Annotated in this window: 46 protein-coding genes and 1 tRNA gene; 20 read left to right on the top strand and 27 right to left on the bottom strand. The window is 44.6% G+C overall.

What is annotated here, in order from left to right; genetic code table 11:
- The first annotated feature begins 145 nt into the window (after positions 1-145).
- On the top strand, positions 146-607 hold the full coding sequence (locus O9X84_RS17135) for a hypothetical protein (protein ID WP_269520900.1): 462 nt from the start codon (positions 146-148) through the stop codon (positions 605-607).
- 900 nt (positions 608-1,507) lie between these two features.
- Entirely contained in the window at positions 1,508-1,726 is a 219-nt protein-coding gene (locus O9X84_RS17140; protein ID WP_269520901.1) for an addiction module protein, read from the top strand.
- Positions 1,727-2,020: 294 nt separating this feature from the next.
- Here the strand turns inward: O9X84_RS17140 and O9X84_RS17145 are convergent, their stop codons facing one another.
- Positions 2,021-2,323 carry a type II toxin-antitoxin system RelE/ParE family toxin gene (locus tag O9X84_RS17145; protein ID WP_269520902.1) on the bottom strand — a complete coding sequence of 101 codons (303 nt, stop codon included), beginning with the start codon at positions 2,321-2,323 and terminating at the stop codon, positions 2,021-2,023.
- Entirely contained in the window at positions 2,320-2,562 is a 243-nt protein-coding gene (locus tag O9X84_RS17150) for a type II toxin-antitoxin system ParD family antitoxin (protein ID WP_269520903.1), read from the bottom strand. Before O9X84_RS17150 ends, O9X84_RS17145 begins: the two co-directional genes overlap by 4 nt.
- Before the next feature lie 236 nt (positions 2,563-2,798).
- Here O9X84_RS17150 and O9X84_RS17155 point away from each other — a divergent pair, with 236 nt between their 5' ends.
- Both O9X84_RS17155 and O9X84_RS17160 read left to right on the top strand, forming a co-directional pair.
- Positions 2,799-3,053: a type II toxin-antitoxin system Phd/YefM family antitoxin gene (locus tag O9X84_RS17155; RefSeq protein ID WP_269520904.1), complete on the top strand. Its 255-nt coding sequence runs from the start codon at positions 2,799-2,801 to the stop codon at positions 3,051-3,053.
- Positions 3,046-3,309, top strand: coding sequence for a Txe/YoeB family addiction module toxin (locus O9X84_RS17160; RefSeq protein ID WP_269520905.1), 264 nt, complete (start codon positions 3,046-3,048; stop codon positions 3,307-3,309). The genes O9X84_RS17155 and O9X84_RS17160 overlap by 8 nt, the downstream gene beginning before the upstream one ends.
- Before the next feature lie 111 nt (positions 3,310-3,420).
- Here O9X84_RS17160 and O9X84_RS17165 read toward each other — a convergent pair whose 3' ends face one another.
- The 4 genes from O9X84_RS17165 to O9X84_RS17180 all read right to left on the bottom strand — a co-directional run bounded on the left by O9X84_RS17165 (position 3,421) and on the right by O9X84_RS17180 (position 5,989).
- Positions 3,421-3,591, bottom strand: coding sequence for a PIN domain-containing protein (locus tag O9X84_RS17165; protein ID WP_269520906.1), 171 nt, complete (start codon positions 3,589-3,591; stop codon positions 3,421-3,423).
- Between the two features lie 315 nt (positions 3,592-3,906).
- Positions 3,907-4,197, bottom strand: a complete 291-nt coding sequence (locus O9X84_RS17170; RefSeq protein ID WP_269520907.1) for a type II toxin-antitoxin system RelE/ParE family toxin — start codon at positions 4,195-4,197, stop codon at positions 3,907-3,909.
- Positions 4,190-4,411, bottom strand: coding sequence for a TA system antitoxin ParD family protein (locus O9X84_RS17175; RefSeq protein ID WP_012518669.1), 222 nt, complete (start codon positions 4,409-4,411; stop codon positions 4,190-4,192). The genes O9X84_RS17170 and O9X84_RS17175 overlap by 8 nt, the downstream gene beginning before the upstream one ends.
- Before the next feature lie 117 nt (positions 4,412-4,528).
- Positions 4,529-5,989 carry a potassium/proton antiporter gene (locus O9X84_RS17180; protein ID WP_269520908.1) on the bottom strand — a complete coding sequence of 487 codons (1,461 nt, stop codon included), beginning with the start codon at positions 5,987-5,989 and terminating at the stop codon, positions 4,529-4,531.
- Positions 5,990-6,217: 228 nt separating this feature from the next.
- Between O9X84_RS17180 and O9X84_RS17185 the strand changes: the two genes are divergently transcribed.
- From O9X84_RS17185 to O9X84_RS17210, 6 genes are all read left to right on the top strand, one after another.
- Entirely contained in the window at positions 6,218-6,577 is a 360-nt protein-coding gene (locus O9X84_RS17185; RefSeq protein ID WP_269520909.1) for a hypothetical protein, read from the top strand.
- A 105-nt stretch (positions 6,578-6,682) separates the two neighbouring features.
- A complete protein-coding gene (locus O9X84_RS17190) occupies positions 6,683-6,979 on the top strand; it encodes a YciI-like protein (RefSeq protein ID WP_269520910.1) in 297 nt (98 codons plus the stop codon).
- Between the two features lie 3 nt (positions 6,980-6,982).
- Entirely contained in the window at positions 6,983-7,603 is a 621-nt protein-coding gene (locus tag O9X84_RS17195; RefSeq protein WP_269520911.1) for a histidine phosphatase family protein, read from the top strand.
- Positions 7,597-8,106, top strand: coding sequence for a shikimate kinase (locus tag O9X84_RS17200; protein ID WP_269520912.1), 510 nt, complete (start codon positions 7,597-7,599; stop codon positions 8,104-8,106). The genes O9X84_RS17195 and O9X84_RS17200 overlap by 7 nt, the downstream gene beginning before the upstream one ends.
- 200 nt (positions 8,107-8,306) lie before the next feature.
- A complete protein-coding gene (locus O9X84_RS17205) occupies positions 8,307-8,480 on the top strand; it encodes a hypothetical protein (protein ID WP_200883130.1) in 174 nt (57 codons plus the stop codon).
- Positions 8,481-8,705: 225 nt separating this feature from the next.
- Positions 8,706-10,184 (top strand): hypothetical protein, encoded by a 1,479-nt coding sequence (locus O9X84_RS17210; protein ID WP_269520913.1) that lies wholly within the window; start codon positions 8,706-8,708, stop codon positions 10,182-10,184.
- 18 nt (positions 10,185-10,202) lie between these two features.
- Here the strand turns inward: O9X84_RS17210 and O9X84_RS17215 are convergent, their stop codons facing one another.
- The 4 genes from O9X84_RS17215 to O9X84_RS17230 all read right to left on the bottom strand — a co-directional run bounded on the left by O9X84_RS17215 (position 10,203) and on the right by O9X84_RS17230 (position 14,992).
- Positions 10,203-11,477 carry an NRAMP family divalent metal transporter gene (locus tag O9X84_RS17215; protein ID WP_269520939.1) on the bottom strand — a complete coding sequence of 425 codons (1,275 nt, stop codon included), beginning with the start codon at positions 11,475-11,477 and terminating at the stop codon, positions 10,203-10,205.
- A 121-nt stretch (positions 11,478-11,598) separates the two neighbouring features.
- Positions 11,599-12,942, bottom strand: coding sequence for an alginate export family protein (locus tag O9X84_RS17220; RefSeq protein ID WP_269520914.1), 1,344 nt, complete (start codon positions 12,940-12,942; stop codon positions 11,599-11,601).
- Positions 12,943-13,042: 100 nt separating this feature from the next.
- The gene (locus O9X84_RS17225) at positions 13,043-13,840 is read right to left on the bottom strand and encodes a substrate-binding periplasmic protein (protein ID WP_269520915.1); all 798 of its coding nucleotides are present in this window, start codon (positions 13,838-13,840) and stop codon (positions 13,043-13,045) included.
- 18 nt (positions 13,841-13,858) lie between these two features.
- The gene (locus tag O9X84_RS17230) at positions 13,859-14,992 is read right to left on the bottom strand and encodes a hypothetical protein (protein WP_269520916.1); all 1,134 of its coding nucleotides are present in this window, start codon (positions 14,990-14,992) and stop codon (positions 13,859-13,861) included.
- Positions 14,993-15,404: 412 nt separating this feature from the next.
- Here O9X84_RS17230 and O9X84_RS17235 point away from each other — a divergent pair, with 412 nt between their 5' ends.
- Positions 15,405-15,716 carry a hypothetical protein gene (locus O9X84_RS17235; protein ID WP_269520917.1) on the top strand — a complete coding sequence of 104 codons (312 nt, stop codon included), beginning with the start codon at positions 15,405-15,407 and terminating at the stop codon, positions 15,714-15,716.
- Between the two features lie 239 nt (positions 15,717-15,955).
- The gene (locus O9X84_RS17240) at positions 15,956-16,684 is read left to right on the top strand and encodes a YitT family protein (RefSeq protein ID WP_269520918.1); all 729 of its coding nucleotides are present in this window, start codon (positions 15,956-15,958) and stop codon (positions 16,682-16,684) included.
- Positions 16,685-17,166: 482 nt separating this feature from the next.
- On the opposite strand, the gene alr is transcribed toward O9X84_RS17240, so the two are convergent.
- Entirely contained in the window at positions 17,167-18,249 is a 1,083-nt protein-coding gene (gene alr / locus O9X84_RS17245) for an alanine racemase (RefSeq protein ID WP_269520919.1), read from the bottom strand.
- A gap of 255 nt (positions 18,250-18,504) precedes the next feature.
- Here alr and murQ point away from each other — a divergent pair, with 255 nt between their 5' ends.
- On the top strand, positions 18,505-19,482 hold the full coding sequence (murQ, locus tag O9X84_RS17250; RefSeq protein WP_269520920.1) for an N-acetylmuramic acid 6-phosphate etherase: 978 nt from the start codon (positions 18,505-18,507) through the stop codon (positions 19,480-19,482).
- 319 nt (positions 19,483-19,801) lie between these two features.
- The gene (locus O9X84_RS17255; protein ID WP_269520921.1) at positions 19,802-21,199 is read left to right on the top strand and encodes an exo-beta-N-acetylmuramidase NamZ family protein; all 1,398 of its coding nucleotides are present in this window, start codon (positions 19,802-19,804) and stop codon (positions 21,197-21,199) included.
- Between the two features lie 754 nt (positions 21,200-21,953).
- On the opposite strand, the gene O9X84_RS17260 is transcribed toward O9X84_RS17255, so the two are convergent.
- Complete coding sequence (locus O9X84_RS17260) at positions 21,954-24,017, bottom strand: glycoside hydrolase family 3 N-terminal domain-containing protein (RefSeq protein ID WP_269520922.1); 2,064 nt, start codon at positions 24,015-24,017, stop codon at positions 21,954-21,956.
- A gap of 299 nt (positions 24,018-24,316) precedes the next feature.
- On the opposite strand from O9X84_RS17260, the gene O9X84_RS17265 reads away from it, so the two are divergent.
- Positions 24,317-25,693, top strand: a complete 1,377-nt coding sequence (locus O9X84_RS17265) for a Na+/H+ antiporter NhaC family protein (protein ID WP_269520923.1) — start codon at positions 24,317-24,319, stop codon at positions 25,691-25,693.
- A gap of 31 nt (positions 25,694-25,724) precedes the next feature.
- Complete coding sequence (gene ggt, locus O9X84_RS17270; protein WP_442864556.1) at positions 25,725-27,461, top strand: gamma-glutamyltransferase; 1,737 nt, start codon at positions 25,725-25,727, stop codon at positions 27,459-27,461.
- 45 nt (positions 27,462-27,506) lie between these two features.
- On the opposite strand, the gene O9X84_RS17275 is transcribed toward ggt, so the two are convergent.
- The 6 genes from O9X84_RS17275 to O9X84_RS17300 all read right to left on the bottom strand — a co-directional run bounded on the left by O9X84_RS17275 (position 27,507) and on the right by O9X84_RS17300 (position 33,330).
- The gene (locus O9X84_RS17275; protein WP_269520924.1) at positions 27,507-27,977 is read right to left on the bottom strand and encodes a LabA-like NYN domain-containing protein; all 471 of its coding nucleotides are present in this window, start codon (positions 27,975-27,977) and stop codon (positions 27,507-27,509) included.
- A 192-nt stretch (positions 27,978-28,169) separates the two neighbouring features.
- A complete protein-coding gene (locus O9X84_RS17280) occupies positions 28,170-28,586 on the bottom strand; it encodes a VOC family protein (RefSeq protein WP_269520925.1) in 417 nt (138 codons plus the stop codon).
- An 11-nt stretch (positions 28,587-28,597) separates the two neighbouring features.
- Entirely contained in the window at positions 28,598-30,004 is a 1,407-nt protein-coding gene (locus O9X84_RS17285) for an aldehyde dehydrogenase family protein (protein WP_269520926.1), read from the bottom strand.
- A 329-nt stretch (positions 30,005-30,333) separates the two neighbouring features.
- Positions 30,334-31,632, bottom strand: a complete 1,299-nt coding sequence (locus tag O9X84_RS17290; RefSeq protein WP_032095424.1) for an adenylosuccinate synthase — start codon at positions 31,630-31,632, stop codon at positions 30,334-30,336.
- Between the two features lie 259 nt (positions 31,633-31,891).
- A complete protein-coding gene (locus tag O9X84_RS17295; protein ID WP_269520927.1) occupies positions 31,892-32,074 on the bottom strand; it encodes a DUF2065 domain-containing protein in 183 nt (60 codons plus the stop codon).
- A gap of 92 nt (positions 32,075-32,166) precedes the next feature.
- Positions 32,167-33,330 carry an aminotransferase class V-fold PLP-dependent enzyme gene (locus O9X84_RS17300; RefSeq protein ID WP_269520928.1) on the bottom strand — a complete coding sequence of 388 codons (1,164 nt, stop codon included), beginning with the start codon at positions 33,328-33,330 and terminating at the stop codon, positions 32,167-32,169.
- A gap of 243 nt (positions 33,331-33,573) precedes the next feature.
- Here O9X84_RS17300 and O9X84_RS17305 point away from each other — a divergent pair, with 243 nt between their 5' ends.
- Entirely contained in the window at positions 33,574-34,002 is a 429-nt protein-coding gene (locus tag O9X84_RS17305) for a hypothetical protein (protein WP_269520929.1), read from the top strand.
- Between the two features lie 76 nt (positions 34,003-34,078).
- Here the strand turns inward: O9X84_RS17305 and trxA are convergent, their stop codons facing one another.
- On the bottom strand, positions 34,079-34,948 hold the full coding sequence (gene trxA, locus O9X84_RS17310; protein WP_269520930.1) for a thioredoxin: 870 nt from the start codon (positions 34,946-34,948) through the stop codon (positions 34,079-34,081).
- Between the two features lie 236 nt (positions 34,949-35,184).
- Between trxA and O9X84_RS17315 the strand changes: the two genes are divergently transcribed.
- Positions 35,185-35,514 (top strand): DUF962 domain-containing protein, encoded by a 330-nt coding sequence (locus O9X84_RS17315; protein ID WP_269520931.1) that lies wholly within the window; start codon positions 35,185-35,187, stop codon positions 35,512-35,514.
- 182 nt (positions 35,515-35,696) lie between these two features.
- Positions 35,697-37,811 carry a S9 family peptidase gene (locus O9X84_RS17320; RefSeq protein WP_442864557.1) on the top strand — a complete coding sequence of 705 codons (2,115 nt, stop codon included), beginning with the start codon at positions 35,697-35,699 and terminating at the stop codon, positions 37,809-37,811.
- A gap of 80 nt (positions 37,812-37,891) precedes the next feature.
- Here O9X84_RS17320 and O9X84_RS17325 read toward each other — a convergent pair whose 3' ends face one another.
- From O9X84_RS17325 to O9X84_RS17360, 8 genes are all read right to left on the bottom strand, one after another.
- The gene (locus O9X84_RS17325; RefSeq protein WP_269520932.1) at positions 37,892-39,037 is read right to left on the bottom strand and encodes a PQQ-dependent sugar dehydrogenase; all 1,146 of its coding nucleotides are present in this window, start codon (positions 39,035-39,037) and stop codon (positions 37,892-37,894) included.
- Between the two features lie 277 nt (positions 39,038-39,314).
- The gene (locus tag O9X84_RS17330; RefSeq protein ID WP_032095430.1) at positions 39,315-39,788 is read right to left on the bottom strand and encodes a Dps family protein; all 474 of its coding nucleotides are present in this window, start codon (positions 39,786-39,788) and stop codon (positions 39,315-39,317) included.
- A gap of 191 nt (positions 39,789-39,979) precedes the next feature.
- Positions 39,980-40,546, bottom strand: coding sequence for a copper chaperone PCu(A)C (locus O9X84_RS17335; protein ID WP_269520933.1), 567 nt, complete (start codon positions 40,544-40,546; stop codon positions 39,980-39,982).
- 67 nt (positions 40,547-40,613) lie between these two features.
- Positions 40,614-40,689: transfer RNA gene (locus O9X84_RS17340), tRNA-Thr, on the bottom strand.
- 61 nt (positions 40,690-40,750) lie between these two features.
- Positions 40,751-41,887, bottom strand: coding sequence for a 5-(carboxyamino)imidazole ribonucleotide synthase (locus tag O9X84_RS17345; protein ID WP_269520934.1), 1,137 nt, complete (start codon positions 41,885-41,887; stop codon positions 40,751-40,753).
- Positions 41,884-42,378, bottom strand: coding sequence for a 5-(carboxyamino)imidazole ribonucleotide mutase (purE, locus tag O9X84_RS17350; protein ID WP_032095432.1), 495 nt, complete (start codon positions 42,376-42,378; stop codon positions 41,884-41,886). The genes O9X84_RS17345 and purE overlap by 4 nt, the downstream gene beginning before the upstream one ends.
- Before the next feature lie 333 nt (positions 42,379-42,711).
- Complete coding sequence (locus tag O9X84_RS17355) at positions 42,712-45,546, bottom strand: ATP-binding protein (protein WP_269520935.1); 2,835 nt, start codon at positions 45,544-45,546, stop codon at positions 42,712-42,714.
- Between the two features lie 21 nt (positions 45,547-45,567).
- The gene (locus tag O9X84_RS17360; protein WP_269520936.1) at positions 45,568-46,866 is read right to left on the bottom strand and encodes an amidohydrolase; all 1,299 of its coding nucleotides are present in this window, start codon (positions 46,864-46,866) and stop codon (positions 45,568-45,570) included.
- Positions 46,867-47,090: 224 nt separating this feature from the next.
- On the opposite strand from O9X84_RS17360, the gene O9X84_RS17365 reads away from it, so the two are divergent.
- Positions 47,091-47,578, top strand: a 488-nt coding sequence (locus O9X84_RS17365; RefSeq protein WP_269520937.1) for a transposase, incomplete at its 3' end; no start/stop codon positions are given.

Genomic DNA, 47,578 nt, shown 5'->3' on the forward strand with positions numbered 1-47,578 from the left:
AATTTGGCTAAATCAACGCCAACGACTTTAATTAAGGACATATGGACTCTCCACTTTTGTTGAAACTTCGCACTTTCAATATGGCACATTGATGCCGAAAAGGTGGGGGAGTCCATATCATTCGTTATGCGACAAGGAGGTCTAAGTGACAAAAAGTGAAGTACTTACCATTATTTGTTCACTGCTTGCTTTAACAATCTCTTTAATATCGCTGGTGCGAACGAGAAAGCATCAGGATAGAATTTTGCAGTTAGAAGAGATAAATGCTCGATTAAGTCAAAAGCAATTAGAAGAACTGGAAAGTGCAGACAAGCAAAAGTTAAAAACAAATATTGATATTTTCAGACAAGGTGGTTCACTAATTATTAGCAATAATGGTGGATCAGAAGCTTCAAATGTGTCGCTGTCATTTGCAAATTCTAAACAAAATTTACTTGCTCGCGGAGAACTTGATAAATTTCCACTACGAGTGTTACAACCATTCAAGAGCTTTGAACTGCTTGGTTTTTATAATACAGACCAAAGCCCAGAGCAGATTCAGGTAAGCTTAGAATGGACGAACCTTGATGGAACCAAGGGTGAAAACGTAGTCGACATCCAATGCTAATTCAGCGTGTCGCATAATCGGGTAGCCGGAGGTATCTAGCCTCCAGCCCCCACAATACCCTGCACCGAAGCGTCGGCCCGAGCGACTCCGCACAGGGCGTTTCCCAAAGACGTTTAAAACACACCGGCCGATTAGCTCCTGTGCATTCCAATAATGGCTTCTGCTTTTGCGCCAACGCTCCTAAACCTGGTCAGGCACGGAGTAGTTGAGCTGCACAGGCTCCTTATTGATCCTCAGGTTTGTGGCGGGTCGGCCCCCGACTTCACCGTGTCCCAACCATTACGATGGGCGTTTGGCTACTATGCCGTCTGCTGACTTCTGCTTAATCACAGAACGGCTTACACCGCTATGCGCTATCGGTTTTCATCTTTTTGCTCTTTTCAGTCGATGACGCTGAAAAGCCAAGGTACTTGTATACCAGAACCTCACTGGTTATTTACCGATCGCTTGTTAAGCAGATCTCTGGAAGGCCAGTCCCACCACAGATAAGAGCATGCACTTTCTCTGCACTGCTGCATCATTTACGGTGGCCGTTAGATCACATGGTTTCGTTGTCTTGGACCCAAAGCGCTTCACGGGGCCGGCCCTGCCAACTCACCTTCAGCCTACGCCTCATATGATGTTCTTATTTATCAGCTCGCAGATTTGCTAGCGGCTTCCTCCAGACAACCCCTCGCGGATTTGCCCTTGCCATTCGCTAGTAGTTATCATCTAATAACAAAATTAAGTCACTCACTACGTTCGCTGGGACAAAAACACGTAGGCTCCCTGCGCTTCGCTTGGTATTCTAGCCTACGTATTTTTGCCCGTTATGCGGGTATCAGCCGCTACTTGTAAATCCAGCCTTTCACTTCTCTTTTTTAGTGGTAATATCAAATCATATCCAATGGGAGTTATTTTATGTCTGATGCATTAAAAGTGATGCTTGAAAATATCGAGCAACTCAGTACTAAAGAAAAAGCTCTTGCTGCCCACTGTCTTTTAACTGCTATGGATACTAAGATTGATAGCGATGTGGAATCTGAGTGGGTAAAACTTGCAGAAGCTCGCAGCGCAGAGCTAGCGTCTGGTGCGGTAAAAAGCATTAGTTGGGAAGAGATAGAAAAGGATCTTAATTAAAAGATGCTACCTGTTTCCTTGTTAGCTCTTTGCCATCGGCATGGACAAAAATGGGGCAAACTCATCGACGCTTTGTCTTAAGCAGGTTTCCATACTCTATTATTTATAAAATTATCGAAAACAGGGAAATTAGTGTGGTAGCTATTATGCACAACCACCGAAAACCAGGGTATTGGTTCGAACGCGGCTAACAATACGTTCAAGCCACTTCCTCCGGTCGCTGGGACGCTCCCATGTGGGCTGACTCACTTCGTTCGGATTATAGCCCACACGCTAGCGCCCCTTAGCTTAATGTCAGGTGCCAAAGCGTAAAGGATTTACATCCATACTTTTATGAAGAATTCTTATGATCAGAATTTCCTGGCTACCTGTTTGTTTGTAGAACACAATATGACTACCTTGCGGAAATTTTCTGTATCCGTCTATTATTTCGTCGCAGCATTTACCGATATCAGGATTTTCAGACAACATCCAAAATGAATCGTCGAACTGCTTTAGGTATACATTACGCTGTTCTCGCCCCCATTTCCGTTGCGTAAACAGCGCAATGTCCTTCAAATCAGATTTTGCGAGTACAGTTAACTTAAATGGCTTCACTTTGTAAGTTCACTATCTAGTTCTGATATCAGGTGCTCAAGGTCGTATTCAACCTCGCCACTTTCTTCACCTGCTACAAGTAATTGGCGCAAAGTGTTTAATTTGGTCTCCTGTGTTTCTAGCAAGCGAAGAGCTGAGCGAATTACTTCGCTCGCTGAACCATATCGACCAGTTTGAATTTGGCTAGCAATAAAGCCATCAAAATGGTCACCAAGGGTAATGCTGGTATTTTTAGCCATTTGCTTTCTCCAAGTACCAATATATACCTAATTATGGTACTTGCACACTGTAAGTCAATAGCGCCTAACAAATGTTGGGGACACAATCACGCGGGCTCTGCTTCGCAGTGTAGCCCACGCGTTTTTGCCGCCAAATTAGGGTGTTCGCGGCCACGACGCAGTAATGCACAACATCCTGTACATGTACTCATTTCCGATCTAAACTTGTCTCATATAATGTACAAGTGGAGTGCAAAATGAGAATTGTCTCTTTTACCGAAGCACGAAATGGTCTAAAAGCCGTTTTGGACAGTGTAATCAACGATGCAGATACAACAGTAATCACTCGTCGTGACTCTGAAGATGCTGTTGTAATGTCATTAGATTATTACAACAGTCTTATGGAAACCGTTCATCTACTTCGTTCCCCAGCGAACGCTGAACACTTAAATCGTTCAATAGCACAGTATAAAGCGGCAAAAACGACCCAGCGAGAACTTATTGATGAGTAATAGGCTGTTATCATGGACTGATGAAGCTTGGAATAGTTACGTTTATTGGCAGACTCAAGACAAGAAAACCTTTAAACGTATCAATAAGTTAATTTCAGATGTTAAGCGTTCTCCATTTGATGGAATTGGAAAACCGGAACCTCTTAAAGAGAATCTTTCAGGTTTCTGGTCCCGCAGAATAGATGACACCAACCGTTTGGTATATGCCGTGGACGATACCGCAATTACGGTTATCTCGTGCCATTACCATTACTAGTAGGTGGCAGCTAACAATCAAATTAAGTCGCTCGCGGGCTCGCTGGGGTGTTAGCTGCCAAAATGTGAATCAAGCTTATCGTCTGGCAAACATACAGTTAGAATAGACATATTAAACTCCTCTCAAATAATCTTCTGGCGCTAATACTTTCAAACCGTCAAATTGTAATTCCGCATTTCGCAGATCTTTTAGATTATTCGTAATAATGCTCTCAGCATTTCCTGCTACTGCAAGTTCAATAAGAAAATTATCGCTTTCATCTTTTAAGTTTGGTCGCCACAAATAATGTATCTGCACCCATTCGTAAACACTAAAACAATGCTGCTAATAGCTTGTTCACTTCGTCCTCGGTTAGCGAGCACAACTCTTTGATTTTGTCTCGCTTGCTTACTGCTTCGTATTCCAAAAATAAGGTCGTGCTAATCAGCGGCTTCAACCGCCCCAACAAGCATTGTCGTATCACTTCTCAATTTGACAATGGCAGTCAACAACTCAATAAACTCACTTCCTTCGCTCGGTGAGACGCAAACACGTGCGCGGCTTCGCCATTATTGCACAAGTATTTATGCCCGTTATGCGGGAAATATACACAATTGGTCAGAATAACGTTTTAACATCGCGGTAAAAGTTTTCATGAGAACCAAAAGCTATTAATTCAAGTGTTACAGTGCCGTCCTCGTAGCTGTAACCTAGTAAGGTTAACTGCTTAACCATCTTGAACTTGTAAACGCAAAGAAAAGCTAGGTCGCCTTTTTTCTGGCCTCCTAGAAGAGGATCGTCCATCAGTTTCTTTACAGCTTCATCCAAGTCTTTTTTCTGATTCTTATGTAACTTCTTTACTGCTCTCTTAAAATTAGCTGTCTGTAAAACACTCGTAATCTTAGCCAAAATCGTAGGGCTCCAATTTCCCAGCCTCTTTTTCCGCTTTGGAGATAATTGCCTGCTTCACGAATTCGTATGGCAAATCAGGATTATCTTCCATCATTTCACCTATCTTTGCCCAGTGCTCAATCTGTTTTGGCATAGTTCGATTTAGTGCTTTGCCCATAATAGTAGCTTTTTCAACTAGGTCTTGGTCTAGTCTTACGCTCGCGGTTGCCATAATGTGTCTCCTAATAGTTCTTTATCGCATTGTAGCAATGCGCTACAAACGTAGCAAATTGCGCGCAACCTAAGTGCATAGATTTTTTAACGCGCAATGTATTTGTTAGCGTGCCATTTAACTATCGTAATAAAAGCAGCTTTCCACGGCTTGTTTATCAAGCAGCTTGGTAATAATAAATACGTGATCGCCTACCTCTAAACGCGTGCTGCCTTTAGGAATTAGCGTTGCCTCCCCTCGCGCAACTACCGCAATAATCGTTTGCGCAGGCAGCACCAGCTCACCAATCGACAGCCCTATTGCTGGTGAGTCTTCTATCAACTCTATTTCTATTAACTCTCGCTTGCTCTTGGCCACCTTCACTATTTCGATAGTGCTTGATTCTTTAGCCTTCGCATTCAGCACTAGTCCCAGCTTTTTCGCTGCAAAGGGTAAACTAGAGCCCTGAAGTAAGGCAGATATAAGTACGATAAAAAACACCACGTTGAATATGAGGTCGGCATTAGGTAGCTCGAATATCAACGGGAATATAGCCAAGATAATAGGCACTGAGCCGCGTAGCCCAACCCAGGATATTAAAAGTGATGCTTTAAACGAAAAACGACTTAGCATCATTAGCGGCATGACGATTAGCGGCCGCGCAACAAATATAAGCACGAAAGCTATGATTAACCCTTCTTTCCAGGTTTGAAAGAGATCGGTGGGTGTAACTAAAAGGCCTAAAATAACGAACATGGCGATTTGCCCAAGCCACGCAAGCCCGTCGAGAAACACAAAGGTGTTACGTTGATAAGAAAAACGGCTGTTTCCCACAATAACGCCCGTTATAAAGGTCGCTAGAAAGCCGCTGCCGTTTAGATTTGCGGCCAAGCCAAACGCTAACACCCCGAACAGCATGACAAACACCGGGTACAAACCAATAGCCATGAGGGTAATTCTTCTAAAAATCCATACTGCAACACCCCCAATACCGGCCCCCACCAAGGCCCCTACTCCCATTTGACTTACAAATAGCGACGCCAGCTCGATAGGCTGGGTGGAGGTGTCTTTTATGAGTGTAATTAACCCAACGGTGAGAAATATGGCCATGGGATCGTTTGATGCGCTTTCTAATTCTAGCGTGGCCTTAATTTTTGCAGGTATCGTAATGCCTGCATTTCTCAGTACAGAAAATACCGCAGCAGCATCTGTCGACCCTACAATAGCGCCAAGCAGCAGCCCCATATACAGCGGTAAGTTCAGAATATACATGGCCGCTATACCTGTGACCGTAGCGGTGCCCACTACACCAAGGGTGGCTAAAAGTGCCGCAGGTTTCCATGCTCGCTTTATCGACCTTTTCGAGGTTTGTAAGCCACCATCAAACAAAATAAGAATAAGCGCAAACGTGCCAATTGAATGAGCCACATCCACGTTATCAAAAAGAATTCTGCCAATGCCATCTTCTCCTGCCAGCATGCCAACACCTAAAAAGAGAACGAGCACCGGCACGCCAAACCGTGGCGACAATTTGCTGGCTAATACACCAAGTATGGCAAGCACAGCGCTGAGTAAAATAATGTGGTCGACCGCAAACATAAGAATATCCTTGTACTGAGTTGCGCGGAAAAATGAAGAAAACGGAAAGGCGCTAGAATAACAGGCTTATAAGCACGATTAAGCGCCACAATCGTACGGTTTCGTTGTTCGGCCTTTTTACCGTCTTTTTAAAACGCTTTTTACAGCACTTTTTAGAACGCTCTTTAATACTATTTGATGTCTCACACAACAGCGCTATATTTAGAGCTCGGTTTAGGGAGATTATAATTGAAAGACTTTGACATCATGTTTGATTATTTAAAAAGCATTCTGATGAACTATGATCAGGATATGGTGGTTGCCATCAACGAACCCGACCACTTTTATCTAAATACCCATCATGTTATGAAAAATAAACAGCCAATGTATTTCGCCTCAGCAAAGGTCAATAAGAATTACGTTAGCTTTCACCTGATGCCAGTTTATGTCTTTCCTGAATTACTCGACAAGGTGTCTCCTGAACTTAAAAAACGAATGCAGGGCAAGTCTTGCTTCAATTTTAAAACGTTCGACGACACTCTTATTGATGAATTAACAGCCCTTACTCGCGCCGGCTTTCATAAATTTGAACAAGCCGATTACTTATAGTGTCAGCGCACACAATAAATTTATTATATCAAAAACTAGTATTTACAATACTGTATGCTCTAATTTGACATTGAGCTTTCGCGTTTTATCCACTGAGAAATTAGTATGTTCTTCTTACTTACCTACACGGTTATTCCTGGCTATCTAGAAGCAAGGCAGCAGTATCGACAACAGCACATTCAATTGGCTAACGAGGCGGCTCAACGGGGTGAGCTCTGTTTAGGTGGTGCGTTATCTGACCCTACAGACTCGGCGGTGTTGCTTTTTAAAGGCGGTAGCGACGAAGTGGCAAAGCAGTTTGCTAAAAGCGACCCTTACGTGGTTAATGGCCTAGTAACAAACTGGACGGTAAGGCAATGGAACATAGTAATTGGCGCTGGTGTTGCCCCCATTGGTGTGTAGCCTATGGTTGCGATACAAAACAATAGTGATAACACGGAAGTGAAGCTAAGTAATATGGAAATAGTACTAGTACGACACGGAAAGCCCGAAAAATCCCAAAATACTCGCTTGGGAAGCGCGGGCTTCGCAAACTGGGTAAGAAATTACAATCACTCGATGGTTGCTAATACTAGTCGCCCAAACATTGTATTTACTGACAGCTTTGATGATTACTACGTGGTGTCTAGCGATTTGCCTCGTGCTGTTCATAGCTGTGAAATTGCACTCAACAAACCTCCAAACCTCAAATCGGCGCTATATCGAGAGATGGATATTCCGCGCTTCAAATTACCTTTTACCCTAAACGCGTGGACCTGGGTTTATGTAAACCGAGCTTTATGGACGGTAGGAAAAACCGGCCCGTTTGAATCTTATCGACAAGCAAAAAAACGGGCTAAAATTGCAGCACAAGAATTAATCACCATTGCGCAAAAAGAAGGTAAGGTTATTGTATTTGCCCACGGTTACTTAAACTTACATATGAGAAAACACTTTCGCAATTACGGCTTTAAGCAAACTTGCAAATCAAGCCAGTATTGGGGAGTCACCGCCTTTGAAAGCGGGTCACAGGAAACGTCATGTTAACTAACACTCTGATTTTTGGAAACTCCGCGTCTGGAAAATCAACCCTCGCCAAGGGGCTTGCGAATACATACGGTGTCGCCCATTTAGACTTAGACACCATAGCGTGGCAACCGCAATCGCCACCAGCGCGAATGCCTATGGCAGAGTCTAAAGCGTTGATAAATGCGTTTTTAAATACACACACTCACTGGGTAATTGAAGGGTGTTATTCTGATTTATTGGCGCTTGTGATGCCTTTAGCCAGTAACGTGCTTTTTCTCAATCTACCCGTTAATGACTGTATAAAAAATGCCAAAAACAGGCCGTGGGAGCCACATAAGTACGAGAGTAAGGAAGCCCAAGACGCCAACTTAGATATGCTTATACACTGGATTACGCAGTATACAGAACGCACTGACACATTTTCAAAAACGGCTCATGAACACCTATTTAATAGCTTTGAGGGCAACAAGCGCATGTTTGAGTCGAACAAAGCTAAGTCTCGCTGGCTTTCACAACAATGAAACTTAAGGCTTAAACCAGCTTAAATATGAACTCACTTAGACTTACATACGTGCTCAAATACTTGCTCAGCTAGGCGCTCAACTATCTTCTCAAATAATCGCTCAGATAGGCTCAGACACATACGCTTACGTTGTTTTAGCTAATGGCTTTACCAAATGCACTATAATTAGAATTTGGCATACCAACATGGAGTATTCTGATGCCCCCATTTATTCGTATTACTATTGCGTTGTTATTTTTATTTGCTGCGTTATTCTCATACAGCATGGGCTTTGAAACGGGCCTGTTTGCTCTTGTTGTACTTGGCTTTATCTTTGAGGCAGGGTTTTGGTTAGGCCTTTTCCCAATAAAAAGAAGAAAGCAAAAATTTTAGTGCATCACTCTGTGGTCACCGGTTTGCTTGCCAATTTGAGCAACAGCTTGAGCACCTGTTTGAGGAATTAGCTGCCCGAGGCTTTAACTGTTGAATATTTAACCAGTCTATTTTACATTAACCTCTCTAAAATTAAGTAAACGGGCTCAAATTCTACTGCGCTGTTGTCATTGTGCTGAAGTTGTTGAAGTAGAGTACTCTCTTACCTAGCACGGACGTACCTCAATGACCAAAATATTTACTATTGGCGACAGCATTTCCCAAGGCTTTATGTCAGGCAGTGCAGCTAACACGCGACTTAGTTACAGCACACTGCTTGCCGACGCCCTTGGCGAACCCAACTACCGTTACCTTCGCTGGGATGAGCGCTATAAAACAAAAATTGATTTAGAACGCATTTTTAGGGCACTGGAAAGGAAGTTTGGCGCTAACATTCGTGGCCTTGAATGGCTAAATGCATTTTCAGTAATCAATAGCGTGCTCGATCAGGCTGAAGACTTTTACGAGCGGGGGGACGGCATGCCGGGTAACCCCGTGGGTAGCGATTTCGACTCGCTAGGTTTTCACAATGTGGCCGTAGAGGGGATGGATGTGGGCGATGCCTTTATGGTCACTCCCCGCTCATGCCTAGATGTAATAGCAAACAGCACCGCCACCGGCGATGGCTACCTTCAAGCCGTGAGTACGCCCTTTTCCAGAAATGCTTATCGCGTACTTAACCCACTAGGCGATGAGGGGTTAGACACCTTCGGCAACTTTACCGCCGTTGACTGGCTTAAGCATTGCGCGAGAGAAGAAGGCGTTGAAAATCTCTGCCTGTGGCTTGGCGCTAATAACGCGCTAGGCACGGTGTTAAGCCTCAATATAGCCCAAACACCAAATGACCCCGAACGAGTGCTACAGGCTTCGCGCAAGGAGCGTAGCCAATGGAATTTATGGCACCCCAACGACTTTCACGCCGAATACGACATGCTGTTAAACAAGGTTGTTGACGCTATGGCAGACAATAAGGAAAGTGACTGGAAAGTTTTCGTTGGCACGGTTCCTTTGGTCACTATTGCGCCTATTGCCAAAGGAATGGGCGAAAAGCGGGTAATAACCGATCCTTCTCGGCCTGATAAAAAGGCCCTTTATTATGAGTTTTATTCTTATTTTCCGCTGTCAGAATCAGCTGCAAAGGGGTGTGGTAAATACCTCCCGTTTAGAGATGCGGTATTCATCGATAAAACTATCAATGAGTTTAATCGCAGTATTAAAGCGTTGGTGGCCGCTAAAAATGACGCGTTAGGCAGCGAACGCTTTCATATTGTTGATATTGGTAATGACTTAACTGAAATGGCGTGGAAGCGCAATTTTGGAGAGCCTACCTACCCTCTGCCTGAAGCTTTACAGTTTGTTTATCCTCCCATCGACACCAAGTACTACGATACATCGACCGAGGGCGACATTTTATCTGGCGGTATTTTTAGCCTAGACGGGGTGCACCCCACAGCGATAGGACAAGGCATCATTGCCGACGCATTTCTCAAAGAAATACAAAACGCCCGGCCCAATGAATCGGTAACACCGCTTAATTGGCAAAACATTATTGCAAGCGACTCATTGCGACAAAAACCCATTACCTTAATGAGCGAATTGTATGAGCACGATAAGCTGGTGAAATTTATTTGCTCCGTGGGCGATATTATTCGCTTTAGAGACTAATGCGCGTGTTAGTTCGCATTATGCCAACCATTTCCACCAAACAAAGACCAACAAAAATCCGAACAAATAAATAAGCCCTAAATAGCTTATCGCCGTAACCCATTTGCTTGGCGCGGCGTCTTTATGCAGCTGACTACGGGCCACTAATCTATGATTAAGCCACGCGAAAACCGGGGTTGTCACAAAAGCGAGGGTCATCGCAAACCCTAGCATGGCTAACAGCGCTGATTTAAAAAATAGCACTATGGCAAAACTTATCGCTGCCATGACAAGCAGCACTACTGTAACCAGAGCGTTCTGAAGGTCTTTTTCACTGTTTGGTGCTTCGCCCGCTTTTTTCGGTAAAAGCAGCGAAATACCTTCTGCGACCACTCGCGCATAACCATCGTAAACGGTGAGTGCCGAGCCGAAAATACACAGAAAGGCCACCAGCGCTATAAGCCCATGGGCCCATTCACCAATAGTGGCAGAATACATGCTAATTAGCTGATGAGAAAACCCGATGCCGCTTGTGGCCAGAGGCGTGCCGCTTGAATAGAGTACCAATGCACCTAGCCCTAAAAACAACATGGCAAGCGCCACCGTTACGCCGTAGCCAAGATTAAAATCGAACAGCGCGCTTTTAGGAGTAACCGCTTTGTCTTTGCACTGACGCTTTAGCCACAGCGATGTAATTGACGATATTTCAATAGGCGCAGGCATCCACCCCATGGTAACAACTAAAAACCCGAGGGTTGCTAACGTCCATGGAGAAGGAGGTGTCTCTTTGGGCGTAACCGGGGCGTACCCTACTAGGGCAACAACAAATACCACAATAGTCGCTACCACCAAGACGCCCATTATGCCCTTAGCAATATTGTCTAAGCCTTCAAAATGCCCTGCTAACAAAATGACTAAAATAAGGCCCAATACCAAGGATGAGGAGAGTGTGATCGCGATATCGAAAGGCACAAAGTACGAGAGTAAACTGGCGGCGAACAGTAAAAGTGCGGCTGCATTGACCACAGAGGCGAGCATATTTAAGCACAGCGCCGACGCTAAATAGCGCTTACCCATACTAAGATAACCCTGTTGCAGGGTGTTCTGAGTACTTATGGTGTAGCTTACCCCGGCCCTAAAAAAAGGGTACTTCAGTATATTAACTACAAGAATGAGTATGGCAAGCTGCCAGCCAAACTTAGCCCCAGCCTGGGTTGATGCCACAAGGTGACTTCCTCCCACGGCCGCTGTGGCCATGAGCACTCCGGGCCCTAGGAGCGATAAGAGTGCCCGAAATCGGGAAATTAGCGACATAAATGGCAAGGTGATCTCTTAACTATTAGCAAACAATGAGCAAAGATAACAGGTTAATTACACAGGGAAAAGGTTAACTAATTTCTATTAGCTAGCCGCATCAGGTATCAGTAAACGGCGTTTAAAAGCTGTACATTGCACCTGTGAAAACAAACGCACTGTTATCGCTATAGTCGCCGCGCTCAAAGCCCCGCCCTTTAAACAAATACGCACCGCCAATAGCCAAGCGCAAATTAGGCAATACGTTATAGCGCCATCTAGCCTCTACTTGATGACCGATAAAATCATCCACACTTTCAGGGGCTTTTTGGTACCACATGGCTTTATAGCCAAGCAGCACATGGTGGGCGCCTGCAGGTTTGCTAATGCTGCGCAACCCTACCGTTTTCAAGTTTCTGCGGGGCATGGCTTGATACACATCCGTTGGCCCAAAATCAAAACGTCTCACACCAAATAAACTGTCGAAATTCTCAATTCTGTTGTCTGACGTATCGTTATCACCACTGATGTAATCTACCTCGGCGCGTAAAAAGGTATTGGCAGTAATCTTTTTGCCTAGATAGCCAAAAAGCATGTAGGCGCGAACGTCTTTATCTAAAGTGTCGTCAGCGGCTCTGGTTTCTCTTGCGGTTCCAGTTTGACCGACCACCTCTATGTTGCCCTTCCAACCATGACTAAACGCTTTGGTATAATCTACGGATAAGGTATACAAGTCTCTGTTATTCGTGGCTAACTCATCGCCGTCATCTTCTTTTAGCCAGTAGCTTTGTAACTTTACATTGTCATCGGGAGAGGTGATGTATGCGCCGAATAACCGTCTCTCGCTGTAGCTTTTATCAAATGCTCGCTCGTTTGCATCAACACTTGCCGCATCGAGAGGAAAACGCACCACAGGCTGAATATATATCCCACTGACATTCCACTGTGAGAATGTAGCGTCTACCACTACTCCGTCGTAACTGTTTGTGGCATTGCGGTAGACGGTTTTTGCCAGCAGGCGACGGCTGCCGTAGTCAAGCTCCATTCGCCCTACTTTGATGGCGTCTATATTGGCTAACGATGTTGGCGCATAAGTAACATAGAACTGCACGGGCTCAAGTGTATTTACCTGATTGGCACCCAAGGTAGGGTCGTTATCATCAAGAAAAGCCCTGGAGTCTCTTACATCCAGAGTTGCGCTAATATTGTTGTAGCTTACCGTGGTGTTAACAATAATTCGGGTAGAAATACGCTCGTTGTTTTGCTCGCGCTGCTCACGTGTAGTAGGAAAAATAGGGTTATGCAGCGACTCATAGCGCACTCTTAGTGAGCCTGATACGTCCACGTGCACTTGGTTGTCGTTGTGTATCGCTGTATCCGCTAACGCATTATTAGCCACAAGTGGCGACAATATAATTAGCGCTATAGAGAAAAGAAAGAAAGGAAAAGCGAAGAGTAAAGGTAACCGACTAAAAAAAGAACGCATTAACAACCCATAAAGACCTAAAAAATTATGGGTTGTGATTATACGCAGAGCTACTCATAACGCACTATCTGTTTACGTGTAGCGCGTTATTTGTATTGGGCTATCGTCTATCGTAGTGCACTTTTTTCTGAGGGTGCTGGTAGTAGCCCTCTTTTAACAGGCGCTTGAACCTTGTTAACTTACCTTCCAGCGTTAGCTCATCAATGCCTTTATTAAACAGCGACAGCACTAGCTGACTGTTTTGCCTACCCTTTGGCACAATAAGATGGGTAGTTACGGTAGAAATATTAGGAGAAATAAGGGCCACGCTATCTCGCTCAGCGTCAGTGAACTCACGCTCTAACAAGTACCAGCCGGTTAGCTCATCAATGGGAAAAATATCAATATCGCCATTAACAAGAGCTTCTAAGTTTTCCTGATCGCTACCTCGCCTTACCACGTTTTCATTGCCTTCAATAAAAGCAGCAATTTCGTCGTTGTAGAGATACCCTTCTGTGATGCCCATTTTCAAATCGGCGATATCGCTTAGCTCAGACCAGGTGCGTATTTCTTTTTCACTATTCACATAAAAGACTAAACTTTCAGCGCTAATTGGCTTGCTGTGAAAAAACTCATTTTCTCTGGAGCGAACAAAATTGCCGTAAGATAGCGCATCATACTCACCGGCCAAGGTAGCTTCTAACGCTTCATCCCATGGCATTGATACATACTCAACCTGCACCCCAGTTTCTAACAGCGCGTCGGTAATGATGTGGTTAATATAGCCGCCGTGCTGCATATCTGTTGAGGTATAAGGCGCATACTCGGTGGTTGCTATTTTTAACTTCAACCACGCATGACCGTGACTCGCCGACGGTATAAAAGCGAGTAAAAATATAATGGTAAATACTGTTCTCATAATAATTCCCCTAAGCGCTTAGAAATAAATTCCAAGGTTAATATTGAGTCTGTGCGTGGTGTCTTGCAGGCCGCCGATGTCTAAGCCAATTCCTGGGCCACCGGAAAACCACATATTTTTGCCTCGAATGCTATCCACATACATGAATAATTTATCCCATCCCACGCTACAGCCATTCACCCACTGAGATGAGTTTTTACCTGAGGCATCATCACCTTTAGCAAGACTGAACTCTGAGTAGCATGTCATTGACGATATATTGTCAAAGTCGTATGGCACCGAGTAGATGAGGTTGGCCGAGTAGGTTTGTCCGTCTGCCGCAGCCAAAAAAGGAAAGGTAAACGAAGATAGCGCTAAACGATCGTCAGCCTGACCTTCAGGCGCAGCTAAGTTGTATTCGTAATTGATATACTGAAGTTCTACCTTAACGTCATTTTGAGTATGACGCATGTGCAGGGCATAGGCATTCATATCGCCACTGCTAGAGGTATCTAAGTTGAGAATATTACCATACTGATAAGACGCACCAATCTCAGTGGTAGCGCCTCTAATAAAACGGCCAGTGTAATTTGCACGCAAGTTATACTGTCCATCTTCTGAGTTTCTAAACTCACCATCGTCAGCAACATCGAAGGAATAGCGGCTAAACTTCGCAGCGTCGTTATATTCATCGTTCATGAAGTAGGCCGCCTGAAAATCCCAGTTGCCTCGCGTATGATTTATTTTAACGCCAGCATCGTAGTCGTCTTCAAACCCTAGGTAGTAATTGACTGAAAACCAGAAACTGTTACTGGCGAAGGGCTGTAAGCCAAAAGGCGTTTGCGTAATACCACCGGTAATCTCTGTACGATCGTTAAAGTGATAGGTTAGATCGGCAAAACGAACCGTATTGAAGTCGACATTTTCATACCAACGGTACTCCGCTTTATAACTAAATTGATCCGATTTACCAGCCACACCCAGTTTAAAGGATTCAAATTCAAAGCCGTCTCTAAAATCAGGGATAAGCCAGTCTTGATGCCCGTAGTTAACACGTGCATGACCAGAAAGAGTAAAAGGTAATTCGTCAGCTATCGCTGATGTGCAAATGCCGATAGAGCAGGCAATGCTAACACCGCCGATTATCGATAGCATTATGGGGAGTTTTTTCATTGCAGTTCCTACAAGTAAATTGGCGAAACAAGAGAGAAGAAGGCTTACGAAAGGTGTTTTTGATTACCTAGCTTTCAAAAAATAATTCTACGCCGAGAGATTTTCAGCCATGGTATCAGCCCTTCTCAAACCTTACAAAAATATAGCGTTGCTCATGTACCTTTTTACACTTAAACCCTACGCTGTGAAAACAATTGATACTGCATACTAAAACTTATTGCTGTACGTCAAAGTCATAGGCGCAAAGCGCCCACTCTTGCCATCTTTATATCTTACATTCCGTCGTGTTATGTTTATAACGCTGAACTGAAGCCGTTTCTTTTTTATCAAACTTCAAACGCACTTTTATCAATTTTTAGTGTCTGAAGCTTCTCGATGCAGTCTGCCACCGCGCAATGAAAGAGGTAAAACAATGCACGCTATGAAACGCTCAATCCTTGCAGATATTGCTGCAATTGCTGCTATTGCTGCACTTATTGCGATAACTTTTTACTGGATTGAAGCGCGAAGAGAAGTCATTATTTTATGCGACAATTTCTACCCTGGCATATCAAAAGCCAATGTAGAGCGTCAGTTGAACACCGCTGAACTTTTAACGTGGCGTACGGAATTTGTCGCTAACGGCAGCAAAATAGAAGTGTCCAGTCCGCTTCATTTTGGCATTATGCAGTGCAACATTAGTTTTAATAAACAAGACATCGTTTGGAGTGCCACACTCGAGTAGGCACCAACCAATTAATGTGCGATTTACTACGGCCATCTTATGCCTAGCATTGAAAAGTTGTCACAAATTGGTGCAACGTTTACATCGCCGCAACACACTGTTTACGCATGAGATAAGAGTCGTAAAGGCAGGCATACCATTCGCTGATTTGACGATGTAAAGTTACCCCCTCCCCTCTATATTCCCACTTGCTGTAAACGTACAATTACATTGTGTATTCTCAACGCAAGCTATCAATCATGCAAAAACCAAATCACAGTGTCATCGAAGACGTATTCGCTTTAGTTAGCGCGGGTTTATTTGTTGCGTTTGGCGTGTTCTTATTCCAATCTCAAGACTTAATGGTAGGCGGTGCTGCAGGTTTAGCATTATTAGGTACCTACTCAGTGGATATAGATTTTGGCGTACTTTTCTTTCTCATCAATATTCCCTTTTATGCTTTAGCGTGGACGCAAATAAGTAAGCGATTCACTATAAATACCTTTATTTCTGTTACCACGGTATCGGTGCTTACTGAGCAAATTCCAGCCTTTGTTGATATAAGCCATGTAAACCCATTTTTTGCTGCGATATTTGGCGGCATCCTCATTGGTGTGGGTATGCTAATGATGTTTCGCCATAGCTCTAGCTTAGGGGGTATCGGCATTATGGCGTTCTTTTTACAACAGCGCTTTAATATCCGTGCTGGCTTTTTCCAGTTAACCGTAGATAGCGTCATACTGCTATGCGCCCTACAGTTTATAGAGTGGCACCTTGTTCTGATCTCTATTCTTGCTGCGCTTTGCCTAAACATGGTGATTTCGCTTAATCATCGCCCCGAGCGTTACGCGCCGGTATCAAAAAACAAGAACATCAGTAAAAGTGTGAGTAGCGCTGATGCTGACAACACCGCGCGCTCGGCTGAACAAAATATTTCTCATAGTAATAATGAGCATTTAGACAACGGATTGCACCCTCAAAACAGCTAGTGTGAACGTAAGAGTTTGACAGGGCTCTTTTGGTCTGCCTATTTTTAGCTGGTTTGCACCTATCGCGCGTAAAAGAAAAGCCCGATTGACTCACATCAATCGGGCTTTTTTGAATCACTTATTTGTATCTTTACCGCTTAGGTACGTTGGCGTCAACTTTAGCTACTGCTTCTTTTTTAGCAGGCGTTGGTGGACGACTTACCGCACCACGGTTCACTCTCGGTCTTGAAAACGAAGTACGCATACAAACCTCACTTATGAGTATTGGCAACGATGCTGATAATGAAACATTCATTTCACACGTTCATTGCCCGGCACATTATAGGCACAAGGTAGGCTAAAGCGCCTCATTCTTTCGTTGAATAGTTATTAATAATATTTTAGCTATTCGCTGTATAATACTGTTTCTGTGAAGAAAAGAGCTTATAAAAAATCGAGCAGCAAGTGCCTAAAAAAACGGATACACCGGCATACTCAACAGATTAAGCGTACCTCACAATGCGCGGAACGCGACTAGATACACGCGTCATCAGCTCATAATCGATTGTGCCCGCACAATCGGCCACTTCGCTGATAGAAATATTTTCACCCCACAACTCTACCGTATCGCCCGTGGTAACATTATTAATGTGAGTTACGTCAATGGTTATCATATCCATGGATACCCGACCTACAAGCGAGGCGCGCTGCCCTCTTATCATCACGGGCGTGCCATTAGGGCAGTGTCGTGGGTAGCCGTCGGCATAACCTATTCCCACTGTGGCAATTTTACTTGGTTTATGGGCACGCCATGTCTGCCCGTAACCTACCCCTTCACCTTCATCGATATCTCGAAGGGCAATTACACTAGAGCGCAAGGTCATTGCAGGGAATAACGGCACCTTCGAGCTAATGAAAGATTGAGTAGACACCTTTCCACCATAAACACCGAGCCCTAACCGATTCCAATGCCCTTGAGATTGTGGCCAGTTCACGCTTGCTGGCGAGTTTGCTAGGCTAACTGGTAGCGATAACGACGCCACTTTGTTTTCAAACCTAGCCATTTGGATAGCGGTGAAGTCGTTATCTGGGTCGTCGGCGCTGGCAAAATGCGTAACCAGATTGGTTTCTTGTGTAAGTAAACTGTGGTTTTGAGCCACCACCTCTTCAATGTCATTGACAGAAAATCCTAACCGGTGCATGCCGCTATCGACTTTTAACCAGATATGAGGGCGATTAGACGCTTCACATTTTTGCATCCACTGCAGCTGTTCATAGGAATGCATCACCAGAATACAGTCATATTGCGCTGCCATCGCGCACTCTTTGGCTTGATGTGCACCTTCAAGCACGACTATTGGCACAGTGATGCCAGCCTCTCTTAATGCCACCGCCTCTTCAATAATAGCAACTGCAAAGCGCGGCGACACGTGCTGCAGAATGCGTGCAACATTAATAGCACCATGGCCATAGGCATCGGCTTTAATCACTGCCATAGACTGGCTGTGTTTTGCCATAGACGACAATGTTTTGAAATTTCGAAGTACGGCGTCTGCGTGGATGATGGCTTGAGTTTGACGGCTCACAGATTAACTCTCACTGCTCAAAAAGGTTGCTAATCACAATATAATCACTTTCTGACGATATTTAACGAAGTCGATTATATCATGAGTTAAACAATACCGCGTTTGTCTTTACCCGTGGTTTACAGCCTATTGCTTTTGCATTTATGCATATAAAAAGCGGGCGTTCTTAGGTACCGTTGAACAAACGTTTTACCTTTGGATAAATGTCGTTATTCTAAGCCCTGTGTTTCTGATTTTTTACTAGAGTATTTTCCCATGCCGTTGCCACAGTCATCTTCTTCTCATTCCCTTATCTACGATTTAGCGCGTATTGTATCTGAGGGTAGAAACCCAGACACCCTCGATATAGATACCCTTTCAACTGTTGATGTGCTTTCAAGAATAAATGCTGAAGATGCCAAAGTAGCGACGAGCGTAGCCACGCAAATACCCGCCATTGCACAAACTGTGGATGCAGCAACGCGAAGCATTAAGGCAGGCGGCAGACTCATTTACATTGGCGCGGGTACTAGCGGTAGATTGGGTATTTTGGACGCGGTTGAATGTAGACCGACGTTTAGCGTGCCCGATTCGCTGGTAGTGGGAATTATTGCAGGCGGTGACGACGCCATAGTTCACGCAGTTGAAGGCGCTGAAGACAACAAAGCAGCAGGCAAAGACGACTTGGTTGCCATATCGCTTACTCCAGAAGATACCGTAGTTGGCATTTCGGCAAGTGGCCGTACACCTTACGTAAGCGGTGCATTAACTTATGCCAGCGAGCTTGGTTGCACAACCGCCGCGATTGCCTGCAGTCCTGACGCCGCCATTTTTGAGCCTGCCGCCATTGCAATATGCCCCGTGGTTGGGCCTGAGGTATTAACAGGCAGTACACGAATGAAGTCGGGCACCGCACAAAAAATGATCCTTAATATGATAAGCACCGCCACTATGGTCAAGTTGGGTAAAACCTATGAAAACCTGATGGTGGATGTAAACGCAACGAATGAAAAATTGAAAGCTCGAGCGTGTCGTATTGTAATGCAAGCCACCGAATGCGATGAAGCTACAGCCGTGCAGGCCCTCGATGCCTGCGGCAATAAAGCTAAAGTAGCCATTCTCATGGTACTGACTAACACCACTGCTGAACAAGCGGCGCAAGGCCTTAGCGATCACAACGGGTACCTAAGAAATGCTGTCAAAGCCAATCCTTCAAGCGAATTAACTTCGCAGCCGGATAACAAGACCATATAAACGCAGTGGTTGTGGTCTAGCGCATTGAGAATAGAGAGTAGCGCATTGAGCATTGGCTATTCTCAATGGGCTGTTCAGATGGCATATCCGACCTGGCTACCTAACATGCACGATATTGTTAGAATGAAAGAGATACGCCGCTATTAATAAAAGCCATTAATTAAAGCTATTAGTAAAAGCTAGCAATGGCAAAAAGGGAGCCACAATGAGAGAAATTATCACGCCAAAAGACTTCTTACGGTTTGTTATTTCGGTTTTTCACAACGGCCTCAAGTACACAAGCCTATGCTTGGGGTCTTGTTTAGGATTATGTTTAGGAATGGGGATTTCCTTTAACGCTTCGGCAGAGGCGTTAAAAGTTGGCGCTGAACAGTTTGATGCCTATGTACCCTTATTAACAGATAAGCGCGTTGCGTTAGTTGTAAACCAAAGCGCCTTAGTGTCTTATCCAGAACCACTCAATAGCCTTGATGCTACCCCTAATTCGGCGGACTCTCATGGGGTCAGTTCATCTTCATCAGGTACCCAGCATTTACTAGATGCGTTGCTAAATCGCAATATCAATGTGGTAAGTATTATGTCTCCCGAGCATGGTTTTAGAGGAGACAAGGACGCAGGAGAGAAAGTAGACAGCAACACCGACATTCAAACGGGCTTACCCATTCACTCCTTATATGGCACAACCAAAAAGCCCACTGCAGCGATGTTAGAAAATATCGACACCGTGGTTTTCGACATACAGGATGTGGGGGTGCGCTTCTATACCTACCTCAGTACTCTACATTACGTTATTGAGGCCGCATTTGAGCAAGGCATTGATGTAATTGTGCTTGATAGACCCAATCCGAATATCGCCTATGTCGATGGGCCAATTCTTACACCGCCTTTCACCTCATTTATTGGTATGCATCCTATTCCCGTACTTCATGGAATGACGCTAGGTGAACTTGCCAACATGATAGTGGGAGAGGGTTGGTTAGGCACTGATAAACGCGCAAAGCTAACGATTGTCCCCGTGGCAAATTACACCCGAACCACTTCCTATTCGCTTCCCACAGCGCCCAGCCCAAACCTTCCAAATGATAGTGCGATTCGGCTGTACCCTACTCTGTGCTTTTTTGAGGGTACATCGGTGAGCATTGGACGTGGGACTGACCTGCCGTTTCAACTTATTGGTCACCCAATTGCGAAGTTAGGCAGCAGCCGTATTGAGGTAAATGCCAACCGAGGAGCGTCTAACCCGAAGCACAAAGATCGCACATTGTTTGCTAAAATTCTTGCTCCTGAGCCTAATGTTCTCGACTCTTATGATACTGAGTTTTCACACTTGAAAAACACTAAAACTGAGAAGCAAATATCAACGTTAAAGGCGGAGAAAAGCGCCTCCCCAAAACCGAGTTCAAAAGAGCTAAAAACAGACGATAAATACGCCGAAAAAGCAGCACTTAAAAACACAAAATTAAGCTCAATTAGCGGGCTGCATATTCAAACTCTGTTAGACACATTTAATATGGTTAAACCCACTGGCGAACCCTTTTTCACTCGCCCGCACTTTTTCGATAAATTGGCGGGTAGTTCTTCGTTAAGAGAAAGCATTCTAGCAGGTAAAAACGCAGATGAAATTCATGCGACATGGCAGGCAGGCCTTGTCAATTTCAAGGCGCAACGTGAACCCTATTTACTGTACTCTGAGCACACCCTACATGACTCAAAATAAAGTTAGCAACTGCTTACTAACTAAAAGTCTTGGAAGTTGAAATTAATGCTATCCTCGCATTAATTAAAAGAAACTGGTTTGTGACAGCTTTAGCGTATTTTTATACTTTGCGGCATCAGTTGTTCATGTATCTTTTTAAAAGCCTTACTATAAAAATACATTGAGATTAGTAAGCGCTCACATATAAATTTAAATTAATACGCATCTTGTGTTAGCTAAAGGGCTTGATTGAACATAATTTAAGATGTTGTTTGAAAGAAAACGTCACTCGCATTAGTCATTCAGTAGAACTGAATCAACAGTGTTATGCTGTAAAGAACATAGCAATATACAGCGTAAATTTTGACTTATTTCTTGGGAAAAACTTTATAAAATTTACCTTAAGATAACGCGTTAGATGTCTAAAAACGTTGTTAGCGAGTACTTACAGACTGCTGACTTTTGCAGTGATTTCGGCATGCTTGTCTAACCTTTTTACTTTCGTATTTACTGAGTAATTTATAGGCCTATTTATTCACAAGTTGAGGTAAGCGTTAAACTCATTTTTGCTTCTGTTTTTGCCATTGTATTTACCCTAACTTTTGCTCTAATTCTTGCCCACTTTCCAGCTTACTGTTCACCCTATTTTGCGCCCTAGTTTTTACTCTATTTTTCGCTCTAATTTTTGCCTTACTTTTTCCTTCTTGCCTGCCCAGTTTTCAGCCCTTCTGTTAGCGCTAACATTAATAATGGGCACGGATATAAAACAGTATTGCTACTGTTTCCAGCTGACTGGAGATTTGCCTTCTGCATCAATTTTTCCGCTCAATACTTTCATCAATGTTTTAAGGCTTTGACCAGATACCTTTGTGATAGGCTCATCAACACCACCGCCTTTCGACTCATTTTCCCTTACCGCATTTTCTTGAGAAACAGTTACTGCATAGTCATAGGTTGCAATGCCAATGTCTGCAAATTCCATTGCTATTTTTGCGGTGTAAGGCATTCTCATTGCATTGAAAATTACGGTTTTATCTTGCGATCTAGCCAGCTTCATCGCATATAGGCCAAACTCATTGAGTTGAGCTTCGCTCGCTCTTTTTGTGAGTAGTGAGGGTTTATCTAACCCGCCCAGTTCATAAGTGGCGTGAAGCGGCGTAATATCACCAACAATTAATGCATGAGATTGCTCAATTAATCGTGCGACTAATTTTTTGTTCGGCAACTGAATAAGCGATAAACAGGCGTATTGAGCATGAGCATTAACAGAAAGTATCGCGTCTTCGAGGGCTAAACACCGGGCCGCATCAGGCATTAGCGCTATCCACTTCTCTGCTCTTACAGGAAGCTTATCTTTCCCAAACAATAAAGTAACAGACGACTCAGAAAGCGCTTTCTCAATTTGTTTTCCCTTTAAATACAATACACTTGTAGTTTCATTCTTTTGTCCGCTACCTTTCAATGTTTTCGGGTTTATTTCTGTATTGTTAAGCGTATTGGTTGTTAGCCCTGTTACATTTGCTGTGGTGGCATTTTTGGTGTCACGCGATAAACTCTCATCAGTATTTGCCGCAGTTTCATTAAGCCACCACGACATAGGTTTACTCACGTACCGCCCTAACTGATGATGTAACTTCATGCGCAACACCCTTTGATGTGATGCTGTTAACCGTTCCATCTTTTGCTTATCTTTCACCGTTCGCATTGCAAGGCTATTTAGCATGACTTTAAACGCCTCTATGTTTTGTAGATTGCGAATGGTATATGGCATAAGCGCAATGTCTGCACCCGCGTCAAAGGCCATCATCACCGCCTCTTCTTCTGTAAAAAACTGTGATATGCCTGCCATATCCAATGCATCAGTTACAATGAGTCCATCGAAGCCTAAACGGTTGCGCAACATGCCGGTCAAGATGCGCTTAGATAAGGTGGCCGGCACAATTTGTAGTTCACCTTGCTTGTTTTTGATAGTGGTATTATCAAGGGATGGATATTGAATATGTGCACTCATCACCATGGCTGGTGGTGTGTCGCTATTAATAATATTAGCGAATGGAAGTAAGTCGCCAGACTGTGCTTGTTTAAGCGAATGGTCAACTCGCGGCAGTCCCGAATGACTGTCTACGCGAGTATCTCCATGACCAGGAAAATGTTTAAGCGCGCTTAGTACACCTGCTTTTTGCATAGCCGACACAAAGGCTTCACCAAGTTCTGCTGTCTGCTCAGGGCTTTCACCAAAGCTGCGCACATTAATCACGGGGTTGTTAGGTTCGCTATTAATATCAACCGAAGGGGCGAAGTTGGTATTTATTCCCAGCGGCAGCAATGTTCTGCCTATGTGCTCACCAATGTTACTAGCAAACGCGTTGCCATGTTGATGCGCAGACGCCCCAATAGCCAAGTTACCCGCAAAAGCAGGTAATATAGTGGTAGGTAACCGAGCCACCCGCCCACCTTCTTGATCAATGGCAATAAAGAGGGCTTCTTTTCCCGCCTGTCGCATGTTGGCCTGTAGCTCGTAGTTCATTGTTACAAGCTGCTTGGCGCTATGAATATTTTCACTAAAGAGTATTACGCCACCAATATTTTCACTACTGAGTAAATTCAATAGAGGTTGTGGCATTACCGTAACAGGCGTTCTGCATTGTTTAGACGGTGTGTCGTCTTGGCAAAAGTAGCGAAAATCTAACATCATTTTTTGCCCTATCATGAGCTTGGCCTTTTTAAGTTCAGCATCACTGATTTCAACATTGGTGCTGCTAGGCGAAACATTAGTTGTAATGCCAGCTTCAAGAGCAGTTGCAAAACTCGCTGAGTGATCAGATGCGAGGCTGGACACAGCTCCACAAGCAAAGAGACCAAGGCACAATACACTTTTACTTAACAGCGTTAACACAAATGAAGGTGAACGAAATGATTTAATGACGGGGCTTTCAACTTTATTAAATATGAAGAACGACAATGTTTATCTAATCCTTGGTAACAACGCACACAATACGGTACGCTACTATAAATCAGGAAGCTAGCATAACGCGAACGGTTCTGATCACCGCTTAACCCGCAGTTTCTCTGTGAGTTAGTCACGTTAATGAGCGCTACCCTCGCGCTGGGTCAATACGTTTAGATTTGGAAAGTAGTATGGATTGGATGTCAGTCATCCCCCCTATTGTGGCTATTGCCGTTGTATTCTGGAAAAAAGAAGTCATTCTGGCACTGGCCCTTGCTGTGCTTTGTGCGGAAACGCTGATATTGGTCAATGCGGATTTAATCGGCACTTACCTTGCGCCGATAAATGCCATTGAAAGAGTGGTTGGCACAGCCTCTAGCCCAGGGAATACAAGGGTATTATTATTTTCAGTATTAGTTGGTGCACTGCTAGCCTTTATTCGCGATTCTGGCGGTGTTACCGCTACCGTTAACTTTCTGGTTGGCAAAGGCGTTGCCAAAACCCGTAAACAGGTGGGCGGACTGACTATGTTTACCGGTATTGCAGTGTTTATCGAATCGAATTTAAGCGTGCTGACTGCGGGTATATTTGCAAGAGGTTTATACGATCGGTTTGGAATGAGCCGCGCTCGCCTTGCCTACATTATTGACTCTACCAGTGCGCCAGTTTGTATACTCATACTTCTTAACGGTTGGGGCGCGTTTATATTAAGTCTGCTAGACGCCTACGAACTGCCCGCCTCTTCTGCCTCTATTTTGTGGGGCAGCGTTGTATTTAATTTCTACGCCATTTTTACCCTGCTTATTGTCGCCTACACAATATCTGCCGACAAAGTACACGGCCCAATGCTAGAAGAAGAAAACGCGCTTTCTCACACTGACGTAACGCAGCACTCTGAACCGGCTACCAAAGCGCGCTTTATGATAGCGCCTCTACTGGTAATGGTATTTAGCATGGTGGGTTTTATGTTCTGGACTGGTAACGGCACGCTTTCACAAGGAAGCGGCAGTAAATCTGTACTTTACGCCACAGCACTCGCTACTGCCCTTGCGTATTTCTTGCTGTTGTTTCACAAACGATTCACCCACAAAGAAGCGGTAGAAATTGGCTTTAAAGGCATGGGCGAGCTTCTGCCCTTGGTGACCATTGTATTGCTTTCTCTTACCCTTGGTAATAGCTTAAAAGACTTAGGAACAGGGGTGTTTGTTGCTGGCGTAGTGGGCGAATACCTTCCTATTGTGTTTATTGTGCCAATGCTATTTATTGCCGGTGGCGTGATGTCTTTTACCACGGGCACCTCGTGGGGCACTTTTGCGATACTTATTCCCATTGGCGTACCGCTAATACAAAGTTTAGGGCTACCCCCATCGCTGGTTATTGCGGCTATTTTGGGAGGCGGTATTTTTGGCGATCATTGCTCGCCTATTTCAGATACCACAGCGGTTTCTTCTCTGGCAGCAGGGTGCGATGTACTTACCCATGTTAAAACACAAATACCCTATGCGCTTTTTGCCGGTGTACTTACGCTAATTGCATACTTCATTGCTAGCGTCATTATGATTGGGTAACCCCCATTTTTGCATTACAAAGGAGCTATACATGACTGCACGGATAATATTTAATGCCTGGATGCTAAGAGCGGCAATGCTTTTTGGCGTCATAGCACTAGGAGCAGGCTGCACTTATACGGCTTCTTCTGATGCTGGTCAGTATGAAAATGATAATGTTAAAAGCCCAATGGCGCAGCAGGCTGTTGCCATGCCAGATAGCTACAGTGCCGATGCTGCAATGGCAGTATTACAAGAAGGCGGTAACGCCATTGACGCCGCGATTACTGCACAATTTGTATTGGCAGTCACCTTGCCTGAGGCAGGCAACATTGGTGGCGGTGGCTTTATGACCATTAAGTTTGAAGACACTACCGACTTTCTCGACTATCGGGAAATGGCGCCTCAACAGGCTCACCGCGATATGTATTTAGACGATAACGGTGACGTAAAACCTTACGAATCGCTTTTTGGTGCAAAAGCCTCCGGCATTCCGGGCACGGTTGCAGGAATGTGGGCCGCCCATAAAAAGTATGGCACGCTAAGCTGGGAACGCTTACTCGCCCCTGCAGTGCAATTAGCTGAAGACGGTTTTGTTGTGCATGAAAAGCTGGCCAATAATATTTCAAACTACATCGCCCGCACTAAAGATAATGGTATTAACAGTAACTTTGCAGACTATTTTCAACAGGCCAAAGCCAATACCGTATTCAAACAACCTGAATTAGCGGCCACGTTAAAAACCATTCAGTTAAAAGGGAAACAGGGCTTTTACTCAGGCGAAGTGGCTAACCTTATTGTGGACTTTATGCAGCAGAATAAGGGTTTAATTACCCACGACGACCTAGCGGCCTATAAAGCAGTGTGGAGAAAACCACTGCAATTGAGCTGGCAGGGATATGAGTTAGTGACTGCCCCGCCGCCAAGCTCAGGCGGTGTCGCTGTAGCGCAGTGGATTGGTATGCTTGAGGCCTACACGGCGCAACACGAACTGCCAACCCACAACAGCAGCGAATACATTCACATTATGTCGGAAATTGGTAAGCGAGTATTTGCCGATAGAGCTGAATACTTGGGCGACCCAGACTTTGTAAGCGTGCCCGTTGACGCCCTTACTCAGCCACACTATATTGCGGCGCGGGCAAAGGATATTCAACCAGACACCATTTCAGAAACCATCTCAATTAAGCCTGGCCTTCCTGAAAGCGAAGATACCACCCACTTTTCTATTATGGATAAATGGGGCAATGCTATTGCCAATACCACCACCATTAACCTGACCTTTGGTAGCGGTGTGGTAGTAAGCGGGGCGGGCTTCTTACTTAACGACGAAATGGATGACTTTAGTGCCAAGCCAGGCGTGCCCAACTTTTTTGGCGCGGTAGGCGGTGAGGCTAATGCTATTGAACCTTACAAGCGTATGTTGTCTTCGATGACGCCAACTTTGGTGAAAAAAGGCAATGACGTGGTGCTGGTGACGGGTTCCCCAGGGGGAACCACCATCATTTCATCGGTAGCGCAGTCGTTATTGAATGTGTTGCTGTACAACATGAGCGCCGAAGATGCCGTTAATGCGCCCCGTTTTCATCACCAACTATTTCCGAAAGACACCATTAGAATGCACGATGGTTTCAACACTGACACGTTGAAAAACCTTGAAAGCATGGGATATATCATTGATACCCGACGCTTTGGTGATGTACACCTTATTAAGCGAACTGACGCGGGCATTGATGCAGCATCAGAGGCCAGCGGCAGAGGAAAGAGCATTGTTTCAGCCCCTAACTAGGGCGTACTGACCTAGTATTTCAAGCACGATAAAATAGTGGAAGTGCTAGAGTAAAAGTGCGGTATCGATGGGTATATATTCCGATGCCGCTTTTTGCAGGCTTTCTGCCGTTAGCGTCGGCACACCATATACAGAGACTTTTTTGCCCTTGGCCTTCAATGCCTCCACGAGTATATCGAAGTCGCCATCGCCAGATACCAGCACCACCTCATCGGCATTGTCTGCGTATTGCAGTGCATCAACGGTAATACCAACATCCCAATCACCTTTTGCTGAGCCATCGGCACGTTGAATAAAAGGCTTTAGCTTTACATCAAAGCCAATAGCGCGAAGTATATTTTGAAATTCCCGCTGTTTGTTATCGCCCTTATCTATTGCATAGGCGAATGCATTGACAATATCGCTATTAGCGTTAATTCGCTGCCAAAAGCGGTTGTAGTTAAAGTTGCGTTTGTACGCCTGACGGCAGGTGTAATAGACATTTTGCACATCGACTAAAATAAGAATTTTCTGCACGATTATTTATACTCGCTTGTTTTTTACAGGTCTGGTTTAGACTGGCCTGATTTTGACTAGCCTGATTTTGACTAGCTATGAGAAAACGAAATGAGAATGACATTACCTAGGTAATGTCGCTGCACTGAAGGTGTGCTGCTAGAGCGCTGAGTGTAGCGCTTTGAGCGTCAGGCCACGAGCCTGAACTTTAAGCTACGAAGCAAACAACTGATTGATGTCGGCAAACGCTTTAAATTCTAGCGCGTTGCCGAAAGGGTCTTTGAAAAACATAGTGGCCTGCTCTCCAGGCTTTCCCTTGAAACGGATGTAAGGGGCAACAATAAACTCAATATTAGCCGCCTCTACCTTTTCTGCTAGTTCCTGCCATACCCCCATTGTTAGCACCACGCCAAAATGAGGCACAGGCACTGCGTGATCGTCTACGCCATTATAGGAAGGTGGCGAGGGCATTTCGTTTACGCAGTGGGTGACTAGCTGATGACCAAAGAAATTCCAATCTATCCACTGGGTATCGCTACGCCCCTTCTCACAGCCAAGCAGTTCGCCATAAAATCGATTGGCATCGTCTAAGTTTGTTACTGGAATAGCTAAGTGAAAAGGCTGTGTCATCGAACGTCCTATTATAAAAATTTCTTGAGTAGCGACAGTTTAAATTTGGAAAACGGCGCGTATCTAAAGGGAGCATCTAGCGCAAATGATCGCTTCATTACTGTCTTCAAATGGCTAAAGGTATCGAACCCTGCACGACCATGATAACTGCCCATACCGCTATTACCAACACCGCCGAAGGGAAGTTCGGGGTTGGTCATAAATAACATGGTGTCATTTGTACAAACGCTACCGGAGCTTGTGGCACTAATAATTCGGTCGAGCACCTCGTCGCTGTCGCTAAATGCATATAGGGCAAGAGGTTTAGCACCATCATTCACTAGTGCAATACCATCATCTAACGACGGTACCGTGACTATGGGTAAAATAGGCCCAAAGATCTCTTCTTGCATTATAGCGCTATCAAGACCCGGTTCGAGCACTAAGGTGGGCACCATTGCTGGGCGCTCCTCATCAAACTCACCGCCATAAACCACATTCACGTTATCTAAATAACTGCGTAAACGACTTAAATGGCGTTTGTTGATAATGTTCCCGTAATCTGGCGAGGCGAGTGCCGATTTACCATATTGCTTTTTAAGCTCTTTTCTAATGGCATCAATGAGCGGCTGCTCAAAACCCTTTTCTACAATAATGTAATCTGGGGCTACACAGGTTTGCCCTGCGTTCATCCACTTACCCCAGACAATGCGCCTAGCGGTAACCTTCAAATTTGTATTTTTATCGACAAAGCACGGGCTTTTTCCGCCAAGTTCAAGGGTAACCGGAGTAAGATAACGGGCCGCTGCACTCATCACAATTTTACCAACGGCTTCACCGCCGGTGTAGAAGATGTGATCCCATTTACAAGCAAGTAACGCAGTTGCCTCTTCTTTACCGCCTTCTATCACCTCTACACAAGACACATCCATGTATTGAGGGATAAGCTTTGCCACCAGCGCTGATGTTTCTGCTGAGAGCTCTGAGGGCTTTAACACGGCGCAGTTACCCGCCGCTAATGCGGCAATATAAGGCGCTAGCAATAGTTGTAATGGATAGTTCCAGGCACCAATGATAAGCACAGTACCTAGTGACTCAGGCTGCTGAAAGCTTTTACCTGGCCACGCCAGCATGGGAGTAGACACCTTGCGAGGCTTAACCCATTTGTCTAAATGTTTAAGGGTGTGATCGATATCGGACAATAAAAAACCTTGCTCGGCAACCATGGCCTCAGTTTCACATTTGCCTAAATCCGCTTTAAGGGCGTCTAACAATACCCCTTGATTATCTTCAAGCATGCGCTTTAACGCCAACAACTGATTCTTTCGCCAGTCAATAGACTGCGTCTTTCCGGTGCGATAACTAGCGTTTAGCTTTTTAACATTGTCGATAAAACAAATACCCGGTTCGATAGCATGAAGAGTAGGTCTAGTTGGCATATGAAGGCTCCGCTGGCGTTGTCAGCTCAAAAATGATCGACGTTCTATACTCTATTAATAGGTATGTTCTGCTGCAACGCAACTAAATTGTTTATTAATCTTCATTCTCCGCAGTGCTTTTTTCGTGTTTGTAGCAGGTTCGCCGCGTACACGCTTAATCCTGTACGTCATTGTAAGTTGGCCGTTAAATAGGTAATCTCGGGTAAACAGCTTCTTTTTCGCGCATAAAAAAACCTAGCACAGGCTAGGTTTTTTTGATGTGTCGGCTTAAGTATACAGCGGCGGCTGCATACAAAAGCTAACGTTGCTTTACATTACATTGCGCTGCGTTAGGCATCATAAGGATGACGTAGCACGATAGTCTCGTTTCTGTCTGGGCCTGTTGATACGATATCGATTGGCACACCTGTTAACGCTTCTAAGCGTTTGATGTAGTTTTTCGCTGCTTGTGGCAAGCCTTCAAACTCTGTCACACCATAGGTGTTGTCAGACCAACCCGGCATTTCTTCGTATACCGGTGTTATCTTATCGTAGCCATCAGCTGCCATAGGCGGTACGTCTTTCACATTACCGTCAGCGTCTTTGTAGCCTACACAAATTTGAAGCGACTCCAAACCGTCAAGTACATCAAGCTTGGTCAGACAGAAGCCTGTGATAGAGTTGATTTGCACTGCGCGTTTCATGGCCACAGCATCAAACCAACCTGTACGACGCTTACGACCTGTCGTTGCACCGAACTCATGACCTTTAACACCTAGATGCTGACCGACTTCACAATCTAGCTCTGTCGGGAATGGGCCAGAACCAACACGGGTCGTGTAGGCTTTTACAATACCTAGCACGTAATCAAGCTTCAACGGACCAAAACCTGCACCTGTTGCCACGCCGCCTACGGTAGTGTTCGACGAGGTGACGTAAGGATAGGTACCGTGGTCGATATCAAGCAGCGTACCTTGAGCGCCTTCGAACATAATTGGCAAACCGTTTTTGTCGGCTTTATCAAGTTCGTCGGTAACATCAATAACCATTGCTTTAAGAATGTCGGCAACTTCCATCGCGCCTTTCAATGTTTCGTCAAAATCGACAGCTTCTTCACCGTAATATTGAGTCAACGTAAAGTTGTGCACATCTAGCACTTCTTTTAGTTTGGCTGCAAAGTCTTCAGCATTAAATAAATCACCCACGCGGAGACCGCGGCGAGCCACTTTATCTTCGTAAGCTGGACCAATACCACGACCGGTAGTACCGATGGCTTTAGCGCCTCTTGCTTTTTCCCGAGCAACATCAAGTGCTACGTGATAAGGCAGAATGAGAGGACAAGCTTCACTAATTTTCAAACGCTCACGCACAGGAACACCACGCTCTTCTAGCATAGTGACTTCTTTCATAAGTGCGTCTGGGCTTAACACAACACCATTACCTATTATGCAGGTAACGTTGTCACGTAAGATGCCGGATGGGATCAAGTGAAGTACGGTTTTTTCACCGTCGATTACTAGAGTGTGACCTGCATTGTGCCCGCCTTGGTAGCGAACAACATATTTTGCGCGATCAGTGAGTAGGTCTACGACCTTTCCTTTACCCTCGTCACCCCATTGAGTGCCGAGTACCACAACGTTCTTTGCCATGAATCATATGTGTTAAAAAATTAGGCGGGGATTCTACAAAATTCTACGCAAAGGATCATCTATTTTTCGAACAAAAATGCGCCACAGAACTTGCTCTACCGTGAAGTTATTTTATCGGTACCACATAGAAATTCGGCGGCGGCGCCACTAACCCTATATTTTATATAGGGTTAGTGGTTAGCTTTTTTCTTTATGGGCAGAATAAACTGAACAAACGGTCAATAGAATTAAAACCGTCTTTCTTAGGCTATTAATTCATCTATGAAAAAAACAGGAGGAGCAATGTACCAAAAATAACCAGTACGCCACCTATTTGACGAAGTTGATTACTGGGCTGCTGACTTATATGCAGCAAGTAATTTCGCCATTTGTTGGGAAATAGCAATGGCCCTATTCCCTCAATAATAAGCACCATCGCCAGTGCAGGTAAAAACCATGACATTTGCCCCTCCTTTCTTAACAAACCTAGGTTGCGAACCTCGCGTAAAGTATGAGAGTAACGGTTAAGCTAAACCTGCGCTATTAAATATGGCGTTATACCTTACTGAGGGCGGTTAGATTTATATAGTCTGGCGTATGGTACAGGCCAAATCCAAAGCGCAGTCGATTACCACGGTAGTCGGTGAGTATATTCTGCGCTTTTAGTGCATTAGCTAATTGCTCGGTTTCAACAGCACTGTCGAATTCGAAGGTCAGAAAATGTCCCCGTACGTTGTCATCTTTAACTACTAACGCCTTTCGGTTTAACCGGGTATGCTCACTGGCGTCTAATTGTGTTAAAAAATAACGTTGCATATCCATCACGTACTCGTCAATGTCACCAACATTGAGTCGATGTGCTTCAAACAATTCTAGTACCGAGCGTAATCGGTATAATGCAGTAAAGTCCATAGTAGCACCGGCGAAGCGCATGCCGTCGGTACTGTACTGAACTTCGCCCGAGCGAGGCTTATCTAACGTGCCAAATTCAGCAAACCACCCGGTGTAGACAGGGCGTAACGTGCAGCCTGTTGGAATATGAGCAAAACACGCTCCCTCTCCTGCTTGAGCGTATTTATAGCTTCCCGATAAATAAAAAACTCTATCTTCTATATTTTTAAGGTTTGTGGGCTTTGCCATAAACCCATGGTAACCATCGACCACTATCAGTGTATCGTCATTGGTTACACTATCAACGATGCTATCTATGTCATCTACTACATAGCCTGAGTTGAAAAATACATGACTGAAGAAAACCATGTCAGGCTGATGCTGGCATATGGCGGCTTTAAAGCGCTCGCTAAAAGTATCGAATGGCTGGGTTGGCACGGTGACAAGGTTGATATTGTCTTGTTCATTCATGCGAGTGACTTGCCGGTGAAAGCTATGAAATTCACTGTCTGTCGATACAATTGTCACTTCGCGAGAGTAGTCTAAACAGCTCATTATTCTATAGAGTAGTTCATGAGTATTAGAGGCAAATACCAACTGATTTGGCGCGCTAGTACCGATAATCTGACTTATCCTGCTTTGTAACTCGGGGACGAGTGTTTCAAAAAAGTAGCCCCATTTTGCATCAACGTATCGGGCGCTATCATCCCAGTATTGAAGCATTGCCTCGCGAGTGCAGTCTGGCCAAAAATAATGACTGTGACACGCGTAATGCTGTTTACCTTCGTTTGCGTTGAGGAATCGTAAATAAAAATGCTGAAAAGACATAATGAACTACTCTTGTATTAATACCATTTACATTAGCAAAACCTAGCAACGCTGACATGCAAACGGCAAACTAAAATAATTCAAAGTGTAAAACGCGCAACACAAGGTATAATTAAAAATACCTTTAACGCGTAAAACACACTAAATATCCATATACAGGCGCATTTTAGTATGTAAAAATATACCATAAACATGATTCAATTTAACGTTAGACCTTTAAAAGCACGGCGGTAGTAAAAAGAAATGCAGTTTCCTCCTTACGGTAATTATTCTTTGGACATTTCAGGCAATGTGTTGGAAGTGTTTGCCTTGGGCGCGTGGAATTTAAAAACAACTCAACTCTTTGTTGAAGAAATGCATTCGTTGATTAAGGGCTTTAATGGTGAACCATGGGCAGCGTTGATGGATGGTAGGCGCTGGGTGTTGGCCACGCCAGATTGCCAAACTTGTTTGTCAGAAGCCATCAAGACAAACATTGCTATGGGGTTATGTCGTTCCGCTTATGTGCTAGATAGTGGTATGGTTAAAAAAGCTCACCTTGAGCGAACCCATCCATCTAAGCAGAAAAATTTAGAGTTTCCCCACTACGAACGACAGTATTTTAAAACGTATTTTGCAGCGCTGAACTGGCTTAATCAGGAGGGTTTTTCACCCATACTAACAAAACCGTGAAAGGTCAGCATTTCAAAGAGTTGGCTTTGAAAATCATAGCCTTAACGATCACGGTTAAGGCCATGCCTTGTGTAATCTAGTAAAGCAGGCTGTACACCTTTCTGCGGTATTCAGATTTAAGCGGATCGCCGTCTGGCAGTGCATTCATCATGTCCATCATCAGTTTTCTAGCATTGCCAAAGCTGAGATCTTTCTTTAAAACCGCATATAACAATGCAAGTGCATCCTGCGCTTTGTTGGCCTGCTGTAGTTGAACAGCTAAATCTACCTTTGCTTGTAAATCATCTGGGTTCGATTCGACCACCGACAGCAGTTGACGTATTTCTGGGGTATCGGCCGCTTGCTCCGCTAGCTCTATCTTGCCATTTAAGGTTTGGTAACGAGAGTCTTGATCAACCAGCTTAATTTCTGACAACAGTTGCTTAGCCACATCAATTGAACCCGTTTCTATAAAACAGTCGACAAGCATGTACTTAGCATTCACATTACCTTCGTTAAGTGCCAACGCTTCTTTAGCAGCCGGCAATGCTGCGGCATAATCGCCTTGCTGAATCGCTTTGCCCGCGGTGGCAAGCAGTTCGTCTTCAGGGTTAGGTAGGTACTTACCTAACATTTCGCGTATTTGCGGCTCACCCTGCACACCGGCAAAACCATCTACAGGTTGACCATTTTGAACTACCATCACGGTGGGCAGATTGCGTATACCAAACTGAGCAGCCACCTCTTGCTGTGCTTCGCAATCCACTTTCGCCAGTATCATATGTTCGCTGTATTCACCGGCAAGTTTCTCTAAAATTGGCTGTAAGTCTTTACATGGTTCGCACCAGGGAGCCCAAAAATCGATAAGCACCACTTTTTCTTGCGACGCTTCAACAATAATTTGCTGAAAGTTTTCTACGGTAATATCAACAATGGTTGCCTGAGTATTAGCAATCATATTTTCCATAACGGGTGCCTTAATTTAAATCTTAATATGCAAAGGAATATGGGGTAGTTACAAGCAAAATACAAGACCAAGCGCGTATCCAATGTAAGGACAATTGCGTGAAGCGCGGCAGAAAAGAGATTGTCGTATTTATGACATTATTTGACAAAGCTCCATGTTAAATTGGTGTAAATCGTGAGAGCGCACTTAAACTAATTTAGCTTTAGCGTGCACACTAATAAATAGGGCAGAAATTTATGAGTAATGAACTATCGTCTGATTCCCGCTTTAGCTCTTTTGCAGAGTTTTATCCGTTTTACTTAGAAGAACACAGTGACGCCACCTGTCGCACACTGCACTTTATTGGCTCATGGCTTGTTCTGGGTATTATCGCTACGGCTATATTCACTAACGTGTTGGTATACCTTTGGTTGATACCTCTGGTGGGATATGGGTTTGCCTGGGTGGGTCACTTTTTCTTTGAAAAGAATAAACCGGCCACGTTTAAATATCCTCTCTACAGCTTTGTTGGCGATTGGGTAATGTTTAAAGATATTTTAGTTGGCCGGATTAGTCTTAGAAATTAGCCTAAGCAATTCGCCTCAACAATTAGTTTCTGCGCGCGCACTACTACGAAGGCAGTGCGCTGTTTGTCACACGAAAGGGTAGGTTTGCCGCACAGGCTTTACACAATTTACAGCAACAGGCTATGGTAAGAGAAATGATTGCTATGTACTCATTCTCTGCATAAAAATAAAAAGGAAATCCTATGCCTGCTTACCGCTTGGTAAATCGCAAACGTAACTTCGCGTTATGTGCTGCAATGACGGCTATATGCGCTGCCCTAACGCCAGCATCTGCTGCTGATAGCGTTGATGTTGCCAGCTCGACTGATAACGCACCCAACGTACTCACTTACAACGACACATTTAATTTAGAGTTTGTTTCAAGTCCACAATTCATCGACGACGATACCGTTATTTATAGTCGTCAGAGCTTAGACATTATGTCTGACAGCAGGCAAAGCAGGCTGTGGCAGGTTGATATAAAATCAGGTCAACACCGGCCTTTCGTTGCTCAAGACGAAAATATTTTTCAAGCGACGCTGTCACCTGACGGTACTGTTATCGCTTACACAAAAGCCGTTGATGGACGTACGCAGCTGCACCTGTATTATCTTGACTCGAAGCAATCTGTACGCCTTACCAATACCGACGAAGCGCCCTCTAACTTAACGTGGGCTCCTGATGGTAAATCTCTGGCTTTCAGCCTATTTACCGAAGAAAAAAACGCCCCTATATTTACTGGAATGCCAGCAAAGCCAGAGGGAGCAAAATGGGCAGAGCAAGCCACCTATATTGAAACCACTCAATACCGCGGTGACGGACGGGGCTATTTACGCGAAGGATATAACCAAATCTATGTTCTTCCCGTTGAAGGCGGCACGCCAAGACAATTAACCACTGGCAAGTTTCCCAACGGTGGTTCGCTTTCATTTTCACAGGATGGAAATTGGATATACTTTGCTACGCCTCATCGAGAAGACTATGCTCTGCATCCTTACTTTAGCGACATTTATAGAGTAAACGTCGCTTCATCCGAAACCGAGCAAGTGACCAGTATGGATGGCCCTGAGGGCTCCCCCACCCTAAGCCCAGATGGTAAGTACCTCGCGTTTACCCATGTGAACGATAGAAAACTGTCTTATCAAAACAACGACCTACTTGTGATGCAGCTAAGTAACGGTGAGATAACGCGGCTCACTTCATCTCTCGACCGTGCTGTAGGCGACTTTAAATGGCGTAAGAATAGTCGAGGCCTTGTCTTTTCATATCTCGATCAGGGCGACAATAAGCTTGCAGCAGTCAACCTCAAAGGCGACGTAAAATCACTAGACATTGCTATAGGTGGTCAATCACTAGGGAGACCCTATACATCCGGCGTCTTTGCCCTTAGCGATGAAGGCACAATTGTGTATACCAGCGCAAATCGAAACATGCCGGGGGATCTTACTTTGCATCGCACCCGAAATGCAGATAAAGCCTTAACTCACCTTAACGACGATGCACTGGGTCATAAAGCGCTTGCAGAAGTCATTGATTTATCGGTAACGTCCAGTGTTGACGAGCGAAATATTGATGCGTGGGTAGCGCTTCCACCTGGCTTTGACAGCAGCAAAAAATACCCGTTTATCTTAGAAATTCACGGTGGTCCACATGCTGCCTATGGCCCCCATTTCGCCATGGAAATACAGTTAATGGCGGCGCAAGGTTATGTGGTGGCTTGGTCGAATCCGAGAGGCAGCAGCTCTTATGGCGAAGATTTTGGCAACCTTATTCACCATAACTACCCATCTGAGGATTATAATGACCTCATGGATGTGGTGGACGCTGTTATCGACAAGGGGTATGTTGATACCGATAATCTATTTATTACAGGCGGCTCAGGGGGCGGTGTGCTCACGGCGTGGTCAATAGGAAAGACCGACCGCTTTGCTGCGGCCGTGGTCGCTAAACCCGTGATCAACTGGATGAGCTTTGCTTTAACCGCTGATGCATATCCGTTTTTCAGTCAATATTGGATGTCTGATATGCCGTGGAATATTGCTGATAAACTGTGGAAGCGCAGCCCTCTTTCATTAGTTGGTAACGTAACGACACCTACCATGCTATTAACCGGTGAGTCTGATTACCGCACGCCGATTAGTGAGTCTGAACAGTACTACCAGGCGTTAAAGCTTCAAGATATTGATGCAGCCATGGTGAGAATACCCGGCGCTTCACACGGCATAGCAAGCAAACCATCTCGCCTCATTCAAAAGGTGGGGAATATTCTTGCGTGGTTCGAGCGCTACAAAACCACATCCGAAGGTGAAGATAAATAAGTCAAGCGCTTCAAATAAAAAGCCGAGCTAGCGCAATTCGCTAGCTCGGTTTGACATTGGCATTGGTATATACAATGACACTATTTGGTCAACTTTAGTACTTTGCCATTTGGCGCATCCGTTAACAGGTAGATAGCGCCGGCTTCATCAACCTCAACGTCTCTGATTCGGGCGCCGTTGTCTCGTAAGTATTCATATTGCTCTGCAGGTTTGCCATCTATCACATCGATACGGCGAAGATGAGTAAACTTCAACGATCCCACAAGAATGTCGCCTTGCCATTCTTTAAACATATCACCGGTATAAAAAACGAGTCCGCTAGGAGCAATAGAAGGGTCCCAATAAAGCCAAGGTTGCTCCATACCGTCCATGTGCGTTTTATCACTGATAACTTCGCCGCTGTAATCAATGCCGTAGGTGATTTCTGGCCAGCCATAGTTAGCGCCGTTTTTGATTATGTTTATTTCATCGCCGCCTTTTGGACCATGCTCCATTGCCCACACTTCACCAGTTTCAGGGTGAACCGTTACGCCCTGAACGTTTCGATGGCCAAAACTGAATACTTCCGGCGCATCACCGTCAGTGAAGGAGTTATTTTCAGGTACACTGCCATCGCGATTTATGCGCACTATCGTACCGAAATGATTAGCCGTATTTTGTGCTTCTTTCATGTATTTGTAGCGATCGCCAAGAGTGATATACAGTGACTTTTCAACATCAAATACCAAACGACAGCCAAAGTGAAAGCCATTATCGATCACTGGCGAGGCGCTAAATATCACCTCTACATCTTTAAGTGCATTATCTACCAGTATCGCCTTCGCCACACTACTGCTGCTGCCAGGCTTGCCATCATCAGAGGGTTTGCTGTAGCAAAAATACACCGTATTGTTCTCGCTGAAATCAGGGTCGATAGTAATATCTAGCATTCCGCCTTGGTTGTTCGCAACAACCTCTGGCACGTTTGCTAGCCTGTCTGATAACTCGCCGCTTTGTGACAACCTACGGATACCACCAGCACGCTCTGTCACTAGCATTTCTCCGCTAGGGAGAAACGCCATTCCCCACGGGTGCTCAAGCCCCTGTGCTAGTGTCGTTACTTTTATCCCGTCATTTTTGGTGCTAATGACCTTGTCTGAGTCGTTGTGACTATTTGCCATCACGCCTTGGCTCACTGCCAAACTGATACTACAAAGGCCAAGTAGACCCATTGTCAATTTTTTCATGTGTACCTCAATGTTTGCTCTTGCTCTGATAGGTGTTGTTTTTTCTTGCGTAGAAGGCTTTGATGTCGCTTGTTAACTGCCGCTCTGTTGAATTAAGCGTTATCACACTTTGCTTTGCGTCTTGTGTTCTGTATTTACATCGGGCGAATGTAACCCAGCAATGTGTTAATTATACAAAAAAGGGTACAGCTTGACTGTACCCTTAGTTTTATTCATCCCGAAATATCTGGAAATGCTCTCTTTTTACAGAGCTTTCTTAAGCGCTGTCTTTTGACGTCTATTTCGGTAGCGTTGCGCGAAGCATCCAAGCGGTTTTTTCATGAACGCGCATTCTGTCGCCAATAAGTGCAGCAGACGATTCATCATCCGCACCTTGCGCTAATTTCAAAGACTCTCTGCACGTTTTTACTACCTGCTCGTGACCATGGGTAAGTAAACGCACCATTTCGGTAGCTTCTGGCACACCATCAACTTCTTCAATCGCACTTAGCTCTGCAAACGCTTTGTACGTTCCTGGAGCCGCCACACCTAAAGTACGAATACGCTCTGCAATTTCGTCTACCGCTAATGCCAGTTCGGTGTAATGCTCTTCAAACATTAGGTGTAGTTCGCGAAACTGTGGGCCTTCAACATTCCAGTGAAAATTATGAGTTTGAAGGTATAACGTGTACGAGTCTGCCAATAGTTTCTTTAAACCATGGGCCACTTCATTACGATCGCTTTCTGAAATTCCAATATCAATTTTACTCATGTTCCGCTCCTCAACATAATGTTAAAACTAATTAGCAGTAACGCTAACGAATCACAATACTATATATCAACCTAACGCAGATAGAACTCGTATTAAGTTGATTGCAGCCATCTATTTTATAGATGCTAGCCCCTTAAGTTTCAACGTGAAAGATGCGGGTATTGTCCGTCATCATAAAAACGTCACAGTGCTTAATGCCCGTGCTTGTGCACAGCTTGTTTATCGGCTTTTACAGGTAGAACCGTATGCAATGGCTCTTGCCCCTCAAAGTGAAGCGTTAGTTGCACTTTTTCTCCCTCGCTTAAACCATTTTTTAAACCTAAAAGCATGACGTGGTAGCCACCAGATGTGAAAGTGACATGTTCGTGAGCGCCTATGGTCACACCATCAGTCAAGTGACGCATGCGCATAACGTCGCCTTCCATTTTAGTGGTGTGAATTTGTGCTTCATCTGCCACTTTTGTGTCAACAGTAACACCACTTAGTTGAAGGTCGTCTTCGCCATGATTGTGCAGTGTAAAATAAGCGGCTGCCGTTTTAGCCATTGGAAAGGTTGCGCGGGCATAGCCATCATTAAGGATAACAGACGATTGGGTGTCTGCCATATGTTCATGGCTTTTACCGTGCTCATGGCTTTTACCGTGCTCATGGCTGTGCTCACCGTAAGCTAAAACAGACGCCGAAGTGAAATAAGTGAGGACTAGCAAACAGCTAAACGCTTTGCCATGAAATTGGCGAACATAGGAAGATAATGACATTGAGAAATTGCTCCGTTGTGGTTAACGGAACTATATTACGTAAGAAATGCGTAATAACAAAGATAAATGGTGCCGACTGCCGGAATCGAACTGGCGACCTACTGATTACAAGTCAGTTGCTCTACCAACTGAGCTAAGTCGGCACACTATTTAAAACCGCTGCCTAGACAGCGGATGCGTATTCTAGCGATTAAATGGTTACTGTCAACCTTTTAATCGCGTTGCCTCAGCAACTAATTTTGGGAAATACTCAAGGGGTAGATATTGCCCTAATGCCATTAGCTTTTCACCTAGTTGATGGTAGCTATCAGTCGTCACATTAATGTGGCCCATCTTACGCTTGTCTCTTACCGATTTACCGTACCAATGCAAATGACTACCATCGATACTCAACAGCTCTCGTGAGAAACTGCTACACCCAATAATATTCACCATTGCACTAGGGCCCAATGCTGAAGTATCACCTAACGGAAGCCCACATATAGCTCTTAGGTGATTTTCGAATTGACTGGTTACCGCGCCAGATTGACTCCAGTGACCTGAGTTGTGAACCCGTGGCGCTAACTCATTAACCAGTAAGGTATTACCCACCTGGAATAACTCAACCGCAAGAACCCCTACATATTCCATGGCGTTAGCTAGCGTTGTGAAAATATCGTGTGCTTGTTGCTGTAGCGCTTCATCAACATGAGTTGCTGGCGCCACAGAAACATGAAGCTGGCCTTGATGATGTAAATTTTCCGCAAGTGGATAAGTGCGAATATCACCATTCGCATTCCTCACACCAATGAGAGAAAGCTCGCGGTCAAAGGCAACCATTTTCTCAACAACTAAAGGCACTTTTTCTAAGTCTAAGCCTTGAAGAGACTGCTTTAGCTCTGGTAACTCAGCCTTGTCTGACAAACGCCATTGGCCGTAACCGTCGTAGCCATCGCGACTGGCTTTTAAAATCAACTTGCTGCCAAGCGCATCAACACATTCATCTAATTGGTCTAAGTGCGTAACAATTTTGTGCTCGCAATTTGCCACACCCATGGTCTGCAACAAGTGCTTTTCACGAACACGATCTGCACCCACCAAAATACTTTGAATATTCGGCATTAACTTATTGGTTTGCGCGGCAACTTCAAGCAGGCGTTCTGGAACGTGCTCAAATTCAACGGTTAGCGCATCAGCACCGTCTAACGCTTCATCAAGAGGGATATCTAGAGGGGTTTTACTTACCGGATGAACAACCGTATCGTTGTTTACGTCAACGGCCTGTACATCAATACCTAACGGGCTACCCGCAAGATACATCATTTGTGCTAATTGACCTGCACCGTAAACGACGACTCTCATTCATCTAGCTCCAGTGTGTTACTTGACGCTAGCACTGTCTCGGTTTGCGTTTTTCTAAAGGCGATTATTGCGTCGCGCACTGTCTCGTCTTGCAACGCAACAACTTGAGCGGCCAATAGCCCAGCATTGGCTGCGCCAGCTTCGCCAATGGCGAGCGTACCAACAGCAACGCCCTTAGGCATTTGAACAATTGATAACAATGAGTCTAAACCGCTAAGTGCTTTTGATTTTACCGGACACCCAAATACTGGCAAATGAGTATGCGCCGCAATCATGCCAGGCAAATGAGCAGCACCGCCGGCACCTGCAATAATGGCGCTAAAGCCTTCATCTGCAGCGCTCTCTGCGAACTCCACTAGTAAGTTTGGTGTTCTGTGCGCCGACACGACTTTCGCGTCAAATTCGACGTTGAACGACTTCAGCATTTTTGCAGCCTGCTGCATGGTAGGCCAGTCTGAAGTTGAACCCATTACAATCGCGACTTTCGCCATCTAATGATCCTCGGAGTAGGTAACCTGAATCCTGTTTAAGAAAAGGCGCTCAGCACCACTAGAAATGCGAATTACTGCGTTGCAAAAGTAAGTAATAGAACAACTATTACGTGACTTTTGCGCCTTGCACTTCGCATTTCTAGCAGTACTGAGTTTGAAATTTAAATTTTATAGAACAAATGCTTGCACCATTCTTTAAACAGGATTCAGGTTATGTAAAATAGACAAGTTTGGAAAGCACGCGATTGTAGCGTAACTTGCGCAAAATTCCCACTTCAATTGCCCGTAGAAAGGCGTTTCAAATTGCGCGTGAACTGACTTGTGACAAGATATCTAGACAGCGGCGAGTTCGTTGGCAATACAATTAAATAAGACACGCTTTCGAATGGGCTTACTCAAATACGCATCCATGCCAGCGTTGAGACAGGCAATTCGGTCTTCTTCAAAGGCATTTGCCGTTAGCGCAATAATACGCACGGTGTCTTTGTTTATGCCGTGTTTGCGAATTTGTGAGGCAGCTGTCAGGCCATCCATGACAGGCATTTGACAGTCCATGAGAATGACGTCAAACGGGTATTTCTTTGCTGCCTCTAATGTATCTTGACCATTCTTAGCACGAATACAGCGTACATTGGCACTAGATAACATTTCCATGACTATTTCGGCATTAATATCGTTATCTTCTGCTAATAGAATATGGGTGTTATTGGGTATCGTTTTGATACTAGGCTCGGTGTTAGCGGCTTTGGCTAGCGCTCTATTTGTGCTCTCTTTGCAGGGAATATAAAATGTAAAGGTAGAGCCATTGTCCAGTGTACTTTCTACGCACATTTCGCCCCCCAGCAACTCCACTATCCCTCTGCTAATGGCTAAGCCTAGACCAGTGCCGCCATAGTCTCGTGTGGTGGATGCATCAGCCTGCTCAAACTTTCCAAAAATGGTATGAAGTTTGTCTTTTGAAATCCCAACTCCGGTATCTTCAATGCCAATACTAAGAGAGTTATCTGCATAATTTGCTGTTATTGTAACGGTGCCGCCATTAGTAAATTTAATCGCGTTACTGAGCAAGTTATTTACGACTTGTCCAACTTTGCCAGAATCAAGAGTCAGTAGTGCTGGCACCGAATCGTCAACAAAAAGGTGAATTTCAATTTCCTTAATATTTGCCGTGTACGTGAACAATTCTTTAGCCGCTGACAGTAACTCGCGTATTGGCGTATCTTGATAATCTGCGACCATCTTACCTGACTCTATCTTAGACCAATCGAGAATACTGTCTAAAATGTGCAGTAGATTAGTGGCAGAACGAGAGATAGTGTTAGCTCTTGACGCAATGTAACCAGGCAGTTCGTACTCTGACATCAGCTCACACGAGCCAATAATTCCATTCATCGGAGTACGAATTTCGTGGCTCATGTTTGCTAAAAACTGGGTTTTAGCAATATTCGCCGCTTCTGCAGATTTTAGTGCGCTTTCCAAATGTTGGGTTTTTTCTTCAATACGAACCTCCAATGACTGATTCAGCTCACCCAGCTCCACGTTTAACTGCCTTTCAGTGGCCCTTGCCCTGCCTAATTCGTCAAAAGCGGCCAATAATCTTTGCTCCAAACTGATAAATTCATTGTTTAGCGCAGTAAGCTCTTGAATATGAAACTCTTCGCTAGGGATACTGCTCCCTGGCTTACTTTTGTGGTCAAAACTAGCAATGTAGCGAATGAGTCGTTTAAGGGGCATGCTGATCATTCGAGCGACCAAAAACCCCGCAAATGTGCCAAATATAGATAGCAATAATAGTAAAACCAGGTCCTTCATCAGGTAGTTGCTCATGGAGGCTTGAAGATACTCACGGTTGAAGAAATAGCTTAACGTCCAGTTGACCTGTGGTATGTCACCCTCAAACCGCAGCCAGTTTTTTCCCCCAATACCATTATCTAACTCAACATCACATTGTGGCTCGCACTCATAAAATGGGGCTTTACCTAACGGCTTTAAATTAAGCTCATTCGATGCAAATACCACATCTCCTTTTCTATCTTCAATTAATAAAGAGAAGCCATCTAAACTGAGCTCGTCAAACGCAGTAAAGCTTTTGAGAGACAATGAGCCTTCAACAATACCAACGGTGTCATCGCGACTTGTCTTGATAGGAGCGGAAATGGCAACAATCGGATCACTGCCAAAGCCACGGCCTTGGAATACATCGGATAAATAGGGCTTACCAGACTGCATCACTTCAAAGAAATAGGGGCGATTTGCAACATTCGAGCTAACACCAGATTTAACTTTTTCGATTAGATTAGTGGGATATGTATGAGTAATGTCTCCCTGTTTATCGGCGATAAGAAAGGTGATGAAGTTAGGATAATATTCGGCCAGTATAGACAGCTGTTTTGATGAAGCTGCATCTAATTCTGTTTGTGTTTTACCTCCTGACAACGTTTTTGCGGTTGCCGTGACCACGCTTTGGTGTTGCTCAATGAAATCAGATAACTGTTGCTGCAGCACTGCAATGCGTTGAAGCATGTATTGTTGAATTTGACGTTCTTGCTGCTGTTGAAACAGCGAGACCGACAGGTAAATCACGGCCATAGAGCCTATAAAGAAACAGCCAGAAAAGAAGTAGCTGAATAAAAAATTAAGCTTCACCTTTTCTGACACGTACGCACCGTTTCGTCTCAAACCGTGAGTCGCTAGATAGACAAAATGCCCAGTTACTAAACCAAAAGCGCCGCTTATCCAAGTAACCAGAACGCCAGAAATAAGTAAATTGAGGTTTTCGTGGTTAACAGCGCCGCTGTCAACATAGTGCTCAAGCAACAACACTGGCACAAAGACAATGGACCAAACGCCCCCCCCTATTTTTACTACTTGCGCAGGAGATTTCTGGTACCCAAACAGGCTTATGACGATGGGTAATAACGTGAGGCATTCTTTTCCGATGATATCTCCATCACTAAACCAAAGTGGAGAGCAAATCAGCAACGCTATAGGTATTGATAGGTAGGGTGTAAAACGAAGGGCGGCATATACTGCTGCGCCACAGCCAAACACCACGATACCTGAGCTATCAAATGGGGCTGGTAATACATTAATAAACCCGCCCACTAAGCATAATAAAATAACTTCCAGTGCTAAAGACCAGCTAAAAACATAACGAGTTTTACTCAAAGATAGCCTCCAGCGCCATGATTAGTTCTGCTTCATGTAATCGAGGGTAAAGTTGGTCAGTAGTTTTACGCCCAATTTCATACCTTCATCATCCACAAAAAATTCCGGCGTGTGATGAGCAGGACTCTCTTCTTCAGATACATCTAAAGGCTTTCCACCTACCCACACGTATAGGCCAGGTACTTGCTCCTGAAAGAATGAGAAGTCTTCCGCACCTGTGACCGGGTTTGATAACAAGGTGTTTTCAACACCTGCCGTACGCTGCATTGTCGGCAACATGGCCTGCGTTAATGCGGGATCGTTATAAGTAATGGGGTAAGAATAGTCTAACGGCAATGTTAGCTCTGCTTTGGCTCCCATACTTTCAGCAATAGCATTTACCTTACGAGGCAAGGCTTCATAAATATGCTCTCGAGCAGCTTTGTTCAACGTTCTGATAGTGCCGACTAACTCTACTTCATTGGGGATAATATTAGACCTGTTACCACCGTGAATTGAACCAATAGACACAACAGCAGCATCATCAATAAGCTTTAGTTCTCTGCTGACAATAGTTTGGATAGACATGATCATTTGAGCAGCGGTAACAACGGGATCCACGCTTTTCCACGGATAAGCACCATGCGCCTGTTTACCGTGAATAACGATTTTAAACGGATCTACGGCAGCCATGGTGCCACCAGGCTTATAACGCACTTTGCCTACATCAGTGTTGGCATTAATGTGTAAACCGAAAATCACATCCACATCAGGATTTTTAAGTACCCCTTCCTTTACCATCACTTCGGCACCACCGGTTTCTCCCGCGGGGGCGCCCTCTTCAGCCGGCTGAAAGATAAATTTTACCTTGCCAGTAAGTTCGCTTTTTATATCGGTAAGGATTTTAGCGGCCCCCATCAGCATAGCCATATGAGTGTCGTGACCACATGCGTGCATCACAGGAACGTCATTTCCATTGTATTCGCCCATTTGTTCAGAGCGATAGGATAATTGGTTTTGCTCTTTAACCGGCAGACCATCCATATCGGCGCGAAGCGCGACCACAGGACCTGGCTTTCCAGAGTCAAGAATGGCGACTACGCCCGTTTTTGCAACACCGGTTTGAACCTCTAATCCTAACGAAGTAAGGTAGTTTGCAATGTAATCTGCTGTTTTGAATTCACGGTTGGAAAGCTCAGGGAATTGGTGAAAATGATGGCGCCATTTAATGACGTCTGGCTCGACGTTTGTGGCTAAACTGTCGACATCTACGGTTGCAGCGAACACACTGGTCGATACAGCTAAACTTGCGAAGGTTAAGGTTGCTAACTTCCCGATCATAATATTTATCCTTTGTTGTTTTGACCAGAATAGAGCATCTGGTAAAAGAACACACCCAGAACTTGATCTTAGAAAATTAAACTAACGCATCCACAAATACAAAAACATTATCCGGAAGTCTAAAACTGTAAATAAAGGAGCCTATAGACATATTCAGATACAAAAAAGGCGCCTTTTGAAGTGACCCCCAATAGTTGGACTATCCAATTACTGGGGGTCTTTTTATGTCCAAACATCACAGAGCATTTAAGTTAAAGCTAGCGCGACTAGCGCAAGAAGAGAGTTCAGGAGTCTTAGGTTCAAAGTTTGAGGTACGCTCCAACCTTATCCGTTATTGGTCTCAAGTTTATCGCATTAACGGCTTTGATAGCTTTTTTCACAAGCAACGCCCTTACTCCTTCGAATTTAAAATTCATGTACTTAATACCATGGCAGCGAATAACTGGTCACTGACTTATACCAGCGCCTATTTCGACTTATCAACTCCTGGTATTTTATTTCAATGGCAAAAGCTTTATGCTCACGAGGGTATAACCCGTCTAAAACCACAGAAAACAGGTAGGCCTCGCGTGACGAATCATTCTTCAACTCCTAAACCATCAGCAGACATGTCTGAAAAAGAGCTCAGAGAAGAATTGGATTATCTACGTGCAGAGAACGCAGTCTTAAAAAAGTTAGAAGCCTTGGCTCAAGCCAGAAAGAAAAAAGCAAA

It is taken from the genome of Alteromonas sp. BMJM2, assembly GCF_027257845.1.
Taxonomy (GTDB): domain Bacteria; phylum Pseudomonadota; class Gammaproteobacteria; order Enterobacterales; family Alteromonadaceae; genus Alteromonas.

Coding starts and splice junctions, on each gene's coding strand:
- O9X84_RS17210 (WP_269520913.1), top strand. CDS start 8,706: ATGACCAAAATATTTACTATTGGCGACAGCATTTCCCAAGGCTTTATG.
- O9X84_RS17240 (WP_269520918.1), top strand. CDS start 15,956: ATGCAAAAACCAAATCACAGTGTCATCGAAGACGTATTCGCTTTAGTT.
- O9X84_RS17180 (WP_269520908.1), bottom strand. CDS start 5,989: ATGTTTGCGGTCGACCACATTATTTTACTCAGCGCTGTGCTTGCCATA.
- O9X84_RS17230 (WP_269520916.1), bottom strand. CDS start 14,992: ATGAAAAAACTCCCCATAATGCTATCGATAATCGGCGGTGTTAGCATT.
- trxA (WP_269520930.1), bottom strand. CDS start 34,948: ATGGAAAATATGATTGCTAATACTCAGGCAACCATTGTTGATATTACC.
- purE (WP_032095432.1), bottom strand. CDS start 42,378: ATGGCGAAAGTCGCGATTGTAATGGGTTCAACTTCAGACTGGCCTACC.
- O9X84_RS17175 (WP_012518669.1), bottom strand. CDS start 4,411: ATGGCAACCGCGAGCGTAAGACTAGACCAAGACCTAGTTGAAAAAGCT.
- O9X84_RS17335 (WP_269520933.1), bottom strand. CDS start 40,546: ATGTCATTATCTTCCTATGTTCGCCAATTTCATGGCAAAGCGTTTAGC.
- O9X84_RS17255 (WP_269520921.1), top strand. CDS start 19,802: ATGGGGATTTCCTTTAACGCTTCGGCAGAGGCGTTAAAAGTTGGCGCT.
- O9X84_RS17315 (WP_269520931.1), top strand. CDS start 35,185: ATGAGTAATGAACTATCGTCTGATTCCCGCTTTAGCTCTTTTGCAGAG.
- O9X84_RS17140 (WP_269520901.1), top strand. CDS start 1,508: ATGTCTGATGCATTAAAAGTGATGCTTGAAAATATCGAGCAACTCAGT.
- O9X84_RS17305 (WP_269520929.1), top strand. CDS start 33,574: ATGCAGTTTCCTCCTTACGGTAATTATTCTTTGGACATTTCAGGCAAT.
- murQ (WP_269520920.1), top strand. CDS start 18,505: ATGCCGTTGCCACAGTCATCTTCTTCTCATTCCCTTATCTACGATTTA.
- O9X84_RS17320 (WP_442864557.1), top strand. CDS start 35,697: ATGCCTGCTTACCGCTTGGTAAATCGCAAACGTAACTTCGCGTTATGT.
- O9X84_RS17225 (WP_269520915.1), bottom strand. CDS start 13,840: ATGAGAACAGTATTTACCATTATATTTTTACTCGCTTTTATACCGTCG.
- O9X84_RS17235 (WP_269520917.1), top strand. CDS start 15,405: ATGCACGCTATGAAACGCTCAATCCTTGCAGATATTGCTGCAATTGCT.
- O9X84_RS17300 (WP_269520928.1), bottom strand. CDS start 33,330: ATGTCTTTTCAGCATTTTTATTTACGATTCCTCAACGCAAACGAAGGT.
- O9X84_RS17285 (WP_269520926.1), bottom strand. CDS start 30,004: ATGCCAACTAGACCTACTCTTCATGCTATCGAACCGGGTATTTGTTTT.
- O9X84_RS17215 (WP_269520939.1), bottom strand. CDS start 11,477: ATGTCGCTAATTTCCCGATTTCGGGCACTCTTATCGCTCCTAGGGCCC.
- O9X84_RS17345 (WP_269520934.1), bottom strand. CDS start 41,887: ATGAGAGTCGTCGTTTACGGTGCAGGTCAATTAGCACAAATGATGTAT.
- O9X84_RS17280 (WP_269520925.1), bottom strand. CDS start 28,586: ATGACACAGCCTTTTCACTTAGCTATTCCAGTAACAAACTTAGACGAT.
- O9X84_RS17265 (WP_269520923.1), top strand. CDS start 24,317: ATGGATTGGATGTCAGTCATCCCCCCTATTGTGGCTATTGCCGTTGTA.
- O9X84_RS17295 (WP_269520927.1), bottom strand. CDS start 32,074: ATGTCATGGTTTTTACCTGCACTGGCGATGGTGCTTATTATTGAGGGA.
- O9X84_RS17150 (WP_269520903.1), bottom strand. CDS start 2,562: ATGGCTAAAAATACCAGCATTACCCTTGGTGACCATTTTGATGGCTTT.
- O9X84_RS17195 (WP_269520911.1), top strand. CDS start 6,983: ATGGTTGCGATACAAAACAATAGTGATAACACGGAAGTGAAGCTAAGT.
- O9X84_RS17330 (WP_032095430.1), bottom strand. CDS start 39,788: ATGAGTAAAATTGATATTGGAATTTCAGAAAGCGATCGTAATGAAGTG.
- O9X84_RS17360 (WP_269520936.1), bottom strand. CDS start 46,866: ATGATCGGGAAGTTAGCAACCTTAACCTTCGCAAGTTTAGCTGTATCG.
- O9X84_RS17155 (WP_269520904.1), top strand. CDS start 2,799: ATGAGAATTGTCTCTTTTACCGAAGCACGAAATGGTCTAAAAGCCGTT.
- O9X84_RS17220 (WP_269520914.1), bottom strand. CDS start 12,942: ATGCGTTCTTTTTTTAGTCGGTTACCTTTACTCTTCGCTTTTCCTTTC.
- O9X84_RS17190 (WP_269520910.1), top strand. CDS start 6,683: ATGTTCTTCTTACTTACCTACACGGTTATTCCTGGCTATCTAGAAGCA.
- O9X84_RS17205 (WP_200883130.1), top strand. CDS start 8,307: ATGCCCCCATTTATTCGTATTACTATTGCGTTGTTATTTTTATTTGCT.
- O9X84_RS17325 (WP_269520932.1), bottom strand. CDS start 39,037: ATGAAAAAATTGACAATGGGTCTACTTGGCCTTTGTAGTATCAGTTTG.
- ggt (WP_442864556.1), top strand. CDS start 25,725: ATGACTGCACGGATAATATTTAATGCCTGGATGCTAAGAGCGGCAATG.
- O9X84_RS17200 (WP_269520912.1), top strand. CDS start 7,597: ATGTTAACTAACACTCTGATTTTTGGAAACTCCGCGTCTGGAAAATCA.
- O9X84_RS17290 (WP_032095424.1), bottom strand. CDS start 31,632: ATGGCAAAGAACGTTGTGGTACTCGGCACTCAATGGGGTGACGAGGGT.
- O9X84_RS17160 (WP_269520905.1), top strand. CDS start 3,046: ATGAGTAATAGGCTGTTATCATGGACTGATGAAGCTTGGAATAGTTAC.